Source organism: Streptomyces griseus subsp. griseus, from assembly GCF_000720255.1.
In the GTDB taxonomy this organism is placed as follows: Bacteria; Actinomycetota; Actinomycetes; order Streptomycetales; family Streptomycetaceae; genus Streptomyces; species Streptomyces griseus_I.
Genome location: NZ_JOJE01000052.1, coordinates 1 through 43,282 on the forward strand (window position 1 = coordinate 1; position 43,282 = coordinate 43,282).

Consider the following 43,282-nt stretch of genomic DNA (forward strand, 5'->3'; position numbering starts at 1 on the left):
CGCAAAACGCTCGGCTGGAGAACCCCAGCCGAGCGCCTGCGTGATCTACTGACAGCCGCGTAAACCATCAGGTGTTGCGAGGACCCCGAGAATCCGCCGTACGGGCCGGGGGCTCTGCCGCGCTCGGCTCAGCTGGTCTTGACGGTGACCTTGCCGCCGATGATGTCCTGCTCGGCCTTGTTCACGGCCTCGACCACGTCCGTCATGGCCTTGTACTTCGGGTTGGTGTCGGCGAAGCCCACGCCGTCGTTGGAGAGGCTGCCGCGGACGACGCCGGTGAGGGGCTTGCCCTCGTAGACGGACTTGACCAGGTTGTAGACCGCGCCGCCCACGTTCTTCAGGGCGGAGCCGAGGATGTAGTCCTTGTAGGCGGCCAGCGCGCTCTGCTTGTACTGGTCGGAGTCGACGCCGATCGCCCACACCTTGTTGCTCGCCGCCTCGGAGATCACGCCCTGCCCGGAGAGGCCTGCCGCGTGGTACAGCACATCGGCGCCCGCCTCGATCTGGCCACTGGCCGCGTCCTTCCCCTTGTCGGGGCTGGAGAAGCCGCCTTCCTGCGCCGTCTGCGTCAGGTACTGCGACTCGATCTTGATCTTCGGGTCGACCGACTTGGCGCCCTGGACGTACCCGGCCTCGAACTTGTGGATCAGCGGAATGTCGACACCGCCGATGAAGCCGATGTGGTTCTTCTTGGAGGCCTTCGCCGCCGCGACACCGGCGAGATACGACGACTGCTCCTCACTGAAGACCATGTCGGCGACGTTCTTGGCCTTGGCCTTGTCGTCGTCGATGATCCCGAAGGTGGTTTTCGGGAACTTCGCGGCAACCTGCTGAACGGCCGGTCCGTAGACGAAGCCGACGCCGATCACCGGGTTGTAGCCGGCCTTGGCGAGCTGCTCCAGGCGCTGGACCTTGTCGGCGTCGGACTCGCCGTCCTGCGGCTCGATGTCCCGGCCGCCGATCTTGAATTCCTTCTCGGCCTTCTGGAATCCGGCGTAGGCGGCGTCGTTGAACGACTGGTCACCCTTGCCGCCGATGTCGTAGGCGAGGCCGATGCCCTTGCCGCTGTACGAGCCGGAGGACGAGTCGCTGCTCTTGGAGCCCGAGCTGGACTCGCCGCAGCCGGTGGCCGCGAGAGCGACGACCGCGACGGCCACCGCTGCTTGGGAGAACCTGTTCCTCCGAGAAATCAGACGCACAGCAAGCACCCCTTCGTCCCCACGGCACCGTCACCGGCCCGCTTTCCCGACTGCGCCGCCTCAGGTGGCGATTGCGGCGCACAGTAACGCGCGTAGAAGGGGAGGGGAACGGGGTTCTCAGGGGCCGTTATCGATTCGTGCCGCCAACGAGTTACAACCTTTTACCGGCGGTTACGCCCGCGTGACACAAATGGACAAAGGGGTGTCGACCGGCCATCCGATGGACACCCCGTCGCCCTACGCCGTTCGGGTCGCGGCGTCCAGCAGGACCGCCGCGGTGAAGAGCTCGACACCGACCGTGATGGCCGACTCGTCGACGTCGAAGTCGCCCTGGTGCAGATCGCGCACCGTGCGCTCCCCCGGCGGACGCACGCCCAGCCGGGCCATGGCGCCGGGCACGTGCTCCAGGTACCAGGAGAAGTCCTCGCCGCCCAGGCTCTGGTCGGTGCTCTGCACGGAGTCCTCGCCGCGCCGCGCGACCATGGCGTCCCGCAGCAGGTCGGTCACGTCCCCGTCGTTGACGACGGGCGGGACGCCCCGGACGTAGTTGATCTCGGACTTGGCGCGGTGCAGGTTGGCGACCTCGTCGATGGCGGCGACCACGATGTCGGGAGCCTGGCGCCAGGCGTCGATGTCCAGGCACCGCACCGTCCCGGAGAGTTCCGCGTGCTGCGGGATCACGTTCGGGGCGTGGCCGGACTCGATGCGGCCCCAGGTCACGGCGAGCCCGGCGCGCGTGTCGACGCGGCGGCCGACCAGCGCGGGCACGTCGGTGACGACCCGGGCGACGGCGGTGACGAGGTCGGTGGTGAGGTGCGGTCGCGCGGTGTGGCCGCCGGGGCCGTCGAGGGCGATTTCCAGGCGGTCGCAGGCGGAGGTGACGGCCCCGTGACGCAGGCCGACCATTCCGGCGTCGACGCGGGGGTCGCAGTGCACGGCGAGCATCCGCCCGACCCCTTCGAGCACCCCGCAGTCGATGGCGTCGGCGGCCCCGCCGGGCAGGACCTCCTCGGCCGGCTGGAAGAGCAGCCGTACCGGCCGGGGCAGCCGCCCCTGCCGGTGCAGCTCGGCGAGGACCAGCCCGGCCCCGAGGACGACGGTGGTGTGCACGTCGTGTCCGCAGGCGTGCGCGCGGTCGGGCACGGTCGAGCGGTACGGGCACTCCGTCTTGGCGTCCGGGATGGGCAGGGCGTCGATATCGGCCCGCAGGGCGATGATCGGAGGCCCGTCGACCCGGCCCCCGTCGGGTACCCCGATGTCACAGACGAGTCCGGTCCCGACGGCGAGCACGCGCGGCTTGAGCCCGGCCTTCTCCAGCCGGGACTTGATCGCGGCGGTCGTACGGAACTCCTGGTTGCCGAGCTCGGGATGCATGTGCAGATCGCGCCGGAACGCGACGAGCTCGGCGCGGAGCGCCTCGGGCAGTTCGCCGGGGAGGCTCGCTTCCCCGGCCGGATCGACCTCGGACTCTGAGGACATCAATTGCGTCACCCTTTGAAGGGTAGGACGCCGAAGCCGCCAACTGGCGCGATCAACAAAAATTCAACCCCTTAGGGGAAGAAAATTTGACGGCCCGACGCATAGGAACCAGGGGTGATGGGTAAACTCCGTGATTTTCGGCACGTTGGCCGGATCGGCGGCGTTCACCCAACGGACATCACTTCTTTCACGGATACCACGCAACGTGTCCATCACGCCGATCTGTCCGATACTCGGGATCGGCGCCCGGACTCCGGGATAGAGTCCACGGGCGTGAGCTACCCGGATCCCGCCTTCGTCCAGGCCACGCGCCTGTCCTACGACGCGATGGCCGACGAGTACACCGCCCGCTTTCCCGACGGCCTCGGCGAGCGTCCCGTGGACAGGGCGCTGGTCACCGCGTTCGCGGAGGTGGTGAGGGACCACGGTGACGCGCCGGTCGCGGACGTCGGGAGCGGGCCCGGGTACGTCACCGCGCGGCTGGCCGCCCTCGGACTGCGGGTGTTCGGTGTCGACGTCTCGCCGAAGATGGTGGCGCTGGCCCGGTCGGCCCACCCCGGGCTGCGGTTCCACGTCGGTTCCATGACGGCGCTGGACCTGCCGCCCCAGACCCTCGGGGGCATCGCCGCCCTGTACTCGACCATCCACGTACCGGACGACCACCTCGGTGCCGTCCTCACCGAGTTCCACCGCGTCCTGGTGCCCGGCGGTCATCTGCTCCTGGCGTTCCAGACGGGCGAGGAGGACGGCCATCTGCTGATGACGGAACGGTTCGGCCTGCAGATATCCCTCGACTACTACCTGCGCGCCCCGCAGACCATGACCGCCGCGCTGACCGAGGCCGGCTTCGGCCTGCTGTCCCGTACGGTGCTGGAGCCGGTCGGCGAACAGCGGCTGCCCCGGGCATACGTGCTGGCGCGGAAGCCGGAGTAGGGCCCGCGGGGGCCCGTGGTTCTACGTGTGATCCGCACGCAGTTTCTCCGCCCGCTCCCGTGGGTCGTAGTCGGGGCGGACGCCTTCGATGATGAGGACGTCCCCCTCGATGTGGTCGGTGCGGAGGCGCAGGATCTCCTGGTAGGCGGGTGAGGCGTACCAGGCGCGGGCCTCGGTCAGACCGGGGAACTCGATCAGCACCATGCTGCCCGGCCAGGTCCCCTCGACCACCTCGGTGGGCGGTCCGTGGATGACGAAGCGGCCCTTGAAGGGGTCGAGGGTGGCCTGGATGCGCTCCAGGTAATCGAGGATGTCGGGGTGGGGGCGGCGGCTGCGCAGATGGGCGAAGCCGTAGGCGGGCGCGGTGGACACGGGGCTCCCTCGGTCGCTCGTTCGGGTGCGTCCCGGAGGGGGACGCCCGAATGCGAACGTAGGCGCGGCCGGCCGCCCACGGCCATTACCGCGGAGGTAACGCGCCCCTACACCGCGCGGACCATCGACAGCCGGTGCACGTCCCGCGCCGTTCCCGTGACGCCGGAGAGGAAGCCCTGGGCCCTCGGGGAGGCGTTCTCGGTCAGCCAGGCGGGGTCGATGTCGCAGACCGCGACCTTGACGTCGGTGCCGACGAGGGCCAGCGGCAGGGTGTGCACGACCGTCGACGGAAAACTCAGGATCGTTCGGCCGATCGGGCCACGGCGGGCGATCAGCTCCAGCGGCAGGTCGGGGCGGACGATCTCCAGGCCCGTCTCGGCCGCCAGCCGGTGCAGCTTCTCCGCGCTCTCCCTGCGGTGCGCGAAATAGCGGGCCGCGCCGTGCGCGTGTGCCAGCGCCTTGACCGCCTCGAGGTACCGGTCCCCGTCCACCACGCCGGTCTCCACCAGCGACGTGCCGACCAGGTCCGCGCCCTTGGTGATGCGGGGCGGGCCGAAGCGGCCGCGGGTCCAGGCGAAGTCGTTCGCGGTGACGGTCACCCCGTCCGGCGTCTCCTCGATCGGCATCGAGGAGAAGACCTCGACCGTGCGGTCCCCGCCCGGCGTGAGCCGGCGCCGGGCGGAGGACGACACGGGGGCGAAGAGCAGGTCACGGGGTCCGGGGCGGCCGCCTTTGCGGTGCCAGCGCACGAGTCGTTCGCCCCGGGAGAGCTGGCCGACGAACTCCATCGTCGCGGTGCCGTCGTCGACGACGACCAGCTCGCGGGCCCGGGTGATGGTCAGCAGCAGCTGCACGTACCGGGAGAACGGGTCCCCCATGACCACGCGCCGTGCCCGGCGCAGCAGCGAGGTCAGGCCGCCGATCGTCTGGAACGGGGCCGCGGGACCGCCGCGCGCCTCCTCCCAGCGGACCTCGTGGCCCTCCTCGCGGGCCAGCTCGGCCATGCGGCGCAGCTGACCGCGGGTCATCGGGTCGTTCGGGGACAGGACGACCAGGGTGAACCCCGCGCAGGGCCCTTCCTCCGTCCGGAGCGTGGGGGCGTGTGCGTGCGCCCACTCCAGCACGTTGAGCAGCTGGACCGGACTCTCGACGAAGGCGAGGGTGTGGGGGGTGTGGCCGGACTTCCCGGCGCGGGGGCTCATCGGCGTGTGACCGTCCCGTAAGTCGGAGTCTTGGGGACTCACACCGCCACCGGCTCGCCCGCCGCCGCCGCGATCTCCGCCTCGGCGACGGCGCCGGCGACGCGGCGCAGCTTCTTCATCGGGCCGAGCTCGGAGTCGTAGACCTTCTTGACGCCGTCGCCGAGGGAGGCCTCGATGGTGCGGATGTCGCGGACGAGGCGGGTCAGGCCCTGCGGCTCGACGGAGGCGGCCTGGTCGGAGCCCCACATGGCGCGGTCGAGGGTGATGTGGCGCTCGACGAAGGTGGCGCCGAGGGCGACGGCGGCGAGCGTGGTCTGCAGGCCGGTCTCGTGGCCGGAGTAGCCGATCGGGACGTTCGGGTACTCGGCCTGCAGGGTGTTGATGACGCGGAGGTTGAGCTCCTCGGCCTTCGCCGGGTAGGTCGAGGTGGCGTGGCAGAGCAGGATGTTGTCGCTGCCCAGGATCTCCACGGCGTGGCGGATCTGCTTCGGCGTCGACATGCCGGTGGAGAGGATGACGGTGCGGCCGGTGGCGCGCAGGGCGCGCAGCAGCTCGTCGTCGGTGAGGGAGGCGGAGGCGACCTTGTGGGCGGGGACGTCGAACTTCTCCAGGAAGGCGACGGCCTCGGTGTCCCACGGGGAGGCGAACCAGTCGATGCCGCGCTTCTTGCAGTAGGCGTCGATCTGGGCGTACTCCTCCTCGCCGAACTCCACGCGGTGGCGGTAGTCGATGTACGTCATCCGGCCCCAGGGAGTGTCGCGCTCGATGTCCCACTGGTCGCGCGGGGTGCAGATCTCCGGGGTGCGCTTCTGGAACTTGACCGCGTCGCAGCCGGCCTCGGCGGCGGCGTCGATGAGCTTGAAGGCGTTCTCGATGTCGCCGTTGTGGTTGATGCCGATCTCGCCGGTGACGTAGACGGGGCGGCCGGGGCCGGCCTCGCGGGTACCGAACTTGCGGATGCGGGAGTTGTTGCTCATGGCGATGCGTTCCTTACTTGGTGAGGGAATCGAGAGAGGGGCCGAGGATCCAGCTGGCGATCTCCCGGATCGCGCCGTCGCCACCGGGGACGGTGGTGACCGCGCGTGCGGCGCCGCGCACGACGTCGTGGGCGCTCGCGACCGCCACGGGCCAGCCCACGAGGGCGAAGCACGGGAGGTCATTGACGTCGTTGCCGACGTAGAGCACGCGCTCCGGCGCGATGCCCTGCTCCTCGCACCACTGCTTGAGGGCGAGGTCCTTGCGGTCGATGCCGTGCAGGACCGGGAGCTTGAGCTTCCGGGCCCGGGCGGCGACCACGGGGTTCTGTTCCGTGGACAGGATCAGCATGCGCAGGCCGCTGTCGCGGAGGGCCGCGATGCCGAGTCCGTCCCCGCGGTGCACGGAGACGAACTCCCGTCCGTCGGAGTCGATCAGCACCCGGTCGTCGGTCTGGGTGCCGTCGAAGTCGAGGACGACCGCGTCGATGTCGTCGGCGGTCGGGAGGGCGCCGGGCCGGTCGGCGTCGAAAAGTAGCGCCAGGGCCCGGGCGCGGGCGAGGTCGTGCGGGTCGTCGATCTCCAGCACGCGGGCCGGGTCGGTCCGGACGAGCTCGGTGTGGCCGAAGAAGCGGTGCTGGTGCTTGCGGAAGCCCGGCGCGTCCATGGCGTAGGCGGCGCCGGTCTCCAGCAGGTCCTGGGGGCGGTCCTGGCGGCGGGGGCGGAAGGACTTGTCGTGGTTGACGCCGTAACCGCCGGTCACCTCCCCGGAGGTGGCCTCGGTGTCGGCGTCCCTCCAGATGAATCCGTGGAAGGGGGCCACGGTCACGGCGGTGTCGGCACCGTTCTCGACGATCGCGCCGGCCACTCCGTCGAGGTCCTCGCGGACGATGAACGGGCTGGTGCACTGCACCAGCAGGACCACGTCGACCGCGGTGCCGTGCAGGGCCTCATGGGCGTCCATGGCGTGCAGGACGGCGGCCTCGGAGGTCGCGGTGTCACCGGCGATGGCGGCGGGCCGCAGCACGACCTCGGCGCCGGCCTGGCGGGCCGCGGCGGCGATGGCCTGGTCGTCGGTGGAGACGACGACGTCGGTCACCAGGCGGGAGGCGCGGCACTCGCGCACGGCGCGGGAGACCAGCGGTATGCCGCCGACGGGGGCGAGGTTCTTCGCGGGCACGCCCTTGGAGCCGCCGCGCGCGGGGATCACGGCGAGGACGCGGCGCACCCCAACTGATGTGTCGGACATGGGCTTTTCTCCTTGAGGGCTCACAGCTCACCCATCCGCCGGATGACGGGGGCCACCCGCTGCACGCCGTGCCGGTAGGCGCCGCGCGCCGCCCGGCGCACGATCTGCCGGACCGGTCCGGGGTCCTTGTCGGCGGCGGGGGCGCCGGGCAGCGGGCTGCCGTCGGGGCCGAGGTGGTGGCGGGCGAGGAGGCCGGGCAGATAGCCGGGCGCGGTCTCGGGCGTGTAGTACGGGGCGAGCGGGGGCAGTTCGGGCGTGGCGAGCAGCTTGGCGATCCGCTCGCGGGCCGCGTCGAAGGCGGTCTCGTACGAGCCTTCGGCGGCGACACCCTGCCGGGCGACCCACTCCGCGTCGGGCACCGGGCGGTGTCCGGCGTCGAGCTGGTCCCAGGAGGCGAGGCAGCCGGAGCCGACGAAGTGGTGGTTGCCGAGCACCTCGCGCACCCCGAGGTCGGTGAGGATCACCGTGGGGATGTGGCGGTGCAGGGACTCCAGGGCGGCCGTGGAGCTGACCGTGACGAGCAGGTCGGTGCGGTCGAGCACCTCGCCCATGTGCCCGTACACCAGGCGGAAGTTGGCCGGCAGGTCGGAGCGCTGCGCCAGCTTCTGGTAGGGCAGCTCCTCCAGGTGCGTGGTGTGCTCGCCGGGCCTGGAGCGCAGCTTGAGCAGCACCTCGCGCTCGGGGTGGAGCTTCGCGTGCTGTACGAGCCGGTCCAGGAGGTAGGTGCGGTCCTTGCGGCTGTCCGGTACGGAGGGCTGCGCGGCGAACACCACCGTGTAGGGGGTGTGTTCGCCCTCGTAGGCGGCTCCGCCCAGGAAGGGCAGGGCGACTTCGGTGACGGAGGAGGCGTCGGCGCCCACTCCCTCGTAGACGTCGCGGAAACGGTCCGCGTCCTGGCGGGAGTTGGCGAGGACGAGGTCCGCGCCGTGCCGCAGCAGCAGGCCGTCGGCGAGCTTCTCGTAGACGACGCCGACATAGCCGGTGACGACGACGGGCCGCTCGGTCCGGCCGTCCCAGGCGCGCCGCAGGCCGTGCAGCATCGCCTGGACGCCGCCGCCGACGAGGGAGAGGACGAGGACGTCGTACGACTCCTCGCTCATCGCACGCAGGAACTCCACGGCGGTCACCTCGCGCAGGGAGTCGGCGGGGACGCCGACCTCGCGGAGCTGACGGGGTGTGGGGGTGGCTCGGCCGCGCAGGAGATAGCCGTCCAGTCGGATGTCCGATTCAGCGGAAACGGTGCGCTTCGCGGTGAGCGCGCCCCATTTCCAACGGGTGTCGGAATCCGCGAGAACGGCGACTCGCAGGCCCTTCGTTGCACTTGCTGGCACGTCGAAGACCGTAGGAAGGCATTCCGTGCTTCCGCCCAACCTGAATGCAACAAACGGTTAACAGCACGTCGACGAATGGCGAATCGGGCCGTCAAGGACTCGCAAAAAGACCTGGTTCACTGCTTCGCCACATGCCGTTCACCTGGCATCAAGTCGACGGTAAAGACGAATGCCGGGGCCTGCGCCTAACGTCAACCCCGTGGTCAAGCTCTCCGTCATCGTGCCGTTCTACAACGTGCAGCAATACGCGCCAGACACCCTGAGGAGTCTGCGTGCGAACGCACGTGAGGACTTCGAATTCATCCTCGTCGACGACTGTTCGCGCGACGAGACGCCCGACATTCTCGCGCGCGCGGAGCGCGAGCTGCCCGGCGCGGTGTATGTCAGACACGCGAAGAACGGAGGGCTGGCCACCGCGCGCAACACCGGGATCGACAAGGCGCGGGGCGAGTACCTGACGTTCCTCGACGGCGACGACTGGCTCGCCCCCGGCTACTATCCGCAACTGGTCGCGGCCATCGAGGAGTTGGGCTGCGACTTCGTGCGTACCGACCATGTGCAGTGCACCGCGCGGGCGCGCAGCGTCCACCGGGTGCCGCACGGCCGGCGAGGCGTGGTGATGAACCCGCGGGACGCGATCCTGCCCGCCGACCGCTCCACCTCCGTCGACTACGCGTACGCGTGGGCGGGTGTCTACCACCGCCGGCTGGTCGACAAGGGGGTGCTGCACTTCACCGACGGGCTGCGCACCGCGGAGGACCGGCCGTGGATCTGGAAGCTGCACCGGGAGGCGGATTCCTTCGCCGCGGTGGGGCTGCTCGGCGTCTACTACCGGCGCGGAGTCGCCTCCTCGCTCACCCAGATCGGCGATGTGCGGCAACTCGATTTCATCCGGGCGTTCGACCAGGTCATCGCGGAAACCGCACAGGACCGCGAGGCGGACAAACTCCTGCCGAAGGCCGTCCGCACGTATTGCGCGATCATTTCCCATCATCTGGGATCCATCGAAAGGTTCGAGCCCGCGGTGGCGAGAAAACTCAAGTCGATGAGTGCCGTGGCGATGCGCCGTATGCCGCAGGACGTCCTGGACGAGGCGCTCGACTCCATGGACGTCCAGCGCGCGACCCGGCTGCGCCGGCTGCGCCGCCGTCCCGCCGCCACGGGGGTCGCCGCATGACCACGCAGATCTTCATGGCGTCGACGCTGTACGGCACCGCCACGCTCGCCGCCGCCCTGGACTCCGACTGCTTCCGCCCCGCCGACCGGCGCATCCTGCTGGTCTGCAACAACGCGGCGACGCCCGAGGTCTCCCCGGGCCTCGACGAGATGCCCGGATTCGAGCGGCTGCGCACCCGCTTCGACGACGTGGTGTCGTGGAACGAGACCATCTCCCCCTTCCACCCCGGGGGCTGGTCCCCGCGCATGGACGACGTCCCGCTGTGGGAGCGGCACCTGCGGCTGCTGTGGGGGCTCGGCGACGACGATGTGGAACTGGCCGTCGAGTCGATCCAGGTCCACCCCTCGCTCGGGTTCACGCAGATCTTCACCGGCGCGCCCGTCACCGTCTACGCCGACGGCCTGATGAGCTACGGGCCCACCCGCAACAAGATCGACCCGCTGGTCGGCACCCGCATCGACCGTCTCCTCCACCTGGACCTGGTGCCGGGCCTGACGCCATTGCTGCTCACGGAGTTCGGCGTCGCTCCGGAGATCGTGCCGACGGACGCGTTCGTGAAGGTCCTGGCTGAACTCGTCGACACCGGCGACGACCTGCCGGCCCTCGACGAGCCGGCACTGCTGCTCGGCCAGTACCTCTCCGCGCTCGGCATCCTCACCGCCGAGGAGGAAGAGGACCTGCACGTACGGATGTTGAAGGGCGCGGTGCAACTCGGGCACAGGCGCGTGGTGTTCAAGCCGCACCCCTCGGCGCCGGCCCGCTGGTCGCGCGACCTGGAGAAGGAGGCGGAGCGGCTCGGCGCCCAACTGACGGTGCTGGACACCCCGGTCCTGGCCGAGGTGCTCTACCAGCGGATGCGTCCCGCGCTGGTCGTCGGCTGCTTCTCCACCGCCCTGCTGACCGCGTCCGCCCTGTTCGGCCTGCCCGTCGCCCGGGTCGGCACGGGCACGCTGCTCGAGCGGCTGACGCCGTACGAGAACAGCAACCGGGTGCCGGTGACGATCGTCGACGCGCTGCTTCCGGAGCTGACGGACGGCGAGGCGGTCGCCGAGCAGCGTCCGGGCCTGGACACGGACGGACTGAACGACCTCGTGCGGGCGGTCGGCTTCGCGATGCAGCCGAAGATCTACCCGAGCCTGCGGGCGGAGGCCGAGGCGTATCTGACGCGGCATCTGAACACTCATACCTGGCGGTACTTCAAGCGTCGCCGCCTCACCTCCCTCGGTCTGCCGGGTGCCGTCCCGGCGCAGCTGGCCTTCATCCCGCGCAACGCGACGGTCCGCCGGGTGGCCCGGCGGGCCCGGTCGCTGCGGCGGGCGGTGGGCCGCTGACGCGGCGGGGCGACCGGGGCCGGACGGGGAGGCGACGCCCAAGTGAACGGGTGCGGACGGCCGGGCGAAGCCTTGCTTCGTCAGCAGAAGTCGACGTTTGAATCGAATTAGTGTGCTGTGGTCCTGCTGAGTCCCAGCGAGGGGAATCTTGTGATCGACACGCCCGGGGACACCCGTGTGACGTCCACGGGCACCGTGGTCCGCGCCGTCCTGCCGCCCGCCACCGACACGCCGGCCGGTCCGCCGCAGCCCGTGGCGCCCCGCAAGCCCCGGGAGACCCGGCTGCGGGCGCTGGACGGACTGCGCCTGGTGGCCGCGCTGATGGTGGCGGCGTACCACTACGGCGGCCGGGACGGCGAGATCGCGCACGCCTGGGGCACCTCACCGAAGCTCCAGTTCCCCACACTGCACGGGTACTTCGCCTACGGCTGCCTCGGCGTGCAGATATTTTTCGTGATCAGCGGCTTCGTCATATGCATGAGCGGCTGGGGGCGCCCCCTCCGCTCGTTCTTCGCCTCCCGCGCCGCCCGGCTACTGCCCGCGTACTGGGCGGCGATCATCCTCGTCACGGCGGTGTTCGCGCTGCCGGTGGTGACGTACAAGGCGGTCTCGCCGAGCGACGCGCTGGTCAACCTGACGATGATGCAGATGCCGCTGGGCGTGGACCGGGTGCTCGGCGTGTGCTGGACGCTGTGGGCGGAGGTCCGCTTCTACGCGCTGTTCGCGCTGTGTGTGGTGCTGCCCGGCGCCAACCGCCGGCGCGTGATCATGTTCTGCGCCTGCTGGACCCTGGCGGCGGCGATCGCGCAGGGCGCGAAGATGCCGCTGCTCGACATCGTCCTGATGCCGGAGTACGCGCCGTTCTTCATCGGCGGGGTCGGCCTGTACCTGGTGCACCGCGATCGGCGGGACCCGTACGCCTGGGGCATCGTCGTGGTGAGCTGGCTGATCGGCCAGCACTACGCGGTGGACCGGCTGTGGCACGCGTCGAACCCCGAGTTCTTCTCCTACCGCTCGTCCGTCGGGATCATGCTGGTGGTGACCCTGGGCTTCCTGGCCGTGACGGCGATCGCGCTGGGCTGGCTGCACTGGGCGAACTGGCGCTGGCTGACCGTCGCGGGCGCGCTGACGTACCCCTTCTACCTGGTGCACGAGCATCTGGGCTGGGTCGTCGTCGAGGTCCTGCACCGCAAGCTGGGCGTCCCCTCGTACGCCACCTTCGCGCTGACCGTCCTCGCGATGCTGGTCCTGGCGTGGCTGCTGAACAAGCTGGTGGAGGACCGTTTCACCCCGAGGATCCGCAAGGCGCTGTCCCGGCCGACGGCCCGGTAGCCGTACGTACGGCGGGAGTTGGCCCCGAATTCATCCGCAGCGAGGAGTGAAATCCGCCCGTCGGGCAGGCGCCAGGCAGTTCACGGCCGAACCAGGGAGCTCTTCTCATGACAGCGACATCAGGCTCGATCCGTCCGCCCCGCACCCTCGACGACGTCAAGGGCTGGTTCCCGGTCCTCGACCAGGTGCTCTTCGACTGGTTCCTCGACCGGCAGGAGAGCTCCGGGCTGCGGGGTGACCTGCTGGAGGTCGGGGTGTACATGGGCAAGAGCGCGATCTTCTCCGGGCGCCATCTGCGCGAGGGCGAGCGCTACACCGTGTGCGACCTCTTCGAGGGCGACGCGCCCGACGACGCCAACCGGGCGGAGTCGGTCAAGTCGTACTCCGCCCTCACCCGGCGGGTCTTCGAGGAGAACTACCTCGCCTTCCACGACGAGCTGCCGCGCGTCCTGCACGGCCCGAGCTCCGTGGTGCCGTCCGAGGTGGAGCCGGACTCCTGCCGGTTCGTCCACGTGGACGGCTCGCACCTGTACGAGCACGTGGAGGCCGACATCACGGCCGCCCGGGACGCCCTGCTGCCCGGTGGCGTGGTCGTCCTGGACGACTTCCGCTCCGAGCACACGCCCGGCGTCTCGATAGCCGTCTGGGAGGCCGTGCTGAACCGGGGGCTGCGCCCGATCTGCCTCAGCACTCAGAAGCTGTACGGCACCTGGGAGGACCCGGGTCCGGTGCAGGAGGAACTGCTGGCGATGGTGCGGGCCCGCACCGACTGTCACCTCAGCGTGCAGGAGGCGGCCGGACACCGCATCGTGCGCCTGAAGTCCAACGGCATGAAGGCTCCGTCGTTCCCGCCCTCCCGGCACCACCTCGCCGAACCCGAGGCGGCCCCTGCCCCCGCCGAGCCCCGGGCGGCCACGCCCGCCAGTCCCGTCCGCGGACGCTACGCCCGCAGGATCGCCAAGGACCTGCTGCCGCCCGTGGTCACCCGGGCCCTGCGCAACGCGCGCGGAACCGCACGCTGACCCCGTCCTCGTTCAGCTGATCCGGTACTGGGCCTCGATCCCCGCCAGCACCACCGCGAGGCCCTCCTCGTAGTGCCGGTCGTAGTCCTCGAAGATCTCCGCGCCCGCGGCCGCCGACAGCGGGAAGTCGGCCATCATGCGGGCGCGTTCCTCGACGTCGTAGCCCTCGCGACGCTCGTCGGGCAGGGGCCGCACGCCCTGTTCCTCGGTGACGAAGCCGAGTGTGTAGAGGTACGCGGTCGTGGTGGCGCGGACCGACCGGGCGAGGGTGAAGCCCGCGGCGGTGAAGATGCGCAGGGTCTCCTCCATCTGGCCGGCGTGCTCGATGCCGGTGAAGCGTGAACCGCTGAAGACCTTCGCGCCGTCGCGGTAGCCGAGCAGCGCGGTGCGCAGGCCGCGGTTGGCCTTGAGGAGCCGTTCCCGCCAGCTGTCGTCGGGGTCGAGGGCGGCGCCGGCGATCATCCGGCGGTACATCTCGGTCGCCATCTCGTCGAGCAGCGCCTGCTTGTCCTTGAAGTGCCAGTACAGCGCCGGTGCCTTGACGTCCAGCTCCCTGGCGATGGCGCGGAGGGTCAGCCCCTCCAGACCGACCTCGTTGAGCAGCTTCAGGGCGGTGTCCGCGACCCGTGTGCGGTCGAGGGGCGCGCGTCGTTCGGTAACCACGCTTGACAGCTTAACAGCGTTAAGGGCAGGCTCATGGCCGAGAGCACTTAACAACGTTAAGGAGAGTGGTCGCATGGCTGGTGGTTCTGTGGCTGTCGACACGGACGTCCTGGTCGTCGGCGCGGGCCCGACGGGTCTGGCGCTCGGCATCGACCTGGCCCGCAGGGGCGTGGACGCGCTCGTGGTGGAACGGGCCGACGAGCTGTTCCCCGGATCGCGCGGCAAGGGCATCCAGCCGCGCACCATGGAGGTCTTCGACGACCTCGGCGTCATCGACGCGATCCTCGCGGCCGGCGGAAGGTATCCGGTTCAGATGATCTGGCAGGACGGCGTACGGGCCGGGGAGCACCGGATGTTCGACCCGGCCGAGGCGAGCGAGGACTCGGCGTACGCCGAGCCGTGGATGGTGGCGCAGTGGCGCACGCAACAGATCCTGCACGCGCGGCTGACGGAACTGGGCGGCCGGGTCGCCTTCGGACGGGAGGTCGTCTCCGTCACCCAGCATCCCCTCGACGAAGGGACCGTGGCCCTGCGCCTGTCCTGCGGTGAGACACTGCGTGCCTGGTACGCCGTCGCCGCCGACGGTGGGCGCTCGGCGGTGCGGCGGGCCCTCGGCATCGGGATGACCGGCGAGACGGTCGACCCGCACCCGATGCTGGTGGCCGACGTACGGATCAGGGGGCTCGACCGCGACAACTGGCACGTCTTCCCGCCGCGCGGGGAGGGCGCCGGCTTCCTCGCGCTGTGCCCGCTCGCCGGGACGGAGGACTTCCAGGTCGCCGCCCAGTTCCCGGAGGGCACGGAGATCGACCTGACCCCGGACGGCATCCGCAAGGTCGTCGCCGACCGCTCCCGCCTGGCCGCGGAGGACGTCACCGAGGTTCGCTGGGCCTCGGACTTCCGCCCGCGCGCCGCCCTCGCCGACCGGTTCCGCTCCGGCCGGGTCTTCCTCGCCGGGGACGCGGCCCACGTCCACTCACCGGCCGGCGGCCAGGGCCTGAACACCAGCGTCCAGGACGCCTACAACCTGGGCTGGAAGCTGGGCGCGGTCCTGCGCGACGGGGCGGACGCGGCCCTGCTCGACACCTACGAGGAGGAGCGGCGGGCCGTCGCGGCGGACATGCTGGGCCTGTCCACCCGGGTCCACCGCGGTGAGACCCGCCGCGGCGAGGCGACCCGGCAACTCGGGCTGCACTACCGGGAGTCCTCCCTCACGACGGAGACGCGCACGTCCCCGGGCCCGGTGCGCGCCGGCGACCGGGCCCCCGACGGCACGGTGAACGGCGTCCGCCTCTTCGACGCGTTCCGGGGGCCGCACTGGACGCTGCTGGCGCTGGGCGTCGAGGCCCCGGAGCTGGGCGGGGCGGCGCGTGTCGTGCAGGGGCCCGCGCATCCGGCGTACGGCACCGGCCTGTTCCTGGTCCGTCCGGACGGTTACGTGGGGTGGGCGGGCGAAACGTGCGAGGGTCTGGCGGAGTTCGGCCGCCGCATCCGCCTTTAGAGACGCGAGCCGAATCCCCCTGGCCGGTCAGTCGTCGCCGTCGAGGAGGGTGTCGACGGAGAGGTCCAGGGTGACGCCGACGGATTCGGGGACGGGGACGGACTGGCCTCGCTTGTAGCGCTGGGGGTCGGGGTACTTGCCGTCCTCAGCGTTCTGGTACAGGAGGACCTCGTCGTGCGTGCGGTCGGCGATGACGTAGACGGGGATGCCGGCCCGGGCATAGACATCGACCTTGGTGGCTGTGTCGTTGGTCCAGTTGGAGGAAGTCACCTCCAGCACCAGGCGGAAGACGTGCGGCGCGTAGCAGTTCTTCTCGACGAGTGCGTCCTTGAAGTCCTCGTCAACCACGGAGAAGTCCGGCACTGCGTAGTCGTCCGGCCCGGTCGGCAACCACATGCCGATACCACCCACGTACCTGAGCCCTGCCTGCCTGGCCCGGACACGTGCGAACTCCTCGACAAGCCAGGTCAGAGTCTCCTGATGCGCCCCGTCCGGCGGCGGTGTCACAACAATGCTCCCGTTGAGGATCTCCACCCGGTGCCCGGGCAGCTCCTCCCACAGCCGGTCGGCAGCATCAGCGAGCGACGACTCGTACAGCATCACAGCCACGGCACCCTCCTTTCGGGAACACCCTTCATGAGGGTAACCGGGGATGTGTCCCTTCCGCCCTGGACCACTCGTTCGCCGTAACCGCCCAGCTCAGAACGCGTCCGACGGCACGTAGGTCCCCCAGACCTCCCGCAGGGCGTTGCACACCTCGCCCACGGTCGCCCGCGCCTTGAGGGCGTCCTTCATCGGGTACAGCACGTTGTCCTCGCCCTCGGCGGCCTTCTTCAGGGACGCCAGGGCGGTGTCGACCGCCGCCTGGTCGCGCTCGGCGCGCAGCTTCGCCAGCCGTTCCGCCTGCTGGGCCTCGATGGCCGGGTCGACGCGCAGGGGCTCGTACGGCTCCTCCAGGTCCAGCTGGAAACGGTTGACACCCACGACCACCCGCTGGCCGGCATCCGTCTCCTGCGCGATGCGGTACGCACTGCGCTCGATCTCGTTCTTCTGGAACCCGTGCTCGATCGCGGAGACCGCGCCTCCGAGGTCCTCGACCTTGGTCATCAGCTCCAGCGTCGCCGCCTCGACCTCGTCCGTCATCCTCTCGATGACGTAGGAGCCGGCGAAGGGGTCGACCGTCGCGGTCACGTCCGTCTCGTACGCCAGCACCTGCTGCGTACGCAGGGCCAGGCGCGCGCTCTTGTCGGTGGGCAGCGCGATCGCCTCGTCGAAGGAGTTCGTGTGCAGCGACTGCGTGCCGCCGAGCACCGCCGCCAGGCCCTGGACGGCCACGCGCACCAGGTTCACCTCCGGCTGCTGCGCCGTCAGCTGCACACCCGCCGTCTGCGTGTGGAAACGCAGCATCCACGACTTGGGGTTCTTCGCCCCGAACTCCTCCTTCATCACGCGCGCCCAGATCCGGCGGGCGGCACGGAACTTGGCCACCTCCTCCAGGATCGTCGTACGCGCGACGAAGAAGAACGACAGGCGCGGCGCGAAGTCGTCCACGTCCATGCCCGCCGCCACCGCGGTGCGGACGTACTCGATGCCGTCGGCCAGGGTGAAGGCGATCTCCTGCGCGGGGGACGCACCGGCTTCCGCCATGTGGTAGCCGGAGATCGAGATGGTGTTCCACTTGGGGATCTCGGCCTTGCAGTACTTGAAGATGTCGGCGATCAGACGCAGCGACGGCTTCGGCGGGAAGATGTACGTCCCGCGCGCGATGTACTCCTTCAGCACGTCGTTCTGGATCGTGCCGGTCAGCTTGTCGGCGCTGACGCCCTGCTCCTCGGCGACCAGTTGGTAGAGGAGCAGAAGCAGAGCCGCCGGGGCGTTGATCGTCATCGACGTCGACACCTTGTCCAGCGGGATCCCGCCGAACAGCACCCGCATGTCGTCGATCGAGTCGATGGCGACGCCCACCTTGCCGACCTCGCCGTGCGAGATGGCTGCGTCGGAGTCGTGGCCCATCTGGGTGGGCAGGTCGAAGGCGACCGAGAGGCCCATGGTGCCGTTGGCGATGAGCTGCTTGTAGCGGGCGTTGGACTCCGTCGCCGTACCGAAGCCGGCGTACTGGCGCATCGTCCAGGGGCGGCCGGTGTACATCGACGGATACACACCACGGGTGTAGGGATACGCCCCGGGATCACCCAGCTTCTCCGCAGGATCCCAGCCCGCCAGGGCGTCGGGCCCGTACACCGGCTTGATGGGCAGTCCGGACTCCGACTCGCGCGCCATGGTGTGATGCCTCCCGCTGGACAGTTCTTCGCAGTTACCGGCTGGTACAGACCGACCCTTCGACGGACTGTAGCGGCGGGCGTGCACCCCGTGGAGGGGAGCACGCTGGGACCTTCCTCACAGCCTCGCTGGGACCTGACTCACAGCGTGCGCCGCGGCCCCGAGGACCGCAATGCCGCCCTGTTCGCGACCCGTCATCCGGGGGAACATCTCCCGTGGGAACCGGGGCGGGGCAACGGTGAGTCGACGGGGGGCGCTGGTGCGTACTACGGGCATGGGGAGATCGATCGCGGCACTCGCGGGCGTGGCGGCCCTGCTGGCGGTGTGCGGCTGCAAGGCCGAGGGCGACGGCGCGGCGGGGCGGCCGCGGTCACCGGTGCACATCGAGGTGCCGGGTACGGCGTCGGCGACACCCGAGCGCGTGCCGACGCCCAAGTCCTCGCCCGCGGGGAACGAGTCCGAGAGGCCGAGCGCCGCGCCGCCCGCCTCGACGGCGCCACCCGCGCGCGTGCTGTGGTCGCGCGGCGACACCGGGCGGGACATCCGGGAGCTCCAGGCGCGGCTGCGGCAGGTCGCCTGGCTCTTCGACGGGCCGACCGGGACGTACGGCCCCGCCACGGAGAAGGCCGTCCGGGGCTTCCAGGGCAAGCGGGGGCTGCCGCAGACCGGGAAGACGGACACGGTCACCTGGCGGCGGCTGGTGGGGATGACCCGCGAACCGGGGCGGTGGGAGCTCTACCTGACGGGCGGCCAGCCGGCCGCGGCGCCGGATCCGCGCTGTATGACGGGCCGTGCGCTGTGCATCAGCAAGACGACGCGGACCCTGCGCTGGATGATCGACGGGCGGACGGTGTCGACGATGGCGGTCCGGTTCGGCTCGCAGTACACGCCGACCCGAGAAGGTGTGTTCCACGTCTACTGGAAGTCCCGGCACCATGTGTCCACGCTCTACGACTCCCCCATGCCGTACGCCATGTTCTTCAGCGGCGGACAGGCCGTGCACTACTCGGCGGACTTCGCGGCCCGGGGATACGCCGGTGCGTCGCACGGGTGCGTGAACGTACGGGACGAGGCGGCGATCGCGGCGCTGTTCGCGCAGGTGAGGAACGGCGACAAGGTCGTCGTCTACTGGTGAGGCGAGGAGGAGTGTGGGGCGCGGACGGGACCGGGGGAACGTGTCCCGCCCGCGCCAGGTGCACGAGCCGTGGGTACGGGGGGAACCCCGGCTCAGTGCGACGGCCGATGACCAGTCGGCTCACTGATTACTGCGCGCCGCCGCTCGAAAACGTCACACCCCGCGCGGAAAAAGTTCAGTGCGGGGTGAAGTCGCAGGTCAGAGGGGTGTGGCAAGGGGGGTCAGGCGGGCGGGTACGACGGTGACGGCCGCCGGTGCGGCGGCGCCGAGGTGGTGGTGGCCGGGGCGCGGATGACGCGGGGCTTCGGGGCCTTCGAAGCCGCCGGCGCGGCCTGTGCGGGGCCTGCCGCCGTCCTTGCCGAAGCCGCGATGGCCACCTCTGTGACCTGGGGCGTCGTTGCCGCCTTGGCCTTTGTCGCCCCCCTTGCGTCCCTGGCCTCCCTTTCCGCCCTTGCCGTCCTGGCCGCCGTTCCCGCCGCCCTCTCCGCTGCCCCCGCCCGTGCCCGTGCCGCTCTTGCCCGTGCCGCTCTTGCCCTTGCCGTCGTCGCGGGTGCCCTGGCCGGTGGTGTCACCGGCGAGGACGCCCTTGCAGTACGCGCGGACGTGCGAGGAACCGCCGGCCGCCCTCTCCAGGGCGCGCTTGCGGTCGGCGCCCGGGTTCCGCCCGTCGCGCAGGTCGCGGCAGGCGGAGGCGGCCCCGTCCCAGCCGGTGCCGGGAGCGGCGGGGGCGTCGGAGCCGGCGCCCCGCGGGTGACGGTTCGAGCCCGGCGAGGGCGAGGCGGGGGCGGAGTCGCCGGGAGTGCCTTCGGGCGAGGCGGAGCCGATGTCGCCGTCCGGGGCGACATCGGGCGAGGGCGACATGAGGGGGCGCTCGTCCGGGGCCGCCGCGCTCGGGGTGGAGGCGGCGGGACCCTGCTCGACACCGCCGAAGGGCCTGGGCACCACCCCGACCCCTACGGCCATGGCGACACCGCCGACCATCCCGGCGGCCAGCACCGCGGACAGCCCGAGCCGAACCGACCGCCCCCACCGGGACGACGTCCGCTGCCTCCGGCCGCCCTGCCCGCCGATGCGCACGACCCCGACGTCACCGACCCGCCCGGCAGGCGGTCGCCCACCGGCCGACGTACTCCCGGGGCCGCCGACACGAACCTCCTGGGCGGCATGGGACACGGTCCGCTCACCATGCGCCCGCTGCGCGGGAATCGGGGTCGCGCCCCGCTCCGGCGCCTCCCGCGGCTGCCCCACCGCGGCCGACTCCGTCCTCGCCTCGCGGAACGCCGCCAGGGCCGCGGCCTCGCCGGGGAGTTCCAGGTCGGCCGCGGGAGCGGGCGCGGACAGCGCGGCCAGGGCTTGGGCGAGGCGTTCCGCCTGCTCACGGGCGTCTGCGGCGACAGCGTTGTCCAAGGGCTCGCCGCGCAGCAGACGCTCCGCCGTGTCGCGGTTCAGCCACCGGCCGGGGGTTCGGGGATTCTCCCCCGGAAAGACACAGCGCTCGTCGGCCATCACATGCCCTTCTGCGTCCGCGCGCTCGCATGCGTCACACCGGCGGACGTCACCGCGTGCCCGCGCGACTCCCGCTGCGTCGGCAGCGCGTCGAGTCCGCCGGCCCGCTCCGGATCGCCCCCGAGCAGCTCGGCCAGCTTCTTCAACCCCCGGTGCGCCGCCGTGCGGACCGCTCCCGGCCGCTTGCCCAGCGTCTCCGCCGCGGTCTTCGCGTCGAGGCCAACGACGACGCGCAGCACGACCGCCTCGGCCTGGTCCTGGGGCAGGCGGGCGATGAGCGAGAGGGTGTGGTCGGTGGCCAGGGACTCCATGGCCTCGCCCGCGGTGTCGGACTCGGCGGCCCTGCCGGTCAGCTCGGTCTCGTCACCGCCGATCGCGGGGCGCCGTCCCCGCATGCGGACGTGGTCCAGCGCGCGGTTGCGGGCGATACGGGCGGCCCAGCCCCGGAACCGGTCCGCGTCACCGCTGAACCGTGCGAGGTCCCGGGCGATCTGGAGCCATGCCTCGGAGGCGACGTCCTCGGCGTCGAGGTCACCGACGAGTGTCCTGACGTACCCGAGCAGCCGTGGGTGCACCGAGCGGTACACAGTCCGGAACGCGGTCTCGTCTCCGTGCTGTGCCGCAAGCACCGCGGCTGTCAGCTCCGCGTCGTCCCCCAGCACCGCGCGCCCCTCTTGCGCCCAATCCGGCACCGCTGTCGCGGACCGGCTTCTCGCCGTCGTGTTCCTCGATCGATGGTCGCGGCCTGCGGGACCGCGGATGGTCGCGTTGGTCCCCGGCCTCCACAGTCCGGCGCGAAAGGCACGTTACGGCGTGAAACCGCCGCGCGTCCATGTCCGTAGAGCATGCAACCGACTCGTGACGCGATGAGGTGTGACACAAACCGCACGATGGGCGCTGTAGTGAGTACGGGCCGCCGCGCGCGCCCGTGCCGTGCGACGGCCGGGGCCTCTCCTGTGGGGGGTGGCGGCCCCGGCCGTTGCCTTGGCCGCCGGCCGGTGCCACGCGCTACCGCTGGGGCACAGACAGGGACACGCGGGTGTTACTGGCCCCGCTCCTTGCCGCCGTCGCCCTGGTCGCCCTGGACCTTGGACTCGTCGACCTTCTGCTTGCCGGTGTCGCCGTCCTGACCGCTGGTGCCGTTGACGGAGTTGTCGGCATTGTCAGTGTTGGCGTTGTTGTCAGTGTTGGCGCTGTTGTCAGTGTTCGCGTTGTTGTCAGTGCTCGCGTTGTTATCCGCGTTGTCGGCGTTCTGCCCCGTGCCGCCCCCGGCCCCCTTGCCGTCGCCTTTCCCGGCTCCCGGGGCGTCCCCGCCCGGTTTTCCGGTCTTCGTCGGCTTGCGCGTGGCCGACTCCGCGGCCAGTTGCCGGTCACAGTAGTCGGCGACCTTCTCCTCACCGCCCGCGGCCTCGACCAGCCGCCGCCAGGCCGTCGACTCCAGCGCCTTGCCCCGGCCGCCGACCTGCTCGTAGGCCCGGCAGTGGGCCGCGGTGTCCTGGGCGGTGGCCGGGTGATCCGGTCGTCCGGAGTCGGTGGGCGAACCGGAAGCCGTGGGCCGTCCGCCCGACGTCCCCGGAGCAGCGGTCGTCTGCTCGGTACGGCCCCCGCGGTCACCCGAGCCGTGGTCCGAGGAACCGCCCGTGCCGATCGCCGCGAACGCGACACCGCCCAGGGTGAGGCTCGCCACCAGCACGGACAGCGTGGCCTTCACCGAGCGCGCCCCGCGCCGCTGCTCGCGCGGCCGCCAGTCGTCCCGGCGCCGTGTACGCACCCTCGCCCGGTGCTCCCCGGCGTCGCGGGCGGCGCGGAACGCGGCCACGGCTCGCCCTTCGGCCTCGGTGTCGACACCGTCACCACGCATGGCGGCGGCGAGCAGCGCCTCCACCCCGGCCGCGTCGTCCGCCGGGCCGGAGCCGGGTCCCGCGTCCCCAGGGTGCACCCGCCGACGGCCGGGAAGCCCGCCGCCGCTCAGCCGTTCACCCATGTTCGTTTCCGTCCCTGTGTTCCTGTGCTCCTGCGTCCCTGTCCGGCCCCACGGCCGCATCGGCCCGAACCGAACCGCTCGGAGCCCGCCGGCCCCCCTGATCCAGGCCCCGCTGATCCGGACCCGACAGGTCCGGATCCCACTGATCCATACGGTCCGGCGCCGCCACCGTTCATTTCGACTCCCCCAGCGTCCGGGGGGCGTCATCCGTCACACTCCCGGCGCCACCCTCGCCGCCCAGCTGGCCGGCCAGGCGCTTCAGGCCCCGGTGCGCGGCGGTACGGACCGCGCCGGGGCGCTTGCCGAGGACCCGGGCGGCAGCCGGACCGTCCAGGCCCACGACGACCCGGAGCAGTACCGCCTCGGCCTGATCCCTGGGCAACCCGCGGACCAGGTCCAGGGCCCGCTCGGTGGCCAGCGACTCCAGGGCCTGGTCGTGGGTGCTGTGCGGGCCCGGCAGCTCCAGCAGGTCGGACTCCAGCGCCGACGCCCGGGGCCGTACCCGCTGCCTGCGCAGATGGTCGAGCGCGCGGTGCCGGGCGATGGTGGCCGTCCAACCGCGGAAACCGGCGCCGTCCCCCTTGAACCGTCCCAGGTCCCGCGATATCTCCAGCCAGGCGTCGGACGCGACGTCCTCCGCGTCGTCCCCGACGAGACCGCGCAGATAGCCGAGCAGCCCCGGCTGCACGATCCGGTACGCGACGGCGAACGCGGACTCGTCGCCGCCCTGGGCTCGCTCGACCGCCGCGCCCAGTTCCCCGTCGTACGCCTGTGCGCGCCGGGGGTGCCCTCCCTGGCCCAAGACTGTCCTCGTTCGTGCGGTGGTCGGAGCGGGGTCGTGGCGAGTCGCCGATCGTGCGACACGGTCCGGCCGCGGCCACGCCCCCACGGTCAACAGCGTCGGGCCGGTCCGAAGTGTCACAGCGCCCGCCTCGGCCGCCCCTCCGCCCGCCCCGGGCTCACTCGACCACTCCCTGGGCCGATGGCCGCCTGAGTCTGCCGTGCAGGGTGAGGTAGAAGGTCTGCAGGGAGTCCTCGGGGAGGCCCGAGTCGAAGCGGTTGAGGACCCGGCCGAGGGGGTTCCAGACCCGGCCGTCGGGCATACGGACGCCGACCGGCCGGCCGAAGAAGGCGCGCTGGTCGGCGTCGAAATCCACCCAGGCCGCCCCCGCCCGGCGTACGAGCACCTCGCCGACGTACGCGCCGAGGCCGAGGAGCGTCTCGCGGGCCCCCTCCCGGTCCGCGCCGCCCTTGCGCAGCCCGTCGACCAGGAAGTCGACGACACGCAGGCTGGCCACGGAGTAGTCGAGCGGGAGCCTGCTGCGGGCGGTGACCCGGGTGACGAACGCCGTCGCGAGACGGCGCATCTCCCTCGCGCACGTCACCCGTCCGTCCGCCTCGTCCATTCGGGACCCACCCTCCACTCGGCACCGGGGGCCCGGTACGGCCTCCCCCCGCCGCCTAAGCGGACGCGGTCCCGCAAACATCACGCGTCACGGGCGCGTCCGACGCCACACCGTGTGTGCGCCGGAAGTGCCCTGACCGCAGTTCAGCCCTGAGCCCCGCCCGTCGCGTCCCGGCACATCAGCCGCAGTGAGCCGTGGCCGGCGAAGCAGCGGCGCGCCTCGTCGATGGGGTCCCACAGGCGGCCGTCCGGCGTACGGATCCAGTGGTCACCGCCGGTCGCCCACCACTCGGCGCCGGTCTCGCGGGCGATCACCTCACCGGCGTACGCGCCGAAGCCGCGCAGCACGTTCTCCAGTGCGGCGGCCGGGACCCCCTCGTTCCGCAGCTGCTCGATCATCCGGTCGACGCGCCACAGACTCTGCGCCGAGTAGTCGAGGCGCACCCGCGCGCCCTCTCGCATCGTCGCCACCGCGTCCGCCGCCCACCGCGCGGGCTTCGCCGCCGCGTGGGGGCGGTTCCCCTGCGGGGCCCTCTCGTTCATCGTCCTCGTCGTCACACTCGTCCCAGTGGTCATACAAGGAAAAGCGAGGTCGGGCCGACGGGTGTCACGGGATTCGGGCCGCTGTCCGAGACCGGCGCAGGATTGCCGCACGTCCACCGCACGACCGACACAAGACCCTTTCGGCGTACGGGGTTTGATCCTCCGGGGTGAGTTCTCCCGTCGACCGCGGCGGCGGCGCCGCCACCGCCTCAGCCCCGCCCGCGCGCCCTGCGGGACACGACCGCACGCAGTACCCGCCGACCCTCCGTGGACACCTCGAGGGCACGGCGCAGACCGGCCGTGCCGTGGCCGGCCAGGACTTCCAGGACCGTGACCTGGCGGCGGAGCTCGGCGGCGACGAGGGGCGGGATCCCCTCGGTGCGGCCCTCGCGGCAGGCGTCGACCGGGGAAACGTTTCCGGCGGGGTCGAGCAGGCGGTGGATCTGGAGGGACGCGACGGAGCAGGCGTCGGCCCACATCCGCACCTCGTCGGCGGAGCGGTCGTCCGGCGCGGCGGCGAGCATGCGGCCGGCGAGCAGCACGGCCTCGTCGGCGGCGCCCGCCACGGGGTCCAGCTTGCCGCGCACCTGCTCGAGGAGCTCACCCCAGTCGGCGGCCGGATCGCTCCCGTCCGCGAGGCTCCCCCACAGGGGCCGCAGCACCTCGTCGTCCCCGCCCAGCAGGGGCACGCACCGATCAAGACAAGCCAGTCCGCTCGCGGCCAGTGCACGGTCGTCGGCCTGAGCGATGAGATCCACCAGGCTCATCCATGCCTCCCTCACCGGGGCGCCTTCGGTTGCGGAGCCCGCACTTCCCCTTACTGCGTGCGACGGCCCTCCAGCGTCACAGTACGTTTTCGGCCAGAGAACGACTCAACGCCCCGATGAGCTTGGCCGGAAACAATCGGCGCCGCTCAGCCCAGCCGGTTCGCCAGCGCCCTGAAGTCCGTCCAGGACAGCGGCGGCTTCCCGGGGTCCCACAGTTTCTGCACGGTCGCCCGCAACGGCATCCGTATCCCGGCCGCGACCTGGTCCTGGGTCTGCGCGTTCGGGAAATCACCCCAGACGGAGAAGGACCCGCCGAGTATCCGGTCGTCGTACCGGGACGACACGGCGACGTTCCCGCGCAGTACGCGGGGCGTCCACTGCTCGTAGATCCGCTGTCCGGTCGGGTAGACGAAGGTCTGGGGCTCGCCGAGGACGTAGTACAAGTACTCGTCGTTGTAGTTGATCACCTGCCGACCGGCGTTCAGGTACTCCAACGGCGGCCGGGCCCCGATCTCCTTGCCCGTCCAGTAGGCGACCTTGAGGTCCTTCGCCGGCTGCACAGCCGTCGTCCGGAAGAACCCGTCGTTCCACGCCCGTATCGAACGGTCGTGGGCGCGGACGGTGCCCGCGCGGTCGTTGAGCCAGCCGGTGGTGAGGTCGGCGACGGTGGCGCCGGAGCCGTACCTGTCCCGCGCGGCGGCGGCGAGCTGCGGGAAGGACGCTTCCGGGTTCGACACGACGAGCGCCTGGTACTCGTCGCCGCCGAGGTGCCACTGGCCGCCGGGGAAGAGCCCGGCGAACTCGTTCAGCAGGTCGTCGACGATGTCGGCGGACGCGCCCTTGGAGATGTCGATCGCGCCCTGCACCGCGCGCCCCTGCGCGTTGCGCAGCTGCAGGTCGGGATGAGCGGCGAGGACCGCGCCCAGATGGCCCGGCGAGTCGATCTCCGGCACGACGGTGATGTGCCGGGCCGCCGCCAGCGCGACGATCTTCTTCACCTGCGCCTTGGTGAGGTGATCCCTGGACACGATCTCCGGGTGGGTGTCGGACTGGATCCGGAACCCCTGGTCGTCGGAGAAGTGCAGCCCCAGCTGGTTGTACTTCAGGTCGCCCAGTTCCCGGATCCGGTCCTCGATCCAGCCCTCCGTGTAGGGCTTGCGCGCGATGTCCAGCGTGAACGCCCGCTGCGGCTTGGCGGGCTCGTCGCGTACGACGCCCTCCGGTGCCGTACCGCCGCCGTGCACCTCCTGCTTCAGCGTGCGCGTGCCGTAGAAGACGCCGGCGTCGTCGGGCCCACTGATGGTCACCCGCCCGCCGCGCACGGTCATGGAGTACGACTCCGGGTCCGCGCCCTTGTCGTCGTTCAGCGCCAGCCGTACGTCCCCGGCGCGCACGTCGTCCTTCTCGCCCGCGTACGTCATCCCCAGCTCACCCGCGACGAGCCGCCCCTCGTCGGTGAGGTCCTTGTCGCTGACGACCACCCGGTGACCGCTCGCCGGCTTCCACCCCGGCCCGCGCTCCGGAGTGTGCTCGCCGACGGCGGGTATGGTCCGGGGCGCCTTGGACAGCGGGTACGTACGCGTGGGGCTCGGCGTCGGAGTGGGTGCCGCCTGGGGCGGCGCGGCCACGGAGGGGGACGACGGGGCCTTCGAGGGCAGCGGCGCCGCCGAGCCCGCCGGCTCGCCCTCGTCGCCCGACGCCCACACGCCGAGCCCGACGCCGACGACGACGACTCCGGTCCCGATGACCAGCGCGCTCCGCGTCACGTTCTTCTCCGGCGCCCGGCGGCGCCTGTGCCGGTTCACACTGCCAACCTATGACCGAGTCGACCGAAGGGGATCCACCGCACGTTCTGAAACTCTTCCGTTCGGGTGAAATTCGGGTATCCGTCGGACACGACGTGACCACTCTCGATAACCTGACGACACACCTTTCACAGCATCCCCTGCCTAAACACACGTGACGCGAGGACCCACGCTGCCTGCGCACCTTCCCGGCCGAGTCGCCATACCCGCGCTACCCGAGCAGAGCCGCTGCACACCGTCCCCGACCCTGCTGGACGCGTTCAACTCCGTGCCCGCGGCCGAGGCCGAGCGCGCTCTCCTCACGTGCCTCCGCAGCCTCCACTGGGCCCGCCGCCTCACCGCTCACCGCCCCTACCCCGACCCGGAATCACTCCTGGCGGCGTCCGACGAGGCGGCCTACGACCTGACCTGGTCCGACCTGGCGGCGGCGCTGGCGGCGGAGACCCTGCCTTCCCTCCCGGAGGACATGTACGGCGCGGCCCACATGGCCCTGAACGCGGCCCTGGCGGCGTACCAGGCCCGCTTCGGCCACGCGTTCGTCATCTGCCTGCACGACCTCCCCCCGGACGAGGCCCTGAACCACGTCCTCGCGGCCATCCGGTCACGTTTGGCAAACGATCCGGAGGAGGAACGCGTGGTGGCAGCGGACGAACTGCGCCGCCTCGCAAAAGGACGGCTACTGGACCTCCTCAGGGGTGCGGGGCTGTGACCTGTGCGGCTCCGCCGCGGGGCGCGACCAGCACAAACGAAGCCGCACCCGGCGCATAACGGAACACACCACCCCATACTCCGCCCCGCTCCCCCATCCGCATGCCACTTTGATCACAGAGGTAGGCCCGGCTTAAGCCCCGCACGCACACGTCGCTACGATGCTGGGGGCCGGTGGACCGTACCCGGCCGGGCCCGACCGACAGCACAAGCCGGCGCGGCCCCGATACCCCGCTCCCGGAGGGACTTCCGTGCCGGCTGGAACGCTGTACCGCGGCCGGGAAGGAATGTGGTCCTGGGTGGCTCACCGAGTCACCGGCGTCCTCATCTTCTTCTTCCTGTTCGTTCACGTGCTGGACACCGCTCTCGTGCGTGTCTCCCCCGAGGACTACGACAAGGTCGTAGCCACGTACAAGACACCGATCGTGGCCGTGCTGGAGTACGGCCTCGTCGCCGCCATCCTCTTCCACGCTCTCAACGGCCTGCGTGTCATCGCCGTCGACTTCTGGTCGAAGGGCCCGCGCTACCAGAAGCAGATGCTCTGGACCGTCGTAGGCGTCTGGATCGTGCTGATGCTCGGGGCGATCTACCCCGTCCTCGGCCACGCCGCTCGTGAAGTGTTCGGGAGCTGAGACCGATGGCCACCACTGACACCACCGCGTCCGGGATCGGCCCCGTCGAGGGCGGCACCGGCTACTCCGTCGACAACCCGGCGCCCTACATCGAGGCCCCGCGCCAGCGGACCAGGAAGACGCCGAAGTCGACCCGCGGCAACTTCGAACTGGCCGCGTGGCTGTTCATGCGCCTGTCCGGCGTCGTCCTCGTCGTCCTGGTCATCGGCCACCTGCTGATCCAGCTCGTCCTCGACGGCGGCGTCTCCAAGATCGGCTTCGCCTTCGTGGCGGGCCGCTGGGCGAGCCCGTTCTGGCAGGTCTGGGACCTGCTGATGCTGTGGCTCGCGATGCTGCACGGCGCCAACGGCCTGCGCACGGTCATCAACGACTACGCGGAGCGCGCGAACACCCGGCTGTGGCTGAAGGGCCTGCTCTACACGGCCACGGTGTTCACCATCCTGCTGGGCACGCTGGTGATCTTCACCTTCGACCCGAACATCCGCTAGGCACGGGGCTGCGAGAATCATGAAGATCCACAAGTACGACACCGTCATCGTCGGCGCCGGTGGCGCGGGCATGCGCGCGGCCATCGAGTCCACGAAGCGCAGCCGCACCGCCGTGCTGACCAAGCTGTACCCCACCCGCTCCCACACGGGCGCCGCGCAGGGCGGCATGGCCGCGGCGCTGGCCAACGTGGAGGAGGACAACTGGGAGTGGCACACCTTCGACACGGTCAAGGGCGGTGACTACCTGGTCGACCAGGACGCCGCCGAGATCCTGGCGAAGGAGGCCATCGACTCGGTCCTCGACCTGGAGAAGATGGGCCTGCCGTTCAACCGCACCCCGAACGGCACGATCGACCAGCGCCGCTTCGGCGGTCACAGCCGTAACCACGGCGAGGCCCCGGTCCGCCGTTCCTGCTACGCGGCCGACCGCACCGGTCACATGATCCTCCAGACGCTGTACCAGAACTGCGTCAAGGAGGGTGTGGAGTTCTACAACGAGTTCTACGTCCTCGACCAGCTGATCACCGAGGTCGACGGCGTCAAGAAGTCGGCGGGTGTGGTCGCCTACGAACTGGCGACCGGTGAGATCCACGTCTTCCAGGCGAAGGCGGTCATCTACGCCTCCGGCGGCTGCGGCAAGTTCTTCAAGGTGACCTCCAACGCGCACACGCTGACCGGTGACGGCCAGGCGGCCGTCTACCGCCGGGGCCTGCCGCTGGAGGACATGGAGTTCTTCCAGTTCCACCCGACCGGCATCTGGCGCATGGGCATCCTGCTGACGGAGGGCGCCCGTGGTGAGGGCGGCATCCTCCGCAACAAGGACGGCGAGCGCTTCATGGAGAAGTACGCGCCGGTCATGAAGGACCTCGCGTCCCGTGACGTCGTCTCGCGCTCCATCTACACGGAGATCCGCGAGGGCCGTGGCTGCGGTCCCGAGGGCGACCACGTCTACCTCGACCTCACCCACCTCCCGCCGGAGCAGCTGGACGCCAAGCTCCCGGACATCACCGAGTTCGCGCGCACCTACCTCGGCATCGAGCCGTACACGGACCCGATCCCGATCCAGCCCACCGCGCACTACGCCATGGGTGGCATCCCGACGAACGTCGAGGGTGAGGTCCTGGCGGACAACACGACGGTCGTCCCCGGCCTGTACGCGGCCGGCGAGGTCGCCTGCGTGTCCGTCCACGGCGCCAACCGCCTCGGCACGAACTCGCTCCTCGACATCAACGTGTTCGGCAAGCGGGCCGGTATCGCGGCGGCGGAGTACTCGCAGACGGCGGACTTCGTCGAGCTGCCGGAGAACCCGGCCGAGCTGGTCGTCTCCCAGATCGAGCGGCTGCGCGACGCGACGGGCACGGAGCGCGTGGCGGAGCTGCGCCGCGAACTGCAGGAGACCATGGACGCGAACGTCATGGTGTTCCGCACCGAGCAGACGATCAAGACGGCGGTCGAGAAGATCGCGGAGCTGCGCGAGCGCTACCGGAACGTCTCGATCCAGGACAAGGGCAAGCGGTTCAACACGGACCTGCTGGAGGCCGTCGAGCTCGGCAACCTCCTGGACCTGGCCGAGGTCATGGCCGTGTCGGCGCTGGCCCGCAAGGAGTCCCGCGGCGGTCACTACCGCGAGGACTACCCCAACCGCGACGACGTCAACTTCATGCGCCACACCATGGCGTACCGCGAGGTGGGCGACGACGGCACCGAGACCGTCCGCCTGGACTACAAGCCGGTCGTCCAGACCCGCTACCAGCCGATGGAGCGTAAGTACTGATGGCAACCCCGACCCTGGACAAGGCGGACGCGGCCGGCACGCCCGAGCCCGGCTTCGCCGACTCGCCCTACATCACCGTCACCTTCCGGGTACGCCGCTTCAACTCGGAGGTCTCGGCGGAGGCGACCTGGGAAGACTTCCAGCTGGAGATCGACCCCAAGGAGCGCGTCCTCGACGGCCTCCACAAGATCAAGTGGGACATCGACGGCACGCTCACCTTCCGCCGTTCCTGCGCCCACGGCATCTGCGGCTCCGACGCGATGCGGATCAACGGCAAGAACCGCCTGGCGTGCAAGACGCTGATCAAGGACATCAACCCCGAGAAGCCGATCACGGTCGAGCCCATCAAGGGCCTGACGGTCCTGAAGGACCTGGTCGTCGACATGGACCCGTTCTTCCAGGCGTACCGGGACGTCATGCCCTTCCTGATCACGAAGGACACGAACGAGCCCACGCGTGAGCGCCTCCAGACGGCCGAGGACCGCGAGCGCTTCGACGACACGACGAAGTGCATCCTCTGCGCCGCCTGCACGTCCTCGTGCCCGGTCTTCTGGAACGACGGCCAGTACTTCGGCCCGGCCGCGATCGTGAACGCGCACCGCTTCATCTTCGACAGCCGTGACGAGGCCGGCGAGCAGCGCCTGGAGATCCTGAACGACAAGGACGGCGTCTGGCGCTGCCGCACCACCTTCAACTGCACGGACGCCTGCCCGCGCGGCATCGAGGTGACGAAGGCGATCGCGGAGGTTAAGCGGGCGCTGATCACGCGGCGCTACTGAGGTTCCCTTCCCGCGTACGTCCATGAGGGCCCCGCTCACCGGTTTGTCACCGGGGGTGGGGCCCTCGGGCGTGTAGGCGTGCGTGGCCACGATCGAGTGAACCCTTGTGACCGGGGCCGAAGGGGGTCCCTCGGCCTACGATGATGCTCTCGGCTCCACCCACAGGAGGCACCGATGTCCGCAGCAGCCGTCGAACAGCAGCCGCACGACGACATCTCGCTGACGGCCCTTGCCGAAGAGATCATGGAGCGCCATCCGGGGTATCGCGTCGAGATCATCGGAGGCCAGATCCTCGTGACCCCGTCCCCGGACGCCGCCCACGCCTGGGCCTTGACCGATCTGGTACTCCCTTTCGCCATGGCGGGGCTTCACGGTGGCGAGACAGCGGTCCTCCAGAACATCAGCATCTGGCTCCCCGACGCTCCCGAGGACTTCGCCACTCCTGACCTCTGCGTCGTCGACGCCGACATTTACGACCACCACATCGAGCGCAACTGCTACGACCCCGTCGTCTTCCGCCTCGTCGTGGAGGTCACCTCCAACAACTGGAAGACGGACCTGCACACCAAGGTCACCGCCTACGCCAACGCCAAGGTGCCGGTCTACGTGATCGTCGACCGCAAACACCAGCGTCTCCACGTCCTCACCGACCCCACCGAGGACGACTACGCAGCGCACCGCGTCCACTCCCCCGGCGAGATGGTCGCCCTCCCCGACTCCATCGGGGCCAAGGTCAAGCTGGACGTCGCCGAGATCCTCAAGGCGGGGCAGCCGAAGACGAACGACTGAGCCGGGGCGTGCGGTCACCTTCTGTCAGGGCCGGCTCGGGGCTACGCCAGGGACGTGTCAGGGATCTTCCTGATGCCGGGTCCCTGGGAGGGGCGCGAGACTCTCGTGCATGGCGAACTCATCGTTACGCAAGGCAAGTCGGGGCGGAGCCCTCCTGGTGGCGGCCGGCGCCTTGTCGGCCGTCCTGGCGCTCGGCACCGTACCGGCGATGGCGGTCGGGTCGGGGCCGACCCCCAGCCCCACCTCAACTGCCCAGCAGCACACGGCGCTGGACGAAACGGCCCTGCAGGCGGCCCTCTCCGACTTCCCCGATCCCAACGTGACGGGCGGCCTGATCCGGATGACGGGACGGGACGGCCGCTGGACAGGCACCGCAGGCCCCTCCGTCCCCTCCCCCGACGCGCACTTCAGAATCGGCAGCATCACGAAGATCTTCACGTCCACCGTCGTGCTGCAGTTGGCCGCCGAGGGACGCCTGAGCCTGGACGACACGGTCCAGGACCTGCTGCCGGGACTCCTCCCCCCCGACTACCACCCCATCACCGTGGGCCAGTTGCTCAGCCACACCAGCGGCCTCCAGATCCCCCTCTGCGCCAAAGAGGACGTCGCCCCGAGGGAGGTGATCGAGTCGGCGCTGTCCTGCGGACACCCGACCGAACCCGGCAAGGTCACCCAGTACAACGGCATCAACTACTGCATAGCGGGCCTGATCGTGGAGAAGGTGACGGGCCACTCCTACGCCCATGAGGTCCACGCCCGCATCCTCCGCCCCCTGCACCTGCGCGACACCTCGGTACCGGCCCTGGACGACTGGTCGATACCGGCGCCGTACACACGGGGAGCGGTAGTGCGGCCGGGCTCGGGCTCGGACGATTTGAAGGACGTGAGCGTCCAGAGCCCCTACGCCTGGGCCGAAGGCGGCATGATCTCCAACGCGCCGGACCTGTCCCGCTTCTTCACGGCCCTCTACCGAGGCCGTCTCCTGCCACCCGCCCAGCAGAAGACCCTCTTCACCCTCCCCACCGGAGTCACCGGCGACAAACAGTTCAGCTACGGCGGCCTCCAACGAACGGTCCTCCCAGGCGGCACCACCGTCTGGGGCAAGAGCGGCTCCTACCCCGGCTACACGAGCGGCGTCTTCGCCACCCGCGACCTACGCCGCGTCCTGGTCTACTCCCTCAACCCGACGGGCCGGACCCCGGAGCTGCCGTACGTGATGCGGATCGCGGAGGCGGCGTTCTGATCTCGGCCGCGTGCTTCAAGACTCGACGCCCCGCCGGTTGATCGCTGTCAGGTCGATCTCGACGTCGAAGGGCACGGATGCCTTGAGCCGGTTGTGGAAGATGCCCTTGAGGGCGTAGGACTTGGTGGCGAAGTCGAGTTCGTGGACGTAGACGACGGGGAGGCCGTTGTCGTCCTGCTCGACCCGCCAGAAGTGGCGCACGCCTGCTGCCGCGTACTTGCGCGGTTTGACCTCGCGGTCGAGTTCCCGGGAGTCGCCGGAGACGACTTCGGCGGCGAGGAGGACGTGCTCGGGCGCCTACCAGGTCTGGTCGGGGCCGGTGACCGCCTCCACCGTGAACACAACAACGTCCGGCTCAGGCCGGTTCTTGCTGTCCAACCTGACCGTCATTTCCCGGTCGACATCGAGGTAGTCCGGAGCCTGCGCCAGGAGGGCGTTGTCCAGCAGGCGCACGGTGCGCGCGTGGAAGGCGGTCTGCGGGCTCCTCGCAACGAGGCTCCCGTCGATCAACTCCGTGTGCGGCGGGAGGTCCGGAATCCGGTCGAGGTCGTCCGCGGTCAAGCCCTCGGGAGGCGGGACCGGCCAGTGGTACGCCAGTTCGTCGTCCAGCCTGTCGTCGGACGCGTCCCTCACCGGTGCTCCCTCGCACTCTCACTCAGGTCCCTGGCGTGAAGCATCGGCTGACTCCACGGCGAACTCCGACGTGTCGAGCTCGAAGTCGAATGGGGCGGGAACACGCAGGGACCGTCCGAACGAGATGTTGGTGCGAGACCGGTACCCCTTGGGGGACGGATCCCAGAACGCGTTGATCTCCTGCATCTTCATGTCGAGCAGGAGATACACGGGCACGACACGGCCGTACGTGTCCAGCTTGTCCAGCCAGTCGACGTCCTTGGTGGAGTCGGAGGTCAGCTCGGCCACGAGGGAGAGAGCCTCGCCGTCGGCGTGCCTGCCTTCGGCGTCGAAGACGGCTTCGTCGGCAACATGGAGATCGGGGCCGAACGCACGTTCCAATCCTGGAAAGGTGAAGAGGAAGGGCGCCACGTCGACGTCATGCCCTTCCGGAGCGTGGCGCTCCAGCTGAAGCCGCAGCGACTTCATCACCCTCTTGTAGCGCAGCTTCGACCACGGCGACACGACGATCTTCCCCCGGATGAGCTCGGCCTTGTAGCCAGCAGGTGTGTCCATCTGCTCGACGATCCGGAGCATGTCCTCGAAGGCCCCGGGCTGAGCAGCGTCTATGGCTGTCGGACGCTCGGCCATGATGGTCACCACGGTCCTCCATTGATTACAGAGCGTGTCGCGTTCCCACGATAGCGCCGGGCTCCCCGGTCCGCCCGGCTCTCGGAACCGGCGCGACCGCGCCGCTGTCGACCGGGGACTCGACCTCGCACCACAGCAGCTTCCCTCCCCGCCCGAAGAGGTAGTCCCCGAGGGGATAGCCGCCCCACGCCTGCGCGTAGTGACCGACGAGGAACAGCCCTCGCCCACCGTCCGCTCCCGCCGGGGCTGGGCGGAGGGGGCCGGACCGCTTGTCGAAGGGCGGCGGGATGTGCGGGTTGGCATCCCAGACACTCACCCGCAGCCGACTCAAGCCCAGGGCTCTGAGCCGGAGGGTCGCGGGCCCGGTGGAGTACCGATACGCATTGGTGACCAGCTCGGAGGCCAACAACTCGGCGGTCTCCCGCACTTGAGACATGCCGTGCCCGGCAAGTACGGCCCGGAGGGTAACCCGGGCGATGCGGGCGGCCCGTGGGTCGTGGGGCAGTTGTAGCGCGTATGCCCATGTTGGGCCTTCTTCGCACTCCGACGGGGATACGGTGACCATGAACGCCTCCTGCGGTGGGGGGACAACTTGGTTCGCTTGACGGCCCGGCCAGGCGGTGGCAGTGCCGCGCGTACGGGTAGTGGCGCAGTGCGCTTCCGGGGTATCAGCGGGGCCGGTCGAGCAGCGTGTTCCTCACCGTAGACTGCATTCCCTGAACCTTTTGCATGCATCAGCAAAAGGTTCAGGGATTTACCTCGCGTGGGTGACCGCCCCGCCAGGTGTACGGAACGGAGCGAGGACATGGCGCCACGAAGCGTCCCCACCGCACGCCGTCTGCGCATCGGCATCGAGCTACGTCGCCTGCGAGAGCGGGCCGGCATGACCGCAGCCGAGGCCGCCCGCACCCTAGGAACCACTCAGGCCCAGGTCAGTAACATCGAGGCCAACCGCTTCGGCATCAGCGCGGAACGCGTGCGCACCTTGGCTCACATCTACGGCTGCACGGACGAACCCCTCGTCGACGCCCTCGCCGGCATGGCGGCGGATCGAACGCGCGGCTGGTGGGAGGAGTACAGGGACACCCTGCCGCCCCGCCTCCTTGACCTGGCGGAGCTGGAACACCACTCCACTGCATTGCGCGTTACCCAGGTCATCAACATCCCCGGCCTGCTCCAGACCCCTGAGCACGCCCGAGCACTGTTCCGCGAAGCCGTCCCGGCGCTGCGCCCGCACGAAATCGAGTACCGCATCTCCCATCGCATCAAGCGCCAGGCCGTCCTCCACCGCGAGGAACCACCGCCGTACACCGCCATCGTCCACGAGGCCGCCCTGCGCATGCAGTTCGGCGGCCGCGAGGTGGCGAAGGCCCAGCTGGAACACCTGACCGAGGTCAGTGAGCAGCCCAACGTCAACGTACGCGTGATTCCGTTCAACGGCACGTCGTTCCCCACCACGGGACACGCCGTCGACTACTTCCACGGCCCGGTACCAACGCTCGACACCGTGGAGGTCGACACAGCCCACGGCAGCGAACTGGTCGATGCAGCCGGACAGTTGGAGAAGTACCGTCTCGTCTTGGACCGCATGGAGGCAGTCGCCCTGAAACCTCCCGCCTCCCGCGACCTCATCCATCACATCGCCCAGGACATCTGAGAGACGAGACATGACCGAAATGAACTGGCAGAAGTCATCCTTCAGCGAAGAAGGCTCCGCCTGCGTCTACCTCGCCGCCATCGCCACCGGGACCATCCTCCTGCGAGAAAGCGACGACCCGGAAACCATCCTCACCACCAGTCGTCCCCAGATAGGCGCGCTGATAGCCGCCCTGAGATCCGCAAGCCACACGAGCTAATCCGGCAGTACGACCACATCGGCAGACGGTACACCTGGCTTCGGGTACGCCCTACGGAACTCACCGCTGATTAACACGTCCTGCACCACACGGTGGACGTTGCCCACATGCACGGTACTCCCAGGCATCGTCGGAGTCCCCGGAGCAGCCTTGCCTCGTTGGTGGAGCGGCAACGGTGTGAAAGGTACCGACGGCACGCAAGGTGTCGGCGCCGCCCAGCACGTGGGCGATCTCTGCTCACGGAATCCGGTAGTTCCTCGTCGAACATCGCCGAGACCGAGACGTCGGAGTTGCCGATCTCTCCTCCGCCTCAGCCAGGGCGGGGGCGTCCGGCGTGCAAGGGGTGTAGCGGACCTCGAACGCCCCTGCTGCGCCGCAGCATTACTCGGGCACCAGGCGGGCCCTATGCACGGGTTCATACAGGGAAGCGCGTCGATAAGCTGCCATAGATTTGGCACTTCCCAACCACTCCCCAGAATGCCCCGCCCCTAGCGCGCTCCTTCCGTGAGCAACAGGCTGTAGCCAACACCGACTTGAAGGGCCTCAGCCGCTCACCGAGAAACGCTGAATCACCGGGTTCATGGCCAATTTGAGGCTATATTGAGTCAATCGAAGATACGCCTCCTGCAGAAATCCGGTAAACGCTTCCTCAAGCTCTTCACGCTCCACCGAAGCCTGCCAGGAACGCTTCGAAGGACTCATGACGATGAGATCACCGTTGTGACGTAGACGACTCGGTGTCACCGCCACCATGTACGCCAACGTTGTCCGACTCCGCCTCCAACGCAACGCCATCGACCTACTCGGCCGCGGCCTCCGCAACCCCGCCGAGACAACCTGCAAGCACGACGACGGCGACGAACCACCCCTCGTCGGATCCTCCGTCCGCTGACGTTGCCGTCAACTACTGCTTTCAAGACGCACTGAGACCCCGCCAAGCAGATGTTGACGGGGTCTCAGATTTGCGCTGCGATTCCTGGAGGAGCCGCGCTACCGATTCAACGTCGAGGCGCCAGATCCACTAGTGTCGTCCGGAATTCGAAGAATCTATTCCTCGATAAGTTCATCGAGCTTATCTGCAGATTTTGGAGTTCCCAGTTCTTGAGCTGTAGACACGAGGCGCTCATAGTAAGCCGAGGAGATCGGAAGAGAATCCTCGTAGATCCATGAGCACATCGTATCGAATGCCAACTCCTCTTCACCCACGCTCATCAGGTGGCGAACGTCGGCAATAACCTCTTCCGAAGTCAGAGGAGATTCCTCAAGGAGTTGCGAGACGAGAGCCCGCACGTACTGATACCGCTCCATACGCCACACTCCTTCACTTCGGGAAAGCCGTGAGAACTCTACCGGTTAGCGGCTCAAAGCGAACCTCGATACTCACCCCTCGCACCTCTCCAGTGATTGCCTGAACGGCAGGATCACCCTTCCTCGTCCGGAGAGTTTTCTCAGCATAATTAGCTGAACCGGTTTTCCAGATACGCGTACTGTTTGGACTCGTGGCGACATCTGCCACGGCATCCAGGATGTCGTCGTCGCTCCACCCCTTTGGAAAGACTGTCTTTCCAGGCAGTCCCGGATAAGCGTGTCCGTTGAGGATGTGCTGGGCATCGTCACCAAGCAGCTTTCGCCCAATCCCGCCACAGTTGCTGTTATGAACGAGGACCGGAGTCTTACCCGCCAGCACATAGTATGTGTGCTACGCGGCCCCTCTGTACCTGCGTTTTCGCAGGTCAAGTGGTGTTCGGCGGTTCCGCTGAGGTACGGGTTCGGCCGGGGTTGTTCGTGGTTGTTGCCGTCACTACTGCCGTCAGAGGTCCAGACCCGGCCCGGGCCTCTGGGCTATTTGAGGTGCTCGGTGAGGTCGTCCACGGTCCAGTCGGCCTGGCGGAGGATGGAGCGGAGGGTGCCGGGCGCGAGGGAGCGGTGCAGGGGCACGATGACGGTGCGGCCGTCCTTGCGGTACTTGGCGTGGCTGCCCCGGGTCGCGATGTGGCCGAAGCCGGCGCGTTCGAGTGCCTTGGCGATCTCGGTGCCGGACAGGCCGTGAGGGACGGCGGGGCTCATGCGACGCGGACCTCGACCGGCGCGGTGATCACGTCGGCGACGACCTCGGGGGCGGGGGCGTCCTCGAAGTACAGCTCCAGCGCCTCGCGGAGGTTGGCCAGTGCCTCTTCGATGCTCTCCCCCTGGCTGGTGACCTCGACCTGGAGACAGCGGGCCACGTACCACTCGTCCTCACGGGTGACCGCAGCGGTCAGGTGCAGTGCGCGCGTCATAGATGAAAGTGTGGCATGCCGGGCGACGCCGTCAGAGGTTTTCCGGCCGCGGACCACCGCATGCGGTGAGTCTCCGGCGACGTGCGGTCGGGGGCGACTCCCCGCAGGAGGCGACGCAGGCCACCGCCCTCGGTGAGCCCGGCGACGGACGTGAGGGTCGGCCCCCTGGCCGGCCCTGTGCCTACGATCCGACCGTAGGACGGTCGTAGGCGACAACTTGCTCCGGCAGGAGCCCGACTCCGGTCGGCCAGCCGAGCTGGCCGGTTGCCACTCCCGCAGCCCCGAGTGACGGCCCGGCAACGGGGGCGTGACCCGGGGCTGCGGCGCGGCTGACCTCCAGAGTGAACGGCGGGCTTGTCGGCGACGTTCGGCCAGCTCAGATGTGCGGGCGCCGCCTTGAACCTCGAACCTCGTAGAGAAAATCTGAACGCACGCCCCCGGGCCGCCCGGCACGGCGGGTCAGCGGCCCCGCTCGCCGCCGCCCGTCTCCAGGGCCTCGACGCGGCCACGAAGGTCGGCCAGCTGCTGAACGGCGTCGGCCAGCGCCCGTTCCAGCGCCTCGACGCGGGCCGTCGCCCCGCCGACGGGGGCGGTCGCCTCCGGACCGTCGAGGTCATCGGCGCCGTCGGGGTGGTCGCGGTGGGCGACGAAGGCGCCCTTGCCAGGACGGGAGACCGCCCACCCGTCCTGCTTCAGCAGGGTCATGGCCTTCTGCACGGTCAGGCTCGACGCCCCGAACTCGCGCATCAGCGCGGTCTGCGTCGGCAGCGGATCCCCCGCGCCGAGTCCGCCCGCGCGGATCCGCTCCCGCAGGGTCTCGGCGATGACCTCGAACGTCAGCTGCACCCCGCTGCCCGCCGGCCTGCGCCCGCGCCGTCCCACCACCACGCCGGTCATCCCCCGCTTTCCACGCCCTCTACCAGCACAATCCGGCCCGTCCAAACCGGGAAACCGGCCCCACACTACCCGCGTCCCACCACCCACAAGAAAGGAATCAGGAGGGATGCACTTGAATGCGTCCGTGGACCGATGTTAACGTCACGCACCCGCCGGTGATCACCACCGCGCCCCGCCGACCAGTCCCCTGGTCTGGCCCCCGCGCCCAACTCCGAGGGCGCCCCCGTTCCCTGTGAGCCGATCACTTCGGCCTGCCCACGCCGCCCCGCGCCGTACCGCTTCCGCACTCCCACCGAAAGGCCCCCTTCCACATGCCCGCACAGCTCCAACTCCCGTACCCCCGCGACCGTTCCAGCCGCCTCGCTCCCGTCGTCGTCGTTCACCACGCAGACCTGCCCGGCAGACGTCACCGCCTCGGCGGCAGGGCGGTCGGCGCTGGAGCGCCGCGCCAGGCTCACCACCAAGCTGGCGAAGCTCGCCGCAACCGGCCAACTCGCGCCCCTCGCACGGCAGATAGCCTGACTCGGTGGATGCGCGCACCCGATCCGCCTCACCGGGCACCGCACCCGTCTGGACAGTGCGACCGGCGAGATTCTCGACCACTTCGATTCCGGCAGGCTCCCGGCGGGCGAACTGCTGGTCCGCTGCGGCAACCGCCGCGCCACCCGCTGCTCCGCCTGCTCGACCGTCTACCGCTACGACACCTACCAGCTCATCGCCGCCGGACTGTGCGGAGGCAAGACCGTCCCCACCAGCGTCGCCACGCACCCGCGCGTGTTCGCCACCCTCACCGCCCCCGGCTTCGGCCCCGTCCACAACCAGCCCGACACCGACCGCTGCCACTGCGGCCAGGTCGACTCCGACGACGACCGGCTGTTGGGCACCCCGCTCAACCCCGAGCGGTACGACTACATGGGCGCGGTCCTGTGGAACGCGCACGCCCCGGCCCTGTGGGCACGCTTCACCACCCACCTACGCCGCGAAATCGCCAAGGCCGCCGGCCTCACCCAGCGCACGCTGCGCCACCACGCCACACTCTCGTACGCCAAGGTCGCCGAGTACCAAAACGCGGCCAGGTCCACTTCCACGCCGTCATCCGCCTCGACGGACCCACCGGCCCCACCAGCACCCCGCCCGCCTGGGCCACCACCCAGCTCCTCGACCACGCCGTCCGCGCCGCCGCACGCACCCGCGTCCACCACGAGGGCGAACCGCCGAAGCAACCGCAGCCCGCCGGGCGCGTCCCCGCGCCCCAGCCCCAAGCCTCAGATCGGCCAGGGCGGTTGGTGTTCCGGTTCGGGCGGCAGATCGACGTCCGCGCGATCCGCGGCACCGACTTCACCGGCGACGGCCCCGTCACCGACCGGCACGTCGCCGCCTACATCGCCAAGTACGCCACCAAGGGCGCCGAGACCACCACCGGCACCCTCGACCGCCGACTCCTCGCCGAACTCGCCGCCCACGACATCACCGACCACGCCCGCCGCATGATCCACGCCGCCTGGCACCTCGCCCCCAAGCGCCGGCACGCCCACCTCCGCCTGCGCCAATGGGCCCACATGCTCGGCTTCCGAGGCCACTCCCCCCGCACCCGCCACTACTCCACCACCCTCGCCCACCTCCGAGCCGAACGCATCGCCTGGCGAACCTGCCGACCCGACACCCAGACCACAACCCCAGCGTCGGCTCAGACGCAGGCCGACCAGACAGACGGCAGTCCGGTCGATGACCGCACCGGACACCGCACTGACCTGGCCCCCGGTCACCGCAACATCACCGGTCAGCGCGCGGACTCGGACACGACCCTGGTCATCTCCCACTGTCAGTACGCCGGAACCGGCCTCCTGCCCGAACTCGAACACCTCGACGACCTCCTGACCGCAAAACGGCAGACCCGACCCGAGCAACCGACCCGAACCCTCGGCTCGAAGCGCTCCGGTGACCGCGCCGGTCACTCCACCGGTCACCCGGCCGATCTCCACTGATCGGCCGACCAGTACTGACCGGCCGGGGGCCGTCACGTGACCGCCAACACGGAACTCCTCACCGTCCCCCAGGTCATGGAACGCCTCCAACTCGGCCGCACCGCCGTCTACGACCTCATCCACACCCGCCAACTCGCCTCCCTCACCCTCGGCCGCGCCCGCCGCATCCCCACCCACTCCCTCACCGACTTCATCCGCACCCGCCTCGAACAGGAAGCCGCCGCCTGATGACCACACCCCGCGACACCCCCGCCTCCCGCCGTGTGCGTGCCAACGGCGACGGAACCGTCTACCAGCGCAAGGACCGCCGCTGGGAAGCCGCCGGATACGTCCTCGCCCCCGGCAACGATCCTGCTGGCCAATTGCGTTGCTGATCGGTTGTGATGCTCGTTGGCTACGTGTAGCGGTCGCGTCTTCCGTCATCGGCCGCAGGGTGGGGTGTGGGGTGTCGATGCAGGCGCGGCCGTGGCCGCTCTGAAGGTGAGTGCTATGGGAAAGCCACCCAAAGGGTATGGAGTCACAACGGGCTCTGGGATTCCGATTACCGACTGCAGTTGCAGCGTGGTATGCCCTGACAGCCATGGCTGCGCCTGCCTCTTTGACATCGGTTCACAGCAGTGCACGTGCATTTGCACGGAGATGGCAGAGAGTGTCGAGGAATATCCTAAGTTGACTCCCGACACTGAAATCAAGCTCTGTGCGAAGGAGATTGACCTCGCCATCCTGGGGTGGTTTCTCGGCAGTCTGTGCACGGCGGACGTGTTCATCCCGGCTCTAGCGGTGGATAGAAAAGTATCTCTGACTCTGGAAGGAGTGCGGTTCGATACCGCGATCAAAGAATCCGGGTTGGTCATTCTCGACAACCAAGCGGGCGCTTAATGGGGTGCAAGTAAGAACCGTCCCGACGTGTTGCGGCTGGTGACGATCCTGCTGGCCGTTTCGGGGTCACGCGGTGAGGGAGAGGTCGAGGCGGGCGAGGTGGCTGCTGCGGGTTCGGTCAAGGGGATGGCCGTTCCACCAGGCGTCGAGGCGGATGAGGTTGAGCGCGACCGCCGAGTACGCGTGCTCCAGATGAGTCTTTTGCAGACCGCGATAGCGGGCGCGTCTCATGCCAGTGACAGCGACGGCCTGGTGGATGGTGCCCTCGACGCCGGCGCGGGTGGCATATTTGGCCCGCCATTCCTGACTGGTCTGCTGAGTGCGGGCCTCATCGAGGACCTGCTGCTGATCGCGGGGACGCAGGGAGAGTGTGCGGCCGCCGCTTTTGGCTCGGGTGCACTTGTCGCGGACTGGGCAGGGCTGAGTGCGTTGTGGCAAAGGGAGTCCCTGTTCGATGAGCAGGGGCTTCTTCGTGTGCGGGGCGTGATCGCGACGGAGTAGGGGCAGGCAGCGGGCGGCT

47 protein-coding genes and 2 pseudogenes are annotated in these 43,282 nt (G+C 69.9%); 21 read left to right on the forward strand and 28 right to left on the reverse strand.

Going from position 1 to position 43,282, the window contains the following annotated elements; genetic code table 11:
• Positions 1-128: 128 nt before the first annotated feature.
• Positions 129-1,157, reverse strand: coding sequence for a BMP family lipoprotein (locus tag IG99_RS38950; protein WP_078948179.1), 1,029 nt, complete (start codon positions 1,155-1,157; stop codon positions 129-131).
• A 279-nt stretch (positions 1,158-1,436) separates the two neighbouring features.
• A complete protein-coding gene (locus IG99_RS38955; protein ID WP_037682854.1) occupies positions 1,437-2,678 on the reverse strand; it encodes a M20 family metallopeptidase in 1,242 nt (413 codons plus the stop codon).
• A gap of 273 nt (positions 2,679-2,951) precedes the next feature.
• Between IG99_RS38955 and IG99_RS38960 the strand changes: the two genes are divergently transcribed.
• Positions 2,952-3,611 carry a class I SAM-dependent DNA methyltransferase gene (locus IG99_RS38960; protein ID WP_037682856.1) on the forward strand — a complete coding sequence of 220 codons (660 nt, stop codon included), beginning with the start codon at positions 2,952-2,954 and terminating at the stop codon, positions 3,609-3,611.
• A 21-nt stretch (positions 3,612-3,632) separates the two neighbouring features.
• Here IG99_RS38960 and IG99_RS38965 read toward each other — a convergent pair whose 3' ends face one another.
• From IG99_RS38965 to IG99_RS38985, 5 genes are all read right to left on the reverse strand, one after another.
• Positions 3,633-3,983 (reverse strand): DUF1330 domain-containing protein, encoded by a 351-nt coding sequence (locus IG99_RS38965; RefSeq protein WP_037682857.1) that lies wholly within the window; start codon positions 3,981-3,983, stop codon positions 3,633-3,635.
• Between the two features lie 107 nt (positions 3,984-4,090).
• On the reverse strand, positions 4,091-5,185 hold the full coding sequence (locus IG99_RS38970; RefSeq protein ID WP_037682858.1) for a hypothetical protein: 1,095 nt from the start codon (positions 5,183-5,185) through the stop codon (positions 4,091-4,093).
• A 38-nt stretch (positions 5,186-5,223) separates the two neighbouring features.
• Positions 5,224-6,162, reverse strand: a complete 939-nt coding sequence (locus IG99_RS38975; protein ID WP_037682861.1) for an N-acetylneuraminate synthase family protein — start codon at positions 6,160-6,162, stop codon at positions 5,224-5,226.
• Positions 6,163-6,175: 13 nt separating this feature from the next.
• Positions 6,176-7,408, reverse strand: a complete 1,233-nt coding sequence (locus IG99_RS38980) for an N-acylneuraminate cytidylyltransferase (protein ID WP_037682863.1) — start codon at positions 7,406-7,408, stop codon at positions 6,176-6,178.
• Positions 7,409-7,428: 20 nt separating this feature from the next.
• Positions 7,429-8,739: a DUF6716 putative glycosyltransferase gene (locus IG99_RS38985; protein WP_037682866.1), complete on the reverse strand. Its 1,311-nt coding sequence runs from the start codon at positions 8,737-8,739 to the stop codon at positions 7,429-7,431.
• A 199-nt stretch (positions 8,740-8,938) separates the two neighbouring features.
• Here IG99_RS38985 and IG99_RS38990 point away from each other — a divergent pair, with 199 nt between their 5' ends.
• From IG99_RS38990 to IG99_RS39005, 4 genes are all read left to right on the forward strand, one after another.
• Positions 8,939-9,916, forward strand: a complete 978-nt coding sequence (locus IG99_RS38990; protein WP_037682869.1) for a glycosyltransferase family 2 protein — start codon at positions 8,939-8,941, stop codon at positions 9,914-9,916.
• A complete protein-coding gene (locus IG99_RS38995; RefSeq protein ID WP_037682872.1) occupies positions 9,913-11,247 on the forward strand; it encodes an alpha-2,8-polysialyltransferase family protein in 1,335 nt (444 codons plus the stop codon). Before IG99_RS38990 ends, IG99_RS38995 begins: the two co-directional genes overlap by 4 nt.
• A gap of 150 nt (positions 11,248-11,397) precedes the next feature.
• The gene (locus tag IG99_RS39000) at positions 11,398-12,579 is read left to right on the forward strand and encodes an acyltransferase family protein (protein ID WP_037682874.1); all 1,182 of its coding nucleotides are present in this window, start codon (positions 11,398-11,400) and stop codon (positions 12,577-12,579) included.
• A 107-nt stretch (positions 12,580-12,686) separates the two neighbouring features.
• Positions 12,687-13,601 (forward strand): class I SAM-dependent methyltransferase, encoded by a 915-nt coding sequence (locus IG99_RS39005; protein WP_037682876.1) that lies wholly within the window; start codon positions 12,687-12,689, stop codon positions 13,599-13,601.
• Positions 13,602-13,613: 12 nt separating this feature from the next.
• Here IG99_RS39005 and IG99_RS39010 read toward each other — a convergent pair whose 3' ends face one another.
• Positions 13,614-14,264, reverse strand: a complete 651-nt coding sequence (locus tag IG99_RS39010) for a TetR/AcrR family transcriptional regulator (RefSeq protein ID WP_037682878.1) — start codon at positions 14,262-14,264, stop codon at positions 13,614-13,616.
• A gap of 73 nt (positions 14,265-14,337) precedes the next feature.
• On the opposite strand from IG99_RS39010, the gene IG99_RS39015 reads away from it, so the two are divergent.
• On the forward strand, positions 14,338-15,765 hold the full coding sequence (locus IG99_RS39015; RefSeq protein WP_037682879.1) for an FAD-dependent oxidoreductase: 1,428 nt from the start codon (positions 14,338-14,340) through the stop codon (positions 15,763-15,765).
• Between the two features lie 27 nt (positions 15,766-15,792).
• Here IG99_RS39015 and IG99_RS39020 read toward each other — a convergent pair whose 3' ends face one another.
• A complete protein-coding gene (locus IG99_RS39020; protein WP_051866478.1) occupies positions 15,793-16,365 on the reverse strand; it encodes a Uma2 family endonuclease in 573 nt (190 codons plus the stop codon).
• Positions 16,366-16,464: 99 nt separating this feature from the next.
• On the reverse strand, positions 16,465-18,045 hold the full coding sequence (locus IG99_RS39025; RefSeq protein ID WP_037682882.1) for an acyl-CoA mutase large subunit family protein: 1,581 nt from the start codon (positions 18,043-18,045) through the stop codon (positions 16,465-16,467).
• Positions 18,046-18,319: 274 nt separating this feature from the next.
• Here IG99_RS39025 and IG99_RS39030 point away from each other — a divergent pair, with 274 nt between their 5' ends.
• Entirely contained in the window at positions 18,320-19,180 is an 861-nt protein-coding gene (locus IG99_RS39030; RefSeq protein ID WP_037682886.1) for a L,D-transpeptidase family protein, read from the forward strand.
• Between the two features lie 198 nt (positions 19,181-19,378).
• Here the strand turns inward: IG99_RS39030 and IG99_RS39035 are convergent, their stop codons facing one another.
• From IG99_RS39035 to IG99_RS39070, 8 genes are all read right to left on the reverse strand, one after another.
• Entirely contained in the window at positions 19,379-20,686 is a 1,308-nt protein-coding gene (locus IG99_RS39035) for a hypothetical protein (protein ID WP_051866480.1), read from the reverse strand.
• Positions 20,686-21,348: an RNA polymerase sigma factor gene (locus tag IG99_RS39040; RefSeq protein WP_037682889.1), complete on the reverse strand. Its 663-nt coding sequence runs from the start codon at positions 21,346-21,348 to the stop codon at positions 20,686-20,688. The genes IG99_RS39035 and IG99_RS39040 overlap by 1 nt, the downstream gene beginning before the upstream one ends.
• Positions 21,349-21,728: 380 nt before the next feature.
• Entirely contained in the window at positions 21,729-22,670 is a 942-nt protein-coding gene (locus tag IG99_RS39045) for a hypothetical protein (protein ID WP_063768387.1), read from the reverse strand.
• A 172-nt stretch (positions 22,671-22,842) separates the two neighbouring features.
• Complete coding sequence (locus IG99_RS39050; RefSeq protein WP_037682893.1) at positions 22,843-23,472, reverse strand: RNA polymerase sigma factor; 630 nt, start codon at positions 23,470-23,472, stop codon at positions 22,843-22,845.
• Positions 23,473-23,629: 157 nt separating this feature from the next.
• Positions 23,630-24,076, reverse strand: a complete 447-nt coding sequence (locus tag IG99_RS39055) for a hypothetical protein (protein ID WP_037682895.1) — start codon at positions 24,074-24,076, stop codon at positions 23,630-23,632.
• A 143-nt stretch (positions 24,077-24,219) separates the two neighbouring features.
• A complete protein-coding gene (locus IG99_RS39060; RefSeq protein WP_107056135.1) occupies positions 24,220-24,618 on the reverse strand; it encodes a hypothetical protein in 399 nt (132 codons plus the stop codon).
• Positions 24,619-24,827: 209 nt separating this feature from the next.
• The gene (locus tag IG99_RS39065) at positions 24,828-25,385 is read right to left on the reverse strand and encodes a hypothetical protein (RefSeq protein ID WP_037682899.1); all 558 of its coding nucleotides are present in this window, start codon (positions 25,383-25,385) and stop codon (positions 24,828-24,830) included.
• Positions 25,386-25,531: 146 nt separating this feature from the next.
• A complete protein-coding gene (locus tag IG99_RS39070; RefSeq protein WP_051866482.1) occupies positions 25,532-27,190 on the reverse strand; it encodes a beta-N-acetylhexosaminidase in 1,659 nt (552 codons plus the stop codon).
• 154 nt (positions 27,191-27,344) lie between these two features.
• On the opposite strand from IG99_RS39070, the gene IG99_RS39075 reads away from it, so the two are divergent.
• The 7 genes from IG99_RS39075 to IG99_RS39105 all read left to right on the forward strand — a co-directional run bounded on the left by IG99_RS39075 (position 27,345) and on the right by IG99_RS39105 (position 33,603).
• Positions 27,345-27,899 (forward strand): 2-oxo-4-hydroxy-4-carboxy-5-ureidoimidazoline decarboxylase, encoded by a 555-nt coding sequence (locus IG99_RS39075; protein ID WP_078948181.1) that lies wholly within the window; start codon positions 27,345-27,347, stop codon positions 27,897-27,899.
• A gap of 250 nt (positions 27,900-28,149) precedes the next feature.
• Positions 28,150-28,530, forward strand: a complete 381-nt coding sequence (sdhC, locus tag IG99_RS39080; protein WP_078948182.1) for a succinate dehydrogenase, cytochrome b556 subunit — start codon at positions 28,150-28,152, stop codon at positions 28,528-28,530.
• A gap of 5 nt (positions 28,531-28,535) precedes the next feature.
• A complete protein-coding gene (locus tag IG99_RS39085) occupies positions 28,536-29,018 on the forward strand; it encodes a succinate dehydrogenase hydrophobic membrane anchor subunit (RefSeq protein WP_037682902.1) in 483 nt (160 codons plus the stop codon).
• A 19-nt stretch (positions 29,019-29,037) separates the two neighbouring features.
• Entirely contained in the window at positions 29,038-30,792 is a 1,755-nt protein-coding gene (sdhA, locus tag IG99_RS39090) for a succinate dehydrogenase flavoprotein subunit (protein ID WP_037682905.1), read from the forward strand.
• A complete protein-coding gene (locus tag IG99_RS39095; protein WP_037682907.1) occupies positions 30,792-31,571 on the forward strand; it encodes a succinate dehydrogenase iron-sulfur subunit in 780 nt (259 codons plus the stop codon). Before sdhA ends, IG99_RS39095 begins: the two co-directional genes overlap by 1 nt.
• Before the next feature lie 174 nt (positions 31,572-31,745).
• Positions 31,746-32,360: a Uma2 family endonuclease gene (locus tag IG99_RS39100; protein ID WP_037682908.1), complete on the forward strand. Its 615-nt coding sequence runs from the start codon at positions 31,746-31,748 to the stop codon at positions 32,358-32,360.
• 109 nt (positions 32,361-32,469) lie between these two features.
• Positions 32,470-33,603 (forward strand): serine hydrolase domain-containing protein, encoded by a 1,134-nt coding sequence (locus IG99_RS39105; RefSeq protein ID WP_063768388.1) that lies wholly within the window; start codon positions 32,470-32,472, stop codon positions 33,601-33,603.
• 15 nt (positions 33,604-33,618) lie between these two features.
• Here IG99_RS39105 and IG99_RS39110 read toward each other — a convergent pair.
• The 3 genes and pseudogenes from IG99_RS39110 to IG99_RS39120 form a co-directional block, all read right to left on the reverse strand.
• Positions 33,619-34,236 (reverse strand): annotated as a pseudogene (locus IG99_RS39110) (Uma2 family endonuclease).
• An 18-nt stretch (positions 34,237-34,254) separates the two neighbouring features.
• The gene (locus IG99_RS39115) at positions 34,255-34,866 is read right to left on the reverse strand and encodes a Uma2 family endonuclease (RefSeq protein WP_051866492.1); all 612 of its coding nucleotides are present in this window, start codon (positions 34,864-34,866) and stop codon (positions 34,255-34,257) included.
• A 25-nt stretch (positions 34,867-34,891) separates the two neighbouring features.
• On the reverse strand, positions 34,892-35,431 hold the full coding sequence (locus IG99_RS39120; protein ID WP_078948183.1) for an ATP-binding protein: 540 nt from the start codon (positions 35,429-35,431) through the stop codon (positions 34,892-34,894).
• A gap of 240 nt (positions 35,432-35,671) precedes the next feature.
• Here IG99_RS39120 and IG99_RS39125 point away from each other — a divergent pair, with 240 nt between their 5' ends.
• Positions 35,672-36,523 (forward strand): helix-turn-helix domain-containing protein, encoded by an 852-nt coding sequence (locus IG99_RS39125; RefSeq protein WP_037682909.1) that lies wholly within the window; start codon positions 35,672-35,674, stop codon positions 36,521-36,523.
• A gap of 10 nt (positions 36,524-36,533) precedes the next feature.
• Positions 36,534-36,722 (forward strand): DUF397 domain-containing protein, encoded by a 189-nt coding sequence (locus IG99_RS39130; protein WP_037682911.1) that lies wholly within the window; start codon positions 36,534-36,536, stop codon positions 36,720-36,722.
• A 543-nt stretch (positions 36,723-37,265) separates the two neighbouring features.
• Here the strand turns inward: IG99_RS39130 and IG99_RS49245 are convergent.
• Positions 37,266-37,475: a hypothetical protein gene (locus IG99_RS49245; protein WP_158973329.1), complete on the reverse strand. Its 210-nt coding sequence runs from the start codon at positions 37,473-37,475 to the stop codon at positions 37,266-37,268.
• On the opposite strand from IG99_RS49245, the gene IG99_RS49850 reads away from it, so the two are divergent.
• Positions 37,474-37,614 (forward strand): hypothetical protein, encoded by a 141-nt coding sequence (locus IG99_RS49850; RefSeq protein ID WP_199815707.1) that lies wholly within the window; start codon positions 37,474-37,476, stop codon positions 37,612-37,614. The two genes, IG99_RS49245 and IG99_RS49850, sit on opposite strands and share 2 nt — an antisense overlap.
• 155 nt (positions 37,615-37,769) lie before the next feature.
• On the opposite strand, the gene IG99_RS39135 is transcribed toward IG99_RS49850, so the two are convergent.
• From IG99_RS39135 to IG99_RS39150, 5 genes are all read right to left on the reverse strand, one after another.
• Positions 37,770-38,030: a MafI family immunity protein gene (locus IG99_RS39135; protein WP_037682913.1), complete on the reverse strand. Its 261-nt coding sequence runs from the start codon at positions 38,028-38,030 to the stop codon at positions 37,770-37,772.
• A gap of 13 nt (positions 38,031-38,043) precedes the next feature.
• Positions 38,044-38,409, reverse strand: a complete 366-nt coding sequence (locus tag IG99_RS52230; protein WP_078948184.1) for an EndoU domain-containing protein — start codon at positions 38,407-38,409, stop codon at positions 38,044-38,046.
• A gap of 155 nt (positions 38,410-38,564) precedes the next feature.
• Positions 38,565-38,789 carry a type II toxin-antitoxin system HicA family toxin gene (locus tag IG99_RS39140; RefSeq protein WP_037682916.1) on the reverse strand — a complete coding sequence of 75 codons (225 nt, stop codon included), beginning with the start codon at positions 38,787-38,789 and terminating at the stop codon, positions 38,565-38,567.
• Positions 38,786-39,001 carry a type II toxin-antitoxin system HicB family antitoxin gene (locus tag IG99_RS39145; protein ID WP_030735400.1) on the reverse strand — a complete coding sequence of 72 codons (216 nt, stop codon included), beginning with the start codon at positions 38,999-39,001 and terminating at the stop codon, positions 38,786-38,788. The genes IG99_RS39140 and IG99_RS39145 overlap by 4 nt, the downstream gene beginning before the upstream one ends.
• Positions 39,002-39,460: 459 nt before the next feature.
• Complete coding sequence (locus IG99_RS39150; RefSeq protein ID WP_051866486.1) at positions 39,461-39,898, reverse strand: GntR family transcriptional regulator; 438 nt, start codon at positions 39,896-39,898, stop codon at positions 39,461-39,463.
• Positions 39,899-40,209: 311 nt separating this feature from the next.
• Between IG99_RS39150 and IG99_RS46730 the strand changes: the two are divergent.
• From IG99_RS46730 to IG99_RS39165, 4 genes and pseudogenes are all read left to right on the forward strand, one after another.
• Positions 40,210-41,923: pseudogene (locus tag IG99_RS46730) on the forward strand (replication initiator).
• Positions 41,920-42,111 carry a helix-turn-helix domain-containing protein gene (locus tag IG99_RS39160; RefSeq protein WP_037682919.1) on the forward strand — a complete coding sequence of 64 codons (192 nt, stop codon included), beginning with the start codon at positions 41,920-41,922 and terminating at the stop codon, positions 42,109-42,111. Before IG99_RS46730 ends, IG99_RS39160 begins: the two are co-directional and overlap by 4 nt.
• Positions 42,111-42,257, forward strand: coding sequence for a hypothetical protein (locus tag IG99_RS48270; protein WP_463607366.1), 147 nt, complete (start codon positions 42,111-42,113; stop codon positions 42,255-42,257). Before IG99_RS39160 ends, IG99_RS48270 begins: the two co-directional genes overlap by 1 nt.
• Positions 42,258-42,522: 265 nt before the next feature.
• Positions 42,523-42,762 carry a hypothetical protein gene (locus IG99_RS39165; RefSeq protein WP_037682921.1) on the forward strand — a complete coding sequence of 80 codons (240 nt, stop codon included), beginning with the start codon at positions 42,523-42,525 and terminating at the stop codon, positions 42,760-42,762.
• Positions 42,763-42,828: 66 nt separating this feature from the next.
• Here IG99_RS39165 and IG99_RS46735 read toward each other — a convergent pair whose 3' ends face one another.
• Complete coding sequence (locus IG99_RS46735; RefSeq protein ID WP_234312109.1) at positions 42,829-43,200, reverse strand: transposase; 372 nt, start codon at positions 43,198-43,200, stop codon at positions 42,829-42,831.
• Between the last annotated feature and the right edge of the window lie 82 nt (positions 43,201-43,282).

Bases quoted from the DNA above. Each gene is read 5' to 3' on its own strand.
- IG99_RS39145 (WP_030735400.1), bottom strand. From the start codon at position 39,001: ATGACGCGCGCACTGCACCTGACCGCTGCGGTCACCCGTGAGGACGAG.
- IG99_RS38980 (WP_037682863.1), bottom strand. From the start codon at position 7,408: ATGTCCGACACATCAGTTGGGGTGCGCCGCGTCCTCGCCGTGATCCCC.
- IG99_RS49850 (WP_199815707.1), top strand. From the start codon at position 37,474: ATGTACGCCAACGTTGTCCGACTCCGCCTCCAACGCAACGCCATCGAC.
- IG99_RS39025 (WP_037682882.1), bottom strand. From the start codon at position 18,045: ATGGCGCGCGAGTCGGAGTCCGGACTGCCCATCAAGCCGGTGTACGGG.
- IG99_RS39015 (WP_037682879.1), top strand. From the start codon at position 14,338: ATGGCTGGTGGTTCTGTGGCTGTCGACACGGACGTCCTGGTCGTCGGC.
- IG99_RS49245 (WP_158973329.1), bottom strand. From the start codon at position 37,475: ATGGTGGCGGTGACACCGAGTCGTCTACGTCACAACGGTGATCTCATC.
- IG99_RS39150 (WP_051866486.1), bottom strand. From the start codon at position 39,898: ATGACCGGCGTGGTGGTGGGACGGCGCGGGCGCAGGCCGGCGGGCAGC.
- IG99_RS39030 (WP_037682886.1), top strand. From the start codon at position 18,320: ATGGGGAGATCGATCGCGGCACTCGCGGGCGTGGCGGCCCTGCTGGCG.
- IG99_RS38955 (WP_037682854.1), bottom strand. From the start codon at position 2,678: ATGTCCTCAGAGTCCGAGGTCGATCCGGCCGGGGAAGCGAGCCTCCCC.
- IG99_RS39130 (WP_037682911.1), top strand. From the start codon at position 36,534: ATGACCGAAATGAACTGGCAGAAGTCATCCTTCAGCGAAGAAGGCTCC.
- IG99_RS39020 (WP_051866478.1), bottom strand. From the start codon at position 16,365: ATGCTGTACGAGTCGTCGCTCGCTGATGCTGCCGACCGGCTGTGGGAG.
- IG99_RS39005 (WP_037682876.1), top strand. From the start codon at position 12,687: ATGACAGCGACATCAGGCTCGATCCGTCCGCCCCGCACCCTCGACGAC.
- IG99_RS39065 (WP_037682899.1), bottom strand. From the start codon at position 25,385: ATGAGCCTGGTGGATCTCATCGCTCAGGCCGACGACCGTGCACTGGCC.
- IG99_RS39135 (WP_037682913.1), bottom strand. From the start codon at position 38,030: ATGGAGCGGTATCAGTACGTGCGGGCTCTCGTCTCGCAACTCCTTGAG.
- IG99_RS39055 (WP_037682895.1), bottom strand. From the start codon at position 24,076: ATGGACGAGGCGGACGGACGGGTGACGTGCGCGAGGGAGATGCGCCGT.
- IG99_RS39115 (WP_051866492.1), bottom strand. From the start codon at position 34,866: ATGGCCGAGCGTCCGACAGCCATAGACGCTGCTCAGCCCGGGGCCTTC.
- IG99_RS39120 (WP_078948183.1), bottom strand. From the start codon at position 35,431: ATGGTCACCGTATCCCCGTCGGAGTGCGAAGAAGGCCCAACATGGGCA.
- IG99_RS39165 (WP_037682921.1), top strand. From the start codon at position 42,523: ATGGCAGAGAGTGTCGAGGAATATCCTAAGTTGACTCCCGACACTGAA.
- IG99_RS39095 (WP_037682907.1), top strand. From the start codon at position 30,792: ATGGCAACCCCGACCCTGGACAAGGCGGACGCGGCCGGCACGCCCGAG.
- IG99_RS39105 (WP_063768388.1), top strand. From the start codon at position 32,470: ATGGCGAACTCATCGTTACGCAAGGCAAGTCGGGGCGGAGCCCTCCTG.
- IG99_RS39125 (WP_037682909.1), top strand. From the start codon at position 35,672: ATGGCGCCACGAAGCGTCCCCACCGCACGCCGTCTGCGCATCGGCATC.
- IG99_RS39060 (WP_107056135.1), bottom strand. From the start codon at position 24,618: ATGAACGAGAGGGCCCCGCAGGGGAACCGCCCCCACGCGGCGGCGAAG.
- IG99_RS38975 (WP_037682861.1), bottom strand. From the start codon at position 6,162: ATGAGCAACAACTCCCGCATCCGCAAGTTCGGTACCCGCGAGGCCGGC.
- IG99_RS39035 (WP_051866480.1), bottom strand. From the start codon at position 20,686: ATGGCCGACGAGCGCTGTGTCTTTCCGGGGGAGAATCCCCGAACCCCC.
- IG99_RS48270 (WP_463607366.1), top strand. From the start codon at position 42,111: ATGACCACACCCCGCGACACCCCCGCCTCCCGCCGTGTGCGTGCCAAC.
- IG99_RS39100 (WP_037682908.1), top strand. From the start codon at position 31,746: ATGTCCGCAGCAGCCGTCGAACAGCAGCCGCACGACGACATCTCGCTG.
- IG99_RS38995 (WP_037682872.1), top strand. From the start codon at position 9,913: ATGACCACGCAGATCTTCATGGCGTCGACGCTGTACGGCACCGCCACG.
- IG99_RS38970 (WP_037682858.1), bottom strand. From the start codon at position 5,185: ATGAGCCCCCGCGCCGGGAAGTCCGGCCACACCCCCCACACCCTCGCC.
- IG99_RS39045 (WP_063768387.1), bottom strand. From the start codon at position 22,670: ATGGGTGAACGGCTGAGCGGCGGCGGGCTTCCCGGCCGTCGGCGGGTG.
- IG99_RS39140 (WP_037682916.1), bottom strand. From the start codon at position 38,789: ATGAGCCCCGCCGTCCCTCACGGCCTGTCCGGCACCGAGATCGCCAAG.
- sdhA (WP_037682905.1), top strand. From the start codon at position 29,038: ATGAAGATCCACAAGTACGACACCGTCATCGTCGGCGCCGGTGGCGCG.
- IG99_RS39085 (WP_037682902.1), top strand. From the start codon at position 28,536: ATGGCCACCACTGACACCACCGCGTCCGGGATCGGCCCCGTCGAGGGC.